Source organism: Falsiroseomonas selenitidurans (assembly GCF_012103215.1).
GTDB classification, from domain to species: domain Bacteria; phylum Pseudomonadota; class Alphaproteobacteria; order Acetobacterales; family Acetobacteraceae; genus Falsiroseomonas; species Falsiroseomonas selenitidurans.
Genome location: NZ_JAAVNE010000014.1, coordinates 1 through 54,341, shown reverse-complemented (window position 1 = coordinate 54,341; position 54,341 = coordinate 1). Strand labels below are relative to the sequence as shown.

The window sequence follows — 54,341 nt, the reverse complement described above, 5'->3', positions numbered from 1 at the left end:
GAGATGCCGCGCTCGCCGCCGCCGGCGCAGGCGAACCCGCCGCCCGGCCCGGCGGATGGCGTCGGCGCGCCGCGCAACCTGGCGCCGCGCACCGCCCCGCCGCCGGACCACCAGACCATGCCGGCGCCCCCCGTGCCCGGCGCCCGGCAGCCGCGCCGCAGCGACGGGTGGAGCGATTTCGGCGACAGCCCGATCCCGCCACGCCCCGGCGCCGGCCGCGCGCCGGACAACCCGCGGGCGCCAGGGATGGAGCCGCGACCATAGTCAGGCCACCGCTATGCTAGGCTCCGGCCGCAACCCAAGCTGGAGTCGCAGGCATGGCCTTCGTGGTGGCGGTCGCACAGCGCAAGGGCGGCGCGGGCAAATCGACCCTGACCGCCAACCTGGCCGCCGCCCTGGCCGGCCAGGGGCATCGCGTTGCGGTGCTGGATACCGACCCGCAGCAGACCCTGGCGCGCTGGGCGGCGGAACGCGCCAAGGCCGGGCCGCGCGCCCTGCCCTTCGTGCTGGAAGCCCCCGCCGGCTGGCGCGTGCCGGCGGCGCTGGACCGGCTGCGCGGCGCGCATGACGTGGTGCTGCTGGACACGCCGCCGCATGCCGATACCGATGCGCGCATCGCCATCCGCGGCGCCGACCTGGTGCTGGTGCCGTTGCAGCCTTCCTCCGCCGACCTCTGGGCGATGGACGCGACGCTGGACCTGGCGCGCGGCGAGAAGCGGCCCACCGCCATCGCGCTGAACCGCGCGCCGGCCAGCGGCAAGCTGCTGGCCCAGGTGCTGGCGGCGCTGGACAAGCGCCAGTTGCGGCGACTGGAGCCCGCCATCGGCAACCGCACCGGCATCGCCCAGGCCTTCGCCGGCGGCCTCGGCGTGACGGAGGCCGCCCCGCGTTCCGTCGCGGCCGGGGAAGTGCGGGCCCTGGCGGAGGCCCTGATGGCGCTGCGCCGAGGCTGACGGGGCTTTTCAGCCGCCCCGGCTTATGGCCACTTGCCGCGCCGCAGCACACGGAGGGCGGGAGAGCGATGGCGCAGGCGAAGGGCACCCGGCGCGGCATGAGCCCGGATGCGGGGGTGGAGATCTCCGAGGACACCTTCCCCGAACTCGACGCCGTCGCCGCCATCCAGCGCGGCCTGCACAGCTTCAACCAGGAGATGGGCGGCCCCTATGACCGGGAGCCGGTGACCCTGCTGGCCCGCGCGGCGGATGGCAGCGCCCGCGGCGGGCTGCTCGGCCTCACCTTCTGGGGCTGGCTGTTCATCGACTGGCTGTGGCTGTCGCGCGACCTGCGCGGCAAGGGCGTCGGCTCGGAACTGCTGCAGCGGGCGGAGGCCATCGCGCGGGAGCGCGGCTGCGCCCAGGCCTACACGGACACTTTCAGCTTCCAGGCGCCCGGCTTCTGGGAAGCCAATGGCTACACGGAATTCGGCCGGCTGGACGGCATGCCGGCCGGCCATGCGCGCGTCTGGTTCCGCAAGGCGCTGTGATGGCGCCGGACCTCATCCTGCATATCGGCCAGTCGAAGACCGGCACCTCCTCCATCCAGCGGGTGCTGGGGGCGCGGCGGCCGGCGCTGGCGAAGCTTGGCGTCTGCTACCCGGCGGCACCGGGCTGGGCCAATCACGGGATGCTGCCGGCCTCGCTGGTCTCGCTGGACCGGCTGGGCCACTTCAACCCGGCCTTGTGGGAGGGCATCGGCGCCGCGGCGCGGCTCGACCGCTTCCGGCGCGACTTCGCGGCGGAGATGGCGGCGCTGCCGGCCACCACCCGCCTCATCATCCTGTCCGCCGAGCAATGCGGCGGGCTGCTGAACACGCCGGAGGAGGTCGGGCGGCTGCGCGACCTGCTGGCGCCGCTGGCCCGGCGCCTCCGCGTGGTGGTCTACCTGCGCCGGCAGGACCAGCACTTCGCCTCCGGCTACACTCAGGCGCTGCGCATCGCCCAGATCAACCCGCCCACCATGCCGCAGGCGGGGCCGGAGCGGCTGGGGCAATACGACTACGCCCGGCTGCTGGACCTCTGGGCCGGGATCTTCGGCGCGGACGCCCTGCTGGTGCGGATCTTCGAGCGCGACCTGCTGCGCAACGGCGATGCGGTGGACGACTTCCTGGCGCTGTGCGGGATCGACCTGGCGGTGCCGCAGGACGACCCGGACCGGCAATCCAACCTCTCCCTCACCCCCGGCGGCATCGACCTGCTGCGCAGCATGGGCGCCTGGATGAAGGCGACCCCGCAGGGGCTGAGCGCCGCCTCACCGCTGTGGCGGCGCTTCGTGCAGGCGGCGTCGGAAACCCTGCCCGGCCGCGGCTGGCGACCGCACCCGGCGGAGGCCGCCGCCTTCCTGGGGCGCTTCGAGGCGGTGAACGAGGCGGTGCGCCGCCGCTGGTTCCCCGACCGCCCGCGCCTGTTCGCGCCGCTGGAGGTGCCGGAAGGCCCGCCCCCCGGCGCCGGGCCGCCGCCGGTCGATCAGGCCGCCGCCCTGCAGGCCGCCCTGGCATTGCTGGAGCGCGAGATGCGGGTGGGCGCGGAGCGGGAGGCGAACCAGCACGCGGCCATCGGCCGGCTGCATGAACGCCTCGGCGAATCCGGCCCCGCCCGCACCGCCTACCGCGCCGCGCTGCGCGCCGTGCCGGACCATCCGGTGGCGCAACAGCAACTGGCGGAGATGGCGCTGGCCGACGGGGATCGCACCACGGCGATGGCGCATCTGGCGGTGCTGCAGCGCGCGCATCCGGACCAGGCGGCGACGCGGCGGCTGGCGCAACGGCTTGGCACGCCGGCGACATAGGAGCAGCCGACGGAACGGCCGCGAACCCGCCCGGCGGGAGCGACGTTCGGTGATGGTGCAGAGAGGAGCACCGCATCATGGCCCACCACACCAGTGCCGACGACGCCCGCCGCAACCCGGGCGCCTATCGCCACACCGCCATCTTCCCCGTCCTGGCCGCCGTCGCCCTGGCCTGCGTGGCGGTGATGGCGCTGCTGGAGAATGCGGTCCGCTGAGGCTCAGCGCTGCGCCGCGCGCAGCACCTCCCGCCGCCAGATATACAGGCCGGCGCCGACCAGCACGGCAAAGCCCAGCAACTCGAACAGATCCGGCCATTCCGCCCAGATCAGGATGCCGACCAGCATGGTCCAGATCAGGCCGGAATACTCGAAGGGGGCGAGCAGCGTCGTCTCCCCCCGCCGGTAGGCCGCCGTCATCAGCAGCTGGGCGATGGCGGAGACGAAGCCGATGCCGCCCAGCATCAGCCACTGCGCGGGTGTCGGCGTGACCCAGACCGGGATCGTCGCCAGCCCCGCCACCATGGCGGAGGAGAGGGCGAACCAGAAGACGATGGAAACGCCGCTTTCCCCGGCCTCGCCCATGCGGCGGATGCTCAGCATCGCCATGGCCCAGCCGAAGGCCCCCAGCAGCACCAGGCCCACGGAGAACACCGGCAGCGCCGCGCCGCCGAAGCCCGGGCGTACCATCACCAGCACGCCGCAGAAGCCGACGGCCACCGCCGACCAGCGGCGCCAGCCCACCTTCTCCCCCAGCAGCAGCACCGAAAGCGCCGTCAGGAACAGCGGCATGGTGAAGCCCAGCGCGGTGGCGGTGGCCAGCGGCAGGTGCGCGAAGCCGTGGAAGGCGCCGGTCATGCCGCACAGCCCCCAGAAGGTGCGCTCCGCATGCCGCCAGGGCAGGCGGGTGCGCAGCATCGCCAGCCCGCCCGCCTGCATCACCATCAGCAGCAGCAGCGGCAGGGCGAAGGCGTTGCGGAACAGGATGACCTGCGGCAGCGGCACGCCCGGCCCGATCGCCTTCACCAGCGCGGCGGAAACCACGAAGGCGGCCGAGGCGCCGAGCACGAGCAGGATGGCGCGGCGCCGCGCCGCGACGACCGAGGAGGGGGGCGGATCAGTGGGGGACATGGACGTTCCTGACGCCCAAGGGTAGGGTCCGCCGGGCATGAGCGCCAGCCCGCCCCCCTCCGATCGCGCGCCTGCGGCGCCCAGGCACCCCAAGGCCCCGCCCATCCCGGCCCATCCGGGGCTGGAGGTGCTGGAGGATGAGGTGGTCTGGGGCCAGCGCTTCGCCCTGCAGCGCGTGCGCTTCCGCTACACCCGCTTCGACGGCACGCCCTCCGGCATCCTGACCTGGGAGCTGTGGCGCCGCGGCCAGGGCGTGGTGATCCTGCCCTACGACCCGGCGACCGACCGCATCGGCCTGATCGCCCAGTTCCGCCTGCCGGCGCTGGCTGCCGGCCTCGCCCCGGTGATGACCGAATGCCCCGCCGGGCTGCTGGAGGCGGGCGAGGATCCGGAAGCCTCCGGCCGCCGCGAACTGGCGGAGGAGACCGGGCTGGCGGCGCAGGGCATGGCGCGGATCGGCGCCTTCATGCTGATGCAGGGCGGCTGCGACGAGGTGGTGCATTTCTTCTGCGCCCGCTGCGACCTCTCGGCCGCCGGGGAGGAGAGCCACGGCCTGGTGGCGGAGCATGAGGATACGCGGTTGCAGGTGCTGCCGGCGGAGGAAGCCTTCCGCCTGGTGGCCGACAACCGGATCGAGAATGCGCCGGCGGCGCTGGCGCTGCTGTGGCTGCAGGTGAACCGGCCCCGCCTGCGGGCCGAATGGAACAAGGCATGACGACGGAACAACTCTACCTCGACGACGCCTATCTGCGGGAGGCAACGGCGCGCGTGCTGGCCGCCGATGCGCAGGGCGTGGTGCTGGACCGCACGCTGTTCTACGCCCGCAGCGGCGGCCAGCCGGGCGATGCCGGGCTGCTGCGCTGGGATGGCGGCGAAGCCGCGGTGGCCGAAGCGGTGAAGGGCGAGGCCGGCGCCGTGCGCCACACCCTGGCCGAGGGCGCCGCGCTGCCGCCCGTGGGCGCGGAGGTGGCGCTGGAACTGGACTGGAACCGCCGCCACCGGCACATGCGCATGCACACCACGCTGCACCTGCTGTGCAGCGTGCTGCCCGGCATCTACGCCACCGGCAACCAGATCGGCGCGGAGAAGTCGCGGCTGGATTTCGACCTGCCGGAGCCGCCGGCCAAGGAGTGGTTCACCGAGAAGCTGGCCGCCCTGGTCGCCGCCGACCATCCCGTCGGCACCGGCTGGATCACGGAGGCGGAGCTGGACGCCAACCCGCAGATGGTGCGCACCCTGTCCGTGCAGCCGCCGCGCGGCGCCGGGCGCATCCGCCTGGTGCGCATCGGGCCGGAGGCGGCGCCCATCGACCTGCAGCCCTGCGGCGGCACCCATGTGTGCAGCACCGGGGAGATCGGCCGGGTGGAGGTCAGCCGGCTGGAAAGCAAGGGCCGGCAGAACCGGCGCATCCACATCGTCCTGGGGGATTGAACGCGATGGACCTGCTGGTCTCGACCGAATGGCTGGCCGCGGAACTGGGCAAGCCGGACCTGGTGGTGCTGGACTGCACCACCTACCTGCCGAACGAGACGGGCAACGCGCCGGACGGCTTCCGCGCCGCCCACATCCCCGGCGCCCGCCTGTTCGACCTGGAGCACATCGCCGACCCGCACGACACGCTGCCGCACATGGTACCGACCCCGGCGCTGTTCGGAAGGCTGATCGGCGCGCTGGGCGTGGGCAACGAAACCCGCGTGGTGTTCTACGACCAGCACGGGCTGCGTGCCTCGCCGCGCGGCTGGTGGATGATGCGGCTGTTCGGGCATGAGAAGGTGGCGGTGCTGGATGGCGGCCTGCCGAAATGGCAGCGCGAAGGCCGCCCCGTGGAAGCCGGCGATGCCCCCGCCGCCACGCCGCGCGACTTCGTGCCGGACCTGATCGCCCGCCGCCTGGCCGGCATCGGCGACGTGAAGCGCATCGTCCGCCAGGGCGGCGGCGAGGCGCTGATCCTCGATGCGCGGTCGAAGGCCCGCTTCGACGGCACCGCGCCGGAACCGCGCCCCGGCCTGCCCTCCGGCCACATGCCGGGCGCGGCCTCCCTGCCCGCCGCGGACCTGGTGGGGCCGGATGGCGTGATGAAGGATGCGGCGACGCTGCGGGCGATGTTCGCCGAGCGCGGCGTGGACGGCAGCCGGCCCGTCGTCACCTCCTGCGGCACCGGCGTCACCGCCTGCGTGCTGGCGCTCGGCCTGCTGCGCGCGGGCCTGCCGGAGGCCGCGGTGTATGACGGGTCCTGGACCGAATGGGCGGGACGCCCGGAAACCCCCAAGGAAGCGAGTGCCGCCTGATGCCCGACGACGCCCCCCCTGCCGCGCCGAAGCACGGCTTCGCCACCCGCATGTCGCATGCGGCGCGGCCGCCGATCCGCGCGCTGGGCTTCGTGAACCCGCCGGTGCACCGCGGCTCCACCGTCACCTCCCCCTCCTGCGAGGCGCGGCGGGACAATGCGAAGCATCGCTTCGACCGGGTGATGACCTACGGCACCCAGGGCGGCCCGACGCATTGGCAGCTGGAGGATGTGGTCGCCGAGATCGAGGGCGGCACGCAATGCACCATCACCGGCACGGGGCTTTCCGCGGTGACGGTGCCGCTGATGGCCTGGCTGAAATCCGGCGATCGCTGCCTGATGCCGGACAGCGTCTATGGCCCGGCGCGCAACCTGGCGGAGAATGTGCTGCCGCATTGGGGCGTGGAGACGGTGTTCTACGACCCCTGCCTCGACGCCGCGGGGCTTGAGGCGCTGTGGACGCCGAACACCAGGGTGCTCTACCTGGAAAGCCCGGGCAGCCACACCTTCGAGGTGCAGGATGTGCCGGCGCTGACCGCGGTGGCGAAGCGGCATGGCGCCATCAGCATGATCGACAACACCTGGGGCATCCACACCTTCCAGCCCTTCGCGCATGGCTGCGACGTGTCGATCCAGGCGCTGACGAAGTATGTCGGCGGGCATTCCGACATCCTGCTCGGCTCCGTCACCGTGGCCTCGCGGGAACACCACTACATCATCCGCGGCATGGCCTCCGCGCTCGGCCACTATGCCAGCCCGGATGATTGCTGGCTGGCGCTGCGCGGCGTGCGCACCATGCCGGTGCGGCTGCGCCACCAGGCGGACTCGGCGCTGCGCGTGGCGGCATGGCTGGCGGATCGGCCGGAGGTGATGCAGGTGCGGCATCCGGCACTGCCGGGCGCGCCGGGGCATGCGATCTGGAAGCGGGACTTCACCGGCGCCTGCTCGCTGTTCGGCGTGGTGTTCCAGCCCCGCTTCAGCGAGGCCGACATCTTCCGCTTCGTCGACGGGCTGAAGCTGTTCGGAATCGGCGCCAGCTGGGGCGGCTATGAATGCCTGGCGCTGCCGACCAATGGCGGGCTGCAGCGCCGCGTGACCGCCCTGCCGGATGGCCAGGCGGTGCGCCTGCATATCGGGCTGGAGGAGGTGGCGGATGTGATCGCCGACCTCGAACAGGCCCTGGCGCTGCTGCCGCAGTAGCGGGAGGGGCCGGAAGCCCGCCAGGGCTTCCGGCTTCCACCGCGGGCCGCAACGGCTGCCCCCCGGCCGCCGGGTTCAGCCCTGGCGGAAATCCAGGATGGCGGCGATGTAGCCGTCGAAGCCGGCATAGCCTTCCGGCGTCAGGGCATAGAGCTGGGTCTTGCCCACCCTGCGGTCCGGCCGGATGACCTCCGCCCCCAGCAGCCGCTTGATCACCAGCCGCACGGTGGGGCCGCTGTAGCCGCTGGCGGCGGCGATCTGGTCCACCGACAGCGCCGCATCCGGCTGGTTCACCGCCTCCACATAGAAAAGCATGGCAACATCGAAGGCGATCCGGCTGTTCTTGACGCCGGCCCGCACATCGATCCGCCTGAGGTCACGCAACAATCGGAGCGCCGCGATGCGGCCTGCCACCAAGTCAACGCCATTCGTCATGAGGCATGTTCATGCCAGACCGGAACACGGATGCAACGTTCTCAAATTTATGATGTTTCTATTCGTTGGCCCGAAGCGCCCGGTCTCACGAAAACGTTACTTCGCCGAACCTGGTGAGTTCTGACAGCGGAGGCAGAGGCCCTCCACCTCCACCGTCGTTCGATGCGGCAGGAAACCGGCGCCGCGGGCCGCCGCCTGGACCGCCTGTGCCACGCCAAGATCGCAGATTTCCGCGGTCCCGCCGCATTCACCACAGATCAGGAATTGGTGCGGATGACCTGCCCCATGGGCGTGTCCGTGCCCCACTTCCTCGCAGCCGATGAAGGCGTTCAGCCGCTCCACCTTGTGGATGAGCCCCTGGGCCAGGAGAAAATCCAGCGCCCGATACACCGTGGGCGGCGCAGCCCCGCGCCTGGCGCGACGCAGCCGATCAAGCAGCGCATAGGCGCCGATCGGCTGCTCCGCCTCCAGCACCAGGCGCAGCACCTGGCGACGCAACTCCGTCAGTTGCGCGCCGTGCCGCGTGCAGCTGGCCGCGGCGCGGTCCAGCGCCGCCTCCATCGCCGGATCCTCGGCCGTGCCGCCGATCGCCGCCGCCTCGCCTGCCGTCATCCACCTGCCCCTCGTGCCTTGATTCACGATATAGGGGCGCATCATGACCGACGCACCCGACACCGCCACCACCCTGCCCGCCGCCGCCCAGCGCCTGGTCGAGGCCGCGCGCTTCGACGGCCAGGGCCTGATCCCCTGCATCGCCCAGCAGCACGATACCGGCGAGGTGCTGATGATGGCCTGGATGAACCGCGAGGCGCTGGTGGAGACGCTGGCCACGGGCCGCGTCTGCTACTTCAGCCGATCCCGCAGCCGGCTGTGGCGCAAGGGCGAGACCTCCGGCCAGGTGCAGGCGCTGGTCGACCTGCGGCTGGATTGCGATGGCGACACGCTGCTGGCGCTGGTCGACCAGCCCGGCGTCGCCTGCCACACCGGCCGGCGCAACTGCTTCTTCCACGCCGTGCGCGGCGAGGCCTTCACCACCATCGCCGAGCCGCTGGTGGACCCCGCCACGCTGTATGGCGGCAAGGCGGGTGCGACGGGCGCATGAGCGCGCCGATCCCGCTGACGCTGCTGACCGGCTTCCTTGGCGCCGGCAAGACCACGCTGCTGAACGCGCTGCTGAAGCAGCCCGCCATGGCCGACACCGCCGTGCTGATCAACGAATTCGGCGAGGTGGGTCTGGACCACCTGCTGGTGGAGCGGCTGGACGGCGACACGGTGCTGCTGAACGCCGGCTGCCTGTGCTGCACCATCCGCGGCGACCTGCTGGCGGCGCTGGACGGGCTGTGGGGCCGGGTGCTGGCCGGGCAGCGCGTGGCGCGGGTGGTGGTGGAGACCACCGGCCTCGCCGACCCCGCGCCCATCCTGCAGACGCTGATCGCCGATCCGCGGCTGGCGCGGCGCTTCGTCCTGGATGGCGTGGTGACGCTGGTGGATGCCGCCACCGGCGCCGCTACGCTGGAGGCGCAGGAGGAGGCGCAGCGCCAGGCCGCCGTCGCCGACCGCCTGGTGCTGAGCAAGACGGATCTGGTGGCGCCGGCGGTGGTGGCGGCGCTGGCGGCCAGGCTGCGGGTGCTGAACCCGGTGGCGCCGGTGCTGCATGCCGTGGCCGGCGACATCGCCGCCGCGGCGCTGCTGGATTGCGGCCCCTACGAGCCCGCCGGCAAGGCACCGGATGTCGCCGGCTGGATCGGCGCCGCCGCCCCGCAGGGGCACGAGCACGGGCATGGCCACCACCCTCACCATGCGCATGACGTGAACCGCCACGATTCGCGCATCCAGGCGCTCTGCCTGGAATACGACACCCCCCTGCCCTGGCAGGGCCTGGCCGGATGGCTGGAGATGCTGGCCATGACGCGCGGCGCCGCGGTGCTGCGCATGAAGGGGTTGCTGGACCTGCAGGGCGAGTCGCAGCCCGTGGTGGTGCATGGCGTGCAGCACCTGTTCCACCCGCCGCGCCGCCTGCCGGCCTGGCCGCCGGGCCTGCCGCGCCGAACCCGCCTCGTCTTCATCCTGCGCGACCTGGACCCGGCAGTGGTGCGGCAGGGGCTGGAGGCCTTCCTGAAGGCGGCGGGAGACGAACAGGCGATCGCCGCCGCCTGAAGCCGGCGCGCCCGCCTGCAACAGGAAGCCGGCGCGCCTGCCTGCAACAGAAGGATGAACTCGCCACAAGCCGCCGGCGGTCACGTTGACTTGCCCCCCGCCGCGCGCTTCCCTGGCGGCCGCCTTGCGGTGAAGCGCGGGCCGAAGCGCAGCTTGGGCGGGGAGCCTTTTGACGCCATGCCGTTGACGATGCCGGAGGAAATCCTCCTCCTCATGCTCGATGACCAGAGCGGCCGGCTGCAGGAGCGCGCGGCGCCCTCCGGCGACTATGCGCTGGCTGGCGGGGTGCTGGCCGAACTGGCACTCGCCGGGCGGATCGATACCGATCCCGGCCGCCTCTATGTGGTGGACCCGGCGCCCACCGGCGACGCGCTGTTGGACCGCGCCCTGGCGCAGATCGCCGCCGCGCCCGAAGCCGGCGACAGCCGCCACTGGATCGAGACGCTGGCCGCCGACGCCGATGAATACCGCGACGCGCTGTTTGAGCGCCTGGTCGCCAAGGGCATCCTGAAGCGCGTCGAAGGCCGCTTCCTGTGGGTGTTCCCGGAACGCCGCTACCCGATGGTCTCCGACAAGGAGGAGCGGGAGGTGAAGGCCCGCATCATGGGGGTGCTGTTCCAGGACGACATCCCCGACCCGCGCGATTCCATGCTGATCGGCCTGTGCCGCGCCGGGGGCCTGTTCTCCCTCATCCTGTCGACGCAGGAGCTGGACCGGGTGCAGGGGCGCATCGACCAGGTCGCCGACCTCGAGGAGCTCAACCGCTCCCTGGCCGACGCCATCCGCGAGATCTACGCCCAGATCGCGCGCTACGCGCCGATGGTATAGTCTGGGCAAGCAAGGACAGGATCAGACTTCATGGATATCTCCGAAAGCACCGACCAGGGCGTGAAGGTGGCCGCGCTCAAGGGCCGGCTCGACACCGCGACCGCCCCGCTGGCCGAGGGCAAGCTGCTGGGCCTGCTGGAAGGCGGCGCCAAGGTCGTCGCCGACCTGGCCGAGGTGCACTACGTGTCCTCCGCCGGACTGCGGGTGCTGCTGAAGGCGGCCAAGCAGGCCAAGGCGATCGGCGGCAGCTTCGCCATCGCCGCCCCCCAGGCGCCGGTGCGCGAAGTGCTGGAGATCAGCGGCTTCGACAAGATCCTGGCCATCCACGCCTCCTCCGGCGCGGCCGTCGCCGCCCTGGCCTGACCCGACCGGCGCCCCGCCGCGGTGGGGCGCCCTTCAGCCGCGCCGCCGTTTCACCCGCCCAGGCGCGGCGCCCCTCAGCCGCGCCGCCGTTTCACCCGCCCAGGCGCGGCGCCCCTCAGCCGCGCCGCCGTTTCACCCGCCCAGGCGCGGCGCCCCTCAGCCGCGCCGCAGTTTCACCCACAGGATGGCTGCGGTCAGCGGCACGGTGACGAGGTTTGCCGCCACCAGGCCGGTGGAGCCCTTCAGCACCCCATAGCCCAGCCACAGCGTGTTGCCGGCCACCAGCAGCACCAGCAGGGCCAGGCTGAAATCGCGTGCCGAGCGCGTCCGCCAGGTCTTCCAGGCCTGCGGCACGAAGGCGGCGGTCGTCATCGCCCCCGCCACCAGCCCAACGGCCTCCACCGCATTGTCCACGAATCGGCTCTTTCCCACCGCCAGCGGCGCCCGGTCCTGCGCCGCGCCGGGGAAGCGCGGCCCATGATCTAGCGGCTTGTTTCCACGCATCTTCCGAGTCGCCGGGCGATTCCGCCCGACCTCGAAATGCTCTATGCATCCCCCGATGGCCGAAATCCACCTGACCTTCGAGACGCTTTCGGGCCCCGCCCTGCACCCGCTGCTGCCGGCACTGGCCGGGCTGCGCATCGCGGTGTTCCGCGACTGGCCCTACCTGTACGACGGCGACGGCGATTACGAGCAGCGCTACCTGCGCGCCTATGCCGATGCGCCGGGCGCGGCCATCGTGGTGGCGCGGGCGGGTGACCGCGTGGTGGGGGCCGCGACCTGCGAGCCGATGGAACAGGCCCACGCCCCGGTCATCGCCTGTTTCCGCGACGCCGGGCTGGACCCGGCCCGCACCTGCTATTTCGGCGAATCGGTGCTGCTGGCGCCCTGGCGCGGCCGTGGCGCCGGGGTGCGCTTCTTCCAGGAACGCGAAGCGCATGCCCGCCGCCTCGGCCTCGGGGAAGCCGCCTTCTGCGCCGTGCTGCGGGACCCGGCGGACCCGCGCTGCCCGCCCGGCCATGTGCCGCTCGATGCCTTCTGGTCCAATCGCGGCTACCAGCGGCGGCCCGGGCTCGTGGTGCGGTTCGACTGGAAGGAGGTCGGCGCCGCCGCGGAGACTTCGCATGACCTGGTGTTCTGGACCCGCAGCCTGTGACGCCCCCCCCGCCCCGCCCGCTGCGGCTGGGCCTGCTGGCCTGGCCGGTGGGGCACCCGGCCAGCGTTGCGGAATTCGGCGCGCGGCTTGATGCGTGGCTGGCCCAGGCGCGCGGCCGGGCGGATCTCTGCCTGCTGCCGGAATACGCCTGCGTCGAGCTGGGCGCGGCCCTGGCCGGCGATGCCGCGCCTGATCCCGCAACGGAGCTGGCGGCGATGGTCGCCGATGCGGACGCCATCCTGGCGGCGATGCGCGCCGCGGCGATGCGGGCCGGGGTGTGGCTGCTGCCCGGCACCCTGCCCATGCGCACCACCGGCGGCCGCATCCTGAACCGCGCCCCGCTCATCGCCCCCGATGGCCGCCTGGCCTTCCAGGACAAGCAGGCGATGACGCGCTTCGAATCGGAACGCTGGGGCATCGCCGGCGGCGCCGGGCCCGCCGTGTTCGACACGCCCTGGGGGCGGCTGGGCATTTCCGTCTGCTACGACATCGAATTCCCCAAGCACGCCCGGGCGCAGGTGGAGCAGGGCGCCTGGCTGGTGCTCGCCCCTTCCTGCACCGACAGCCTGCAGGGCTTCGCCCGCGTGCGCGTCGGCGCCGCGGCGCGGGCGCTTGAGAACCAGTGCTTCGTCGCCGTGGCGCCGACCGTGGGGGAAGCCCCCTGGTCGGTGGCGCTGGATGACAACCATGGCCGAACCATGGTGCTCGGCCCGCCGGACCGGGGCTTTCCGGAGGATGGGGTGGTGGCGGCCGGGGGGCCGGATGCGCCCGGCTGGCTGTTCCACACGCTGGACCCGGCGCTGATCGAGGCGGTGCGCCGCGACGGCGCCGTGCTGAACCACCGCGACTGGCCGCGCCGCCCGGTGCCGCCGCCGCGGCCCGCGGTCTTCGCCTGATGCGCATCTATGTCGTGGCCGGCGAAGCCTCCGGCGATGTGCTGGGTGCCCGGCTCATCGCCGCCCTGCGGCAGGCCGCCCCGGGGCTGGAAGTGGCCGGCATCGGCGGGGAGCGCATGGCGGAACAGGGGCTGGAAAGCCTCTTCCCGATGCGCGAGCTGGCGCTGATGGGGCTGATCGAGGTGCTGCCCAACATCCTCCGCCTGGCGCGGCGGCTGGACCAGACGGTGGCGGATATCGCCGCGCGCCGCCCCGGCGTGGTGGTGACCATCGACAGCCCCGGCTTCACGCTGCGGCTGGCGCAGCGCATCCGGCCGCTCGGCATTCCCGTGCTGCACTACGTGGCGCCGCAGATCTGGGCCTGGCGGCCGGGGCGCGTGGCCAAGATCAAGGCGGCGGTGGACCACATTTTGTGCCTGCTGCCCTTCGAGCCGGTGATCTTCGAGGCCGCCGGCATCCCGGCCAGCTTCGTCGGCCATCCGGTGCTGGAATCCGGCGTCGATGCCGGCGATGCCGCGCGCTTCCGCGCCGCCCATGGGCTGGCCGCGGAAGCCCCGGTGCTGCTGGTGATGCCGGGCAGCCGGCGCAGCGAGGTCAAGCGCCTGATGCCGGTCTTCGGCGCCGCGCTGCGCCTGCTGGTGGCGCGGATCCCCGGGCTGGTGCCGGTGCTGCCGGTCTCCCCGGTGGTGGCGGAGGCGGTGCGCGCCGCCGGTGCGAACTGGCCGGCCAGGCCGATCCTGGTCACCGACCTGGCCGAGAAGCACGACGCCTTCGCCGCCGCCGCGCAGCCGGGCGGGGCCGGGCTGATCAAGTCCGGCACCTCCTCGCTCGAGATGGCGGTGGCGGGCGTGCCGCATCTGGTGGCCTACAAGGTGAACCCGGTTACCGCCGCCATCATCCGCCGCCTGGTGCGCGTGCCCTTCGCCAGCCTGGTGAATCTGCTGGCCGAACGCGCGGTGGTGCCGGAATACCTGCAGGAAGCGGCGACACCCTGCGCCCTGACGGATGGGCTGGTGCCGCTGCTGACCGGGAGCGGGGCCGCGGCCGCGCAGCGCGCCGGCTTCGCCGAGATGCTGTCCAGGCTGCGCCCGCCGGAAGGCGCGCCGAGCGCCGCGGCGGCCGCGGTGGTGCTGCGCCTGCTGCGCGGCTGAGCCGCCCGTCAGCCGATCGCGGCCTCGACCGCAAGCGCCACGCGCAGCGCGGCGATGCCCTCCGCCGCGCCGACCTCGGGCGGCGCCTCGCCGCGGCAGGCGCGCGCAAAACCGGCCTGCTCGGCCTCCAGGCTGTCATGCTCGGTCCAGCCGGCACGGTCGATGCCGTGCTCCGGCATGGTGGCCACCGGCTCCGCCCCGCCGCGGCGCAGCACGGCCAGGCCGCGGTTCAGGAAATCCACGTTCATCTCCCCCTCCGCCCCCAGCACCCGCAGCCGCCGCTCCATGGCCAGCGAGACGCGGGAGGCGGTGATGGTGGCCGCGCGCCCGCCGGGGAAGCGCAGCCGCGCCACGGCAAAATCCGCGTGATCGGACATCACCCGCGCGCCCACCGCCTCGATGGCGGAAGGCGCCTCCCCGGCTAGGCGCAGCACCAGGTCGATGTCGTGGATCATCAGGTCCAGCACCACGGAGACATCCAGCGAGCGCGGCCGGAAGGGCGCCACCCGCACCGCCTCCCAGTGCACGGCACCGCCGGATTGCGCCGCGACCACGGCGCGGAAGGCAGCGGAGAAGCGCTCGATATGCCCCACCTGCAGCACGCGGCCGCGCGCGGCGGCCAGGGCGGCCAGCGCCTCGGCCTCGGCCAGCGTGGCGGCGATGGGCTTTTCCATGAACAGGTGGCGCCCCGCTTCCAGCACCTGCCGGCCAAGCGCGGCGTGGAAGCGGGTGGGGACGGCGACGATCACCGCCTCCGCCGCCGCGATCGCCTCGGCCACCGGCAGCGCCGGCACGCCGCATTCGCCGGCCACCAGCGCGGCCCGCGCCGGGTCCGCGTCATGCAGCGCGACCAGCGTCAGCGGCCCTGGCTTCGCCGCCTTCAGCGCGTGGAACCGCCCGAAATGCCCGGCGCCGAGCACCGCGACCCGCAGCGACATCGTGAAAAATCCTTTCTTCAAGCCGTGCCGTGATACGCCGCCTCGCGCGGGCTTGCATCAGGGGGGGCCGCGCCGCATCTTCCCGGCCAGTGGCATCGCCCGCCGGCTGGGGCTATGAGGCCGCTCCTTCACCGATGGGGTTTGGCTGCGCCCATGATGTATTTCGCCCGCTGGAAGGTGTTCGCCATCATCGGCGTCTGCCTCCTCGGCATCCTGGTCTCCCTGCCCAACCTGCTGCCGCGCAGCGCGCTGCCGGACTGGGTGCGCCAGATCAGCCTCGGCCTCGATTTGCGCGGCGGCAGCTACCTGCTGCTGGAGGTCGATACCTCGGCCATGGTGCGGGAAAGGCTGGAGGCGTTGGTGGATACCGCCCGCCGCGGCGCCGCCACCGCCAATCCGCGCATCCTCTACACCGGGCTCAATGCCAATCCCGCCGAACGCCGCGTCTCCGTCCGCGTCTCCGACCCGGCCCGCGCGCCCGACATGGCCCGCATCCTGCGCGAGGCGGCGATCAGCGTGAATGCCGGCGCCGGGTCGCAGCAGCCGGATATCGAGGTGACGGCGGCCCCCGACGGGGTGGTGGGCGCGACGCTGACCGAGGTGGCGCTGCGCGCCAAGGCCGCCAATGCGGTGGAACAATCGCTGGAGATCGTCCGCCGCCGCGTGGACGAGACCGGCGTGGCGGAGGCGCTGATCGCCCGCCAGGGTTCCAACCGCATCCTGGTCCAGTTGCCGGGCGTGGAAGATCCCGCCCGGATCAAGGACCTGCTGGGCCGCACGGCCCGCATGACGTTTCACTTGCTGGACGAGAGTGCGAACCTGCAGGCGCCGACGCCGCCGCCGGGGACCATGTTCCTGCCGGGCGACCGCTTCCAGGAACGCTACGCGGTCCGCCGCCGGGTGGAGGTGGATGGCGCCAACCTGACGGATGCCCGCGCCGGGCAGGACCAGAACGGCCAGTGGGTGGTGAACTTCACCTTCGACTCCGTCGGCACGCGGCGCTTCGCCGATGTGACGCGGCAGAATGTCGGCCGCCCCTTCGCCATCGTGCTGGATGAGCGCGTCATCACCGCCCCCAACATCCGCGAGCCGATCACCGGCGGCCGCGGCCAGATCTCCGGCAGCTTCGACGTGCGCGGCGCCAACGACCTGGCGGTGCTGCTGCGCGCCGGCGCCCTGCCGGCGCCGCTGACGGTGGTGGAGGAACGCACCGTGGGGCCGGAGCTGGGGGCGGATGCGATCCGCGCCGGCATGATCAGCCTCGCCGTCGGGGCCAGCTTCGTCTTCCTCTACATGGGGCTGGCCTACGGCTTCCTCGGCTGGCTGGCGAACATCGCGCTGCTGGCGAACATCGTCATCATGATCGGCGTGCTGACGGTGATGGGGGCGACGCTGACCCTGCCCGGCATCGCCGGCATCGTGCTGACGCTGGGCACCGCGCTGGACGCCAACATCCTGATCAACGAACGGATCCGGGAGGAGGTGCGCAACGGGCGGACGCCGATCTCGGCGCTGGAACTCGGCTTCACCAAGGCCTCCGGCACCATCATGGACAGCAACCTGACCAATCTGATCGCCATGGCCTGCCTGTACGGCTTCGGCTCCGGCCCGGTGAAGGGCTTCGCCGTGACCGTCGCCGTCGGCACGATCGTGCAGATGTGGACCGCCACCGTGGTGGTGCGGCTGATGGTGGCGGCGTGGTATCGCCGCCGCCGGCCGCAGACCCTGCCGGTCTGAGGGAGACACCGATGTTCCGCCTGCTCTCCCGCCCGTTGTTCCGCATCGTCCCGGACAACACCCGGATCCGCTTCATGAAGGGGGCGGTCGCGGGGCTGATCGTCTCCGCCATCCTGTCCCTCTCCTCGGTCATCCTGGCCTTCTACCCGGGCCTGGCGCGCGGCATCGACTTCCAGGGCGGCATCGTCATGGAGGTCCGCACCCCGGGCGAGGCCGACCTCGCCCGGCTGCGCACCGCGGCGTCGCGGCTCGACCTCGGCGATGTCGGGCTGCAGCAATTCGGCGCGCCGGATGCGGTGCTGATCCGCCTGCCGGTGCAGGGCGACGAGGCCGGCACGCAGCGCGCCGTGGCCGCCGTGCGCGCGGCGCTGGAGGAAGCCAGCCCCGGCACCCGCGTGCTGCGGGTGGAGGCGGTGGGCGAGCGGGTTTCGTCCGAGCTGTTCCGCGGCGGGTTGATCGCGCTGGGCATCAGCCTGCTGGCGATGCTGCTGTACATCTGGTTCCGCTTCGAATGGCAGTTCGGCCTGGCGGCGGTGATCACGCTGGTGCTGGACACCACCAAGGCCATCGGCTTCCTGGCGATCACGCAGATCGAGTTCAACCTGCAGACCATCGCGGCGATCCTGACCATCGTCGGCTTCTCGGTGAACGACAAGGTGGTGGTGTTCGACCGGATGCGGGAAAACCTCCGCAAGTTCAAGCAGATGCCGCTGCGGGACGTGGTCGACCTGTCGATCAACGAAACGCTGAACCGCTCCATCGGCACCTCCGCCACACTGTTCCTCTCGGCGCTGCCGCTGGCACTGTTCGGCGGCGATGCGCTGGCCGGCTTCGCCTGGACCATGCTGTTCGGCATCGTGCTGTCCACCTCCTCCTCCATCTTCATCTCCGCGCCGCTGGTGCTGTTCACCGGCGCGAAGGCGCTGCGGCCGACCGAGGCGGCGTCGGCGGTGCAGGCCCCGGCCGCCTGATGCTGCCGCGCCGCGCCTCGGTCGGGCTGGGGCTGGGCCTGGTGGCGGCCCTGGCCGCCCCGGGGCTGGCGCGGGCGGACCGGCGCAACCCGGCGGAATTGCTGGTCGGCGCGCGGCCGGGTTCGGCGGTCGATCTCTGGGCGCGCGGCGTCGCCCCCTTCCTGGAACGCGCCCTGCCCCGGCTGACGCTGGCGGTGCGCAACCATCCCGGCAATTCAGGGCTGGATTCGGTGGGGCTGCTGGCCGGGGCGGACCCGGCGCGGCGGCTGATCGGCGTGGTCACCACACCCCTGCTGCTGGCCCGCGCGGTGGAGGAAGGCCGACCCAACCCCGCCAGCCAGGTCGCCCCGCTGGCGGCGGTGGTGGAGGAAAGCCTGGTTCTGGTCGGCGCCCCCGGCGGGCCGGCCGACATCGCCGCGCTGCGCGCGCTGGGCGATCGCGGCACGCTCGGCACCCCGGCCCCCGGCAGTGCCGGGGATTTCGCCGCCTGGCGGCTGGACGGCAAGCTGGACCTGCCGCGCTTCGCCTTCCCCACTGCCGCCGCCGCGAAGCAGGCGGCGATGGCCGGCCATGTGGCGGCCGCCATGCTGCCGCTGCCGGACTGCATCGGCTGGCTCCGCGAAGGCAAGCTGCACGGGCTGGGCATCGCCGCCGCCCGCCGCAACCCGCTGCTGCCGGAACTGGCGACGCTGCGGGAGCAGGAGGTGGACCTGGTGGCCGCGGCGCAGCGCGGCTTCGCGCTGAACAAGCGGGCGCCGGAGCCCTTCCGCGCCGCGCTGCTGCGCGGCCTGGCGGCGGTGGCGGCGGATCCTGATTTCGGCGAGCAATGCGCGGCACGCGGGCAGACCCCGCGATTCCTGGGGCCGGAGTCCTGGGGACGGCTGCTGGCGCAGGCGGATTCCGAACTGCGGCGACGCTGGGAGGCGGAATCCTGGCTGCCGCGTCGTGCCTGACGACACGGACACGCGCATGTGCTTCTCAATCCCGCAGCGCGGGCCCATGCTGATGTCGTGGGAAGCGCCCTGCCCGGCCGCCCACGCATGGAGGAAGGTCCGGCTTTGCCTCGTGTCGCGTGTCACGACAACGTGATAAGATCTCCTCAAATCCTGCCACAGTGGCAGACCTCCCTCGTCTGCGGAGCGTGGACAAGATGCTGAGGCGCCAGCGGCGCGCCCTGTCGGAGCCGGGAACGGTGCTGCTCGTCGCCAGCGACCCGCTGGTGATAGCGGCCACGCGCGATGCCGTCCGCCGCATGGCCGGCCCGCCGCCGGTGCTGGTGGCGACCTCGGCCGAGGCGCTGACGCATATGGTGGGGCCCGGCATCAGCCCGCGGCATCTGGTCCTGGAAGGCGGCGCCGGCAGTTCCGCGCTGCTCAGCGCCGCGCGCGACCCCTTCAACGGGATGGAGGTGGTGGTGGTGACCCGGCCTGGCCAGGAATCGCCGCCCGGCCTGCGCCAGGTGCCGGCGGAAGGCGCCAGCCTGGCGGCCGCCTTGGCCGCCGGCACGCCGCCCCAGCCCGGCCCCGCCAGCGACGCCGCCGACCTGGCGCTGGGCTTGGCGCGCGGCGAGATCACGGTGCGCTTCCAGCCCATGGTCCGGCTGGCGGATCGCCGCCCGGTGATGGTGGAGGCGCTGGCCCGCTGGGAAAGGCCGCATGCCGCGATCGGCGCCCAGGAATTCATCCCGCTGGCGGAGCGTGCGGGGCTTTCGCCCCTGTTGACCCGCGCCGTCGCCCGCCGCGCCACGGCCGATCTGGCAGCGCAGCGCGGCGGCCGCCACATCCGCCTGTCCTTCAACATCCCGCTGGCCGAATTGCTGAAGCCGGATCTCGCGAGCTGGCTGTTCGACCTGGTGGCGGAGGCCGGGCTGGCGCCGGCCGATGTGCTGCTGGAACTGACCGAGAGCACCGAGGTGCGCGACCGCGCCCTGCTGCGCCGCGCCCTGCTGCGCCTGGCGCGTATCGGCTTCGGCGTGCTGCTCGATGACCTGGGGCTGAATGACGGGCGGCATGGCCTGCTGCGGCTGCCCTTCGCCGGGGTGAAGCTGGACCGCAAGCTGGTGGTGGCGATGCCGCATTCGCGCCGGGCGCGGGCGGAGGTGGAGCGCATCGTCCGCCATGCCCGCCGCCACGCCATGGTGGTGATCGCCGAAGGCGTGACGGACACGAATCTCTGGCGCGCCGTGGCCGCCGCCGGCTGTGACCTGGCGCAGGGTTTCGGTGTCGGCCGCCCGCTGCCGCCGGCCGCCCTGCCCGCCTGGATCGCCGCCTGGAGCGCGGCGGCGGTGGCAGAGCCTCCCCCGCCGCAGGCGGCTTGATCCCGTGCCGGAGCCGTCCTCTCAGGCCGAGGCGCCGTAGCTCGCCTGGTACAGGGCGACAATCTCGGCCTCGTCCGGCACGCGCGGGTTGTTGGCGGGGCTGCCGGAGGCCAGGGCCTGCTTCGCCATCAAGGGCAGCAGACCCTCCCACTTCGCCGCATCAATCCCCCAGCGCGCCGGGCTGGGCACCGCCAGGTCGCGGTTCAGGGCGCGCAATTCCTCCACCAGGCGCTGCGCCGCGGCCTGGTCGCCCTCCGCCTCGCTGGCGATGCCCATGACGCGCGCGGCCTCGGCGTAGCGCGGCCGCGCCGCCTCCAGCCCGAAGGCGGTCACGGCCGGCAGCAGCATGGCGTTGGACAGGCCGTGCGGCACATGGAAATGCGCGCCGATGGGGCGGCTCATGCCATGCACCAGCGCCACGCTGGCATTGCTGAAGGCGAGCCCGGCCAGCGTGGCGCCGCGCATCATCGCCTCCCGCGCCGCGGCATCCTGGGGGTCCGCCCAGACGCGGCGGAGGTTGGGCGCGATCAGCCGCATGGCGCTGCGGGCATAGTCGTCCGACACCGGGTTGGCGCGGGCGGAGACGAAGGCCTCCAGCGCATGGGTCAGGCTGTCGATTCCGGTATCGGCCGTGATGCGGGCCGGCAGGCCGAAGGTCAGCTCATGGTCCACCACCGCGGCCAGCGGCAGGGCGCCGAGGCCGGCGATGAGCATCTTCTCATCCGTCTCGGTATCCGTGATGACGGTGAAGCGCGTTGCCTCGCTGCCGGTGCCGGCGGTGGTCGGCACGCAGATGATGGGCACGGCACCCCGGTTGGCCGCTGCCGGCACCTTGAAGTCCCGCATCCTGGCGCCGGCCGGCGCGGCGGCCAGGATCGCCATGGCCTTGGCCGTGTCCATCGGGCTGCCGCCGCCGAAGCCCACCAGGCAGTCATACTCCCCGGCCGCCAGCACGGCGACGCCGGCGGCGATGACGGTATCCGTCGGGTCCGGCACCGTTTCGGAGAACACCGCCGGCACCATGCCCGCCTGGCGCAGCGGTTCCAGCGCCCGTTCCAGCAGGCCGGAGGACAGCATGAAGGGGTCGGTGACCACCAGCGGCCGGGACAGGCCGAGCTGGCCCAGCACCTCGCCCAGCTTCGCGACGGCCCCGCCGCCCATCACCATCAGCCGCGGCGCGACCAGCGAAACCACCATGTCCATTCCCCTGCCCCAAGGGGCGCGAGGTTAGGCCCGAAGCGCCGGCGGGTCAGCCCCCGCAACGACGTTGTGGCGCTGCTGGCGTGGCGCTGCTGGCGTGGCGCTTCCGCCGGCAAGGACACGACCAAGGCGCGAGTCGAAGGCGTGTTATGCAACCGTTAACAATTCGGGCGGATCCTGCGGCGGCGCAACATTGCGCCCCCGACACACGGAGACGCAAGGATGACGGCTGTGAAGACCCTCGGCGCCACGCTCGCGCTGGCCATCGCCCTCGCCCCCCTTCCGGCCCGCGCGCTCGACGCCAGCGCCCTGTGGAGCGGCACGCTGAACGTGGCGGAAGCCGCCACAAGCGCCGTCATCGACCCGATCCGCGGCGCCTGGGGCGCCACCACGCGCTTCATCTGGGGTGCGGAGGATGCCTTCGCGCGGGAAGCCACCGCCTTCGCTGCCACGCTGCGCAGCGACTTCGCCCGTTTCGAGGTGCTGGCCGGCCGTGCCGGCTACCGCATCACCACGGTCAACCTGCAGCCCGGCCTGATCCCGGCCATCGAACTAGTCTTCCAGCCCATCGGCGAGATCAGCGAGGCCGACGAGGCAGCGCTGCGCACCGAACTCGCCGCCCGCGGCGGCCTGGGCGGGGCGCTGGAACGCGCGGTGCTGATCACCCTCCTGGATATCGAGGAGCGGGTGGAAGCCTTCCGCCCCGATGGCTTTCGCATCAGCGAGGTTTCGACGGCGCTGGTGGCCATCATCCCTGAGGTCAATGTCAGCTTCACCCGGGAGTGAGGCCCGCCGAAAGCAGGACAGCGGCGCGGCCGGGACCGGCCAGCGCGGCGCTGTCTCGCGCGGTGCGGTTCGCGCCGTCAGAACGCCAGGGTGGGCTCGCCGCGCGGCACCGCGGCATGGCCGAGGCAGCGGCCGCGCGGATCCAGGGCGACCCAGACATGGCCGAGATAGCTCTGCAGCGTCATGCTGCCGCGCGGGCGAATGTTGCCGTAGTGGACCGAGTTGCCCTGGAAATCGACCCAGTAGAGGCTGATCTGGAAGTCGTTAGCATTGGAGAACGTGGTGCGGATCTGCTGGCGTGAGCCCGGGGAGCGGGTGCCGGGGCGCGGGCAGTTACGGCCGGTGATCGGCGGTTCCACGCTGCGCTGGACCAGCACCAGCCCCGGGTCGAGCTGAAGGCTCTCCCGCGCCGGGGCGGCGGCCGCAGGCGTCGCGGCGAAGCCCGCAAGAAGGAGAGTGGCGGCAAGGATGCTACGCATCGCTCAATCTTTCTCGTTGAGCGCTACTTATTCACACACCATTACGGATAGGTCAAATTTCTGGACGCTCCCGCCCCTCCATCCGCCGCGCCCTGGCGGCGGCGTAGAGCGCCAGGCGCTGGGCCGCCACCGGCGCGATGCCATCCTCGGCCGCGGCGACATGCGGCGGCAGGACCTCGGCAAAATGGCAGGCGACCGTGTGGCCGGGCTCGATCTCGCGCAGCGTCGGCATTTCCGCCTTGCACCGCGGCCGCGCGTGCGGGCAGCGGGTGTGGAAGCGGCAGCCTGGGGGCGGGTTCATCGGGCTCGGCACGTCGCCGCCGATCGGCTTCACCAGGCCACGCCGCCGCGGATCCGGCTGCGGAATCGCCGCCAGCAGCGCCCGGGTATAGGGGTGCCGCGGATTGGCGAAGACCGCCTGCTTCGCCGCGCTTTCGACGATCTGCCCGAGATACATCACCGCCACCCGGTCGGCCATGTGGTGCACCACGGCCAAGTCATGCGCGATGAACAGGTAGGAGAGGCCGAAGCGCCGTTGCAGGTGCTTCAGCAGGTTCACCACCTGCGCCTGGATCGAGACATCCAGCGCGCTCACCGGTTCGTCGCAGATGATGAGTTCCGGCTGCACCGAAAGCGCGCGGGCGATGCCGATGCGCTGGCGCTGGCCGCCGCTGAATTCATGCGGGTAGCGCTGCGCATGGAAGGGCGCCAGGCCCACCAGGCCAAGCAGTTCCTTCACCCGGGCGGCGCGGGACTCCGGGGTGCCGATGCCGTGCACCTCCATCGGTTCCGCGATGGTGTCCGCCACCCGCAGGCGGGGGTTGAGACTGGCATAGGGGTCCTGGAACACCACCTGCACGCGGCGGCGCAGCGTGCGCAGCGCGGCGCCCGAAACCTCCTGCCCATCGAAGCGCACGGTGCCGGCGGTGGGTTCGATCAGCCGCAGCACCAGCCGCGCCGTGGTGGATTTGCCGCAGCCGGATTCGCCGACGATGGCCAGCGTCTCGCCGCGCTCGATGCGGAAGGAGACGCCGTCCACGGCGCGCACCGTGCCCACCTGCTTCGCCAGCAACAGCCCCTGGCGCACCGGGTAATGCTTGGTGAGGTCCTGCACCTCCAGCAGGGTGGTCATGCGGCGATGTCCAGGCTGTTCTCGACCGGGGCGCGGATGCAGGCAGCGAAATGGCCCGGCGCCACCTCCTCCAGCGGCGGGGGGGCGGTGGTGCAGGCGGCGATGGCGAAGGGGCAGCGGGGGGCGAAGCGGCAGCCCTTGGGCAGGGCGAAGGGCGGCGGCACCGCGCCCTCGATCGCCAGCAACTCCTCCCTCGCCTCGTCCAGCCGCGGCACGGAGCCGAGCAGGCCCAGCGTGTAGGGGTGCTGCGGGCTGGCGAACAATTCCGTCGCGCTGGCGCGCTCCGCGATGCGGCCGGCATACATCACCGCCACCTCGTCGGCCATTTCGGCGATCACGCCGAGATCATGCGTGATGAGCACGATGGACATGCCGGTTTCAGCCTGCAGGTCGCCCAGCAGGTCCAGGATCTGCGCCTGCACTGTGACATCCAGCGCCGTGGTCGGCTCATCCGCGATCAGCAGCTTCGGCCGGCAGGCCAGCGCCATGGCGATCATCACGCGCTGGCGCATGCCGCCCGAGAGCTGGTGCGGGAATTCGTCGAAGCGCCGCGCCGGCGCGGGGATGCGCACGCGGTCCAGCGCGGCGATGGCGCGTTCCCGCAGTTCCTTCTGCCCGGCGCGCGTGTCGTGCGCGCGCATCGCCTCCATGATCTGCAGGCCGATGGGGTGCACCGGGTTCAGGCTGGTCATCGGCTCCTGGAAGATCATCGCCACCTGGCCGCCGCGCACCTGGCGCATCTCGGCCGGGGAGAGGTCCAGCAGGTTCCGCCCCTCCAGCAGCACGCGCCCGGCGGCAACCCGCCCCGGTCGCGGCACCAGCCGCATGACCGACAGCGAAAGCATGGATTTGCCGCAGCCGCTTTCGCCCACGATGCCGAGCGTCTTGCCGCGCGGCACCACCAGGTCCACGCCGTCCACGGCGGGAATGTCGCCATTGGCGCTGCGGAACACCGTCCGCAGCCCCTGGATCTCGAGCAGAGGGGTCATGACCACCGGAAGGTCGGCGGCGAGGAGACCTCGACCGGGCGATGCGCCCAGTCCTGCGACGGCGCCTTGTCGATGATGCGCTTCTGCGCCTCATGCAGATGCGCCGCGGCGCCGTGATAGTCCATGGTGAGAACCTTGCCGTCGCCAACCACCTTGTGGCCATCGACATAGACATCGCGCACGGCGCGGTCGCCCGCCGCATAGACCAGGCTGCGCACCGGGTCGCGGCCCGGCCGCATCATCGGGTGCGTCACGTCCACCAGCACGAAGTCGGCGCGCATGCCGGCCGCGAGCCGCCCGATATCCTCGCGGCCCAGCGCCCTGGCACCGCCGATCGTCGCCGCGTCGAACAGCTCCGTCGTCGTCATGCTGCGCGGGTCGTTCGCCTGGGTGCGGGCGAGATAGGCCACCAGCCGCATCTCATCGAGCATGTTGTGCGGGTAGGTGTCGGTGCCGAGCCCCATATTGACGCCGGCGCGCTTGTAGCGGCCGAAATGCTTCAGCGTGATGCCGCGGCGGGCGAAGACGGTGGGGCAATGCGCGACCGTGGTGCCGGTTTCCGCCAGCCGCCGCATGTCACTTTCGGTCCACCACTTCGTCGAGGGATGGTCATCGAGAAAAATGCCGTGGCCGATGATGCTGCGCTCGCCCAGCAGGCCCATGGAATCCAGCCAGCCGATCGGCGTCTTGCCGTGGCGGCGGGTGATCTCGTGGAACTCCACCACGGATTGCGCGGCGTGGATCTGCCAGGACAGCCCGCGCTTCTTCGCCTCCTCCGCGCTTTCCTTCAGCAGCGTGTCGGTGCAGGTGTCGATCTGCGCCGGCACCACCATGCCGAACAGCCGGCCGCTTTCATGCTGCTCCGCGCGCTCGATCAGCGACAGCGCCTCGCCCATCGCCTTCTCGCCGGCCGCCTCGTCCCACTCGTATTCGACGACATGGCCGTTCCTCGTGAACCACTTCGCGGATTTGAACATCGGCGCGATGCAGACGCGCATGCCGGATTCGGCCAGCAGGTCCATCCAGCCGGGATGCGCCATGGAGAGGTCGGCCACCGTGGTCACGCCGGACAGCAGCAGCTCCGACAAGGCGACGCGCACACAGCTCGGCACCGCCTCCGAATCCGCGCGAAAGATCGGCATGAATTCATACAGGGAGGAATTGTACAGGCCGGGGGAGCCGATCTCGTCGATCAGCCCCTTGTTCATCGGCTCGCTGGAAGGGTGGGAATGGATGTTCACCAGCCCCGGCATGACCATCAGCCCGGCGCCGCTGATCTCCTCCTCCGCCGGCCCCGCATAGTTGCGGCCGACGAAGGCGATGCGCCCGCCCTCATAGGCGACATCGGCATCGGGCAGGTAGGTGTGCTGGCCCGTCGCGGCGTCCCAGGCGACGACCAGATCGGCGTTGCGTATGACCGTTGTCATCCCATTCCCTCCACTCAGCGTTCGCTCAGCGCCAGCCGGCCGCCCAGGGCCACGAAGGCCGCGGCGAAGCCGCGCCGCAGCCAGGCCAGCACCGCCGGGCGCTGCAGCACATGCCGCCGTGCCGCGGCGGCGAAGCAGCCATAGGCGACGAAGACCGCGAAGGTCATCGCCATGAACACGCCGGACAGCGCCAGCATGGTGAGAAGCGGCTGCGGATCCGCCTTCGCCACGAATTGCGGCAGGAAGGCCACGAAGAAGATCGACAGCTTCGGGTTCAGCAGATTGGCCAGGATGGCGGCCAGGATCACCTCCCGGTCGCGCCGCGGCGCCGCATCGGTGCGGATGGCCAGCGGCCCGTCCGCGCGCAGGCTGGCCCAGGCCATCCACAGCAGATAGGCGATGCCCGCCCAGCGCACCGCCTCGAAGGCCAGGGCGCTGGCGTGCAGCAGTGCCGCCAGGCCGGTGATGGCCGCCAGCATGTGCGGCAGGATGCCGAGCGTGCAGCCGAAGGCGGCGACCACCGCCGCCCGCCGTCCATGCGACAGCGCCGCCGCCAGGGTGATGACCACGCCCGTCCCGGGCGAGGCCACCACCACCAGCGAGGTCAGCAGGAACTCGACCCCGATCATGCGCTCAGCGCGTCACGCGCATGTCGAGCGCCTTGTAGACACCGATGCCGTACAGCCCATGCGCACGCAGGCCGGTGACACGGTTGGAGACGCCGACGAACAGGCTCTCGCGCGCCGTGGTCAGCCAGGGCGATTCCTCGGCCAGCTGGCGCTGGATGTTGGCGAGCGCGGTGCGGCGCACGGCAGGGTCGGTGGCGCTGCGCGCTTCCTCCAGCCAGGCGTCGGTCTGCGGGTTGTTCCAGTTCATCCGGTTCGGCGTCGGGCGCGACCGGCTGTGCCAGTACAGGCTCAGCGCATCGCCGGCGGAGAAGTACGGGTAGGACAGGAACAGCGCGTCGAATTCCTGCGTGGCCATGCGGCCCCAGGCGACCGTCGCATCGAACAGCTGGATGCGCATCTCGATGCCGACGCGGCGCAGCGCCTGCTGGATGATCTCGCTCTGCCGCTGGTTCTCCAGCGTGTTGATGCCGTAGGTCAGGAAGGTGGCGCGCTGGCCGTCCTTCACGCGCACGCCGTCGCTACCCATGCGCCAGCCGGCCTCCTCCAGCGTGCGCTGGGCGGCGGCCGGGTCGAAGCGCGGCACCATCGCGTCCGACTGCGCGTCGTAGTCCAGCGCGTTCGGGTTGATGATGTTCAGTGCCGGCTGCGCATGGCCGAACCACACGGCACGCACCAGCGCCTCCCGGTCCACCGCCTGGTGGATGGCGCGGCGCACGGCGCGGTCGTTCATCACCGGCTTGTCCACCTTGAAGCCCATGTAGAAGTCCCAGAAGTAGTTGGGCTGGGTCAGCACGGACACGGTCGGCACGCGGCGCAGGCTGGTGAGCGCCACGGTCGGGATGTACTGGGTGACGTCACCGGCGCCGGTCTGCAGCGCGGCGAGGCGGGCGGAGGGTTCCGGCACAACGCGCCAGACGATGCGCTCGACATGCGCCGGACCCCGGTTCTGATAGATCGGCGGGCCCCAGCTGTAGGTCGGGTGGCGCGTCAGCACCAGCTCGTTCCGCGGGGTCCAGGAGGACCAGCAATAGGGGCCGGTGCCGTTGAAGCCCTGGCTGCCGAAATTCTGCCCCAGCCGGTCCACCGTCTCCTTGTCCACGATGCCGGCAAAGAACAGCGTCAGCTGCGACAGCAGCTCGGAGAAGGGCGCGTTCAGCTCGTACTCGACGGTGTAGTCGTCGACGGCACGGATCTCCTTCACCGGGCCGGCGCGCCACGCCACCGGGCTGCGCGTCTCCCGCGCGATCCAGCGGTTGATGGAATAGACCACATCGGCGGCGGTGAAGCGCTTGCCGTCGCAGAAGGTGACGTCGCGGCGCAGGTGGAAGGTGTAGAGCTTGCCGTCCGGGGAGACGGTCCAGCGTTCCGCCAGGCCGGGGCGCACCGTCTGGCCGTCGAAATCCATGCTGACCAGCGTGTCGGTCATCATGCCCACCACCTCGCCCGCGCTGCGCGCGGTGGAGCGGTGCAGGTCGTAGCGGTCCGCGTCGATCTCGCGCAGGAACACCACCGTGTTGCGCGGCGTCTGGGCCAGTGCCGGCACCGCCGGCATGGCGACCACGGCCGCCAGCGCGGCGACCATCGCACCCTTGAGGATCCTCATCTTCTTCTCCCTGATTGACATCAGACGCGCAGCCGGGGGTCGAGCGCGTCGCGCAGCGCATCCCCCAGCACATTGAAGGCCAGCACGACGACGAAGATGCCGATGGCCGGGATGACGGAAATATGCGGCGCGAAGAACAGGAAGGTGCGCCCCTGCGCCGCCATCGCGCCCAGCTCCGCGATCGGCGGCTGCGCGCCGAGGCCGAGAAAGGACAGCGCCGAACCCAGCAGGATCACCTGGCCGAAGCGCAGCGTGGCGAACACCAGGATCGGGCTGGCGCAGTTCGGCATCAGGTGCCGCCAGATCAGCCGCGCATCGCCCATGCCCTGCGCCCGCGCCGCCTCGATGTAGTCCTGCCCCAGCACGACCAGCGCGGTGGACCGCGCGATGCGCGCCATCAGCGGCACCGTCGCCACCGCCAGCGCGATGACCACGGCGGTGACGCCCGGCCCGAAGATCGCCGCGATGGCCAGGCCGAACAGGATGGCGGGGAAGGACAGCATGATGTCCGCCAGCCGCATCAGCAGCCCGTCGACACGGCGGTAATACGCGGCGGCGAAACCCATCGCCACGCCGATCGCGCCACCGATGCCAAGGCTCAGCGCACCCATCGCCAGCGTCACCCGCAGGCCGAACAGCATGCGCGACAGCATGTCCCGCCCCTGCCCGTCCGTGCCCAGCAGGTATTTGTCGTCCGGCGGCTGCATCACCGCCATCAGGTCGGTCTCGAAGGGGTCGTAGGGGGCGAGCCAGGGCGCCAGCAGCGCCGCCAGGATCACCAGCACCACGATGGCAAGTGCCACCGCCGCCGCCGGCTCGCGCAGCAACAGCTTGAGCGTGCCCGGCCGGGCGGGGGCGACGATCTCCGTCACAGTCGTGCTCATGGCTGAGACATCCGATTCAGATCTCCGGTGCTCGCCGCCAATGGCGTCTGCGCCCTGCGATCATCGGAAGCCGTCATGATGCCCGCACCCGCGGGTCCAACACCCCGTAGAGAAGATCCACCGTGAGGTTCACCAGGATGAAGCCCATGGACAGGACGATGATGGTGCCCTGCGCCATCGGGAAGTCGGAGGACAGGATGGCACCCACCGCCAGGCGCCCGACGCCGGGCCAGGAGAACACGGTTTCCGTCACCACCGCGCCGCCCAGCAGGAAGCCAATCTGCAGGCCGATCAGCGTCACCACCGGCACCATGGCGTTGCGCAGCGCATGCCGCGTGACCACAAGGCGTTCCGTCAGCCCCTTGGCGCGGGCGGTGCGCACATGGTCCGCGCCCAGCACGTCCAGCACCGCCGTGCGCGTCATGCGCGCCACGGGGCCCACGAAGACGCCGCCCAGCGTGATGGCCGGCAGGATGATCGCGCGCAGGCCCTGCCAGGTCCACAAGGGCCCCTCGCGCCCGGTGAAGGGCAGCCACTGCCATTGGAAGCCGACGAACCAGATCAGCACGAGGCCGAGGAAGAAAACCGGCACGGAAACGCCCGCGACGCTGAAGGCCATCACCACCCGGTCGATCAGCGCGCCGCGCCAATAGGCACCCACCGTGCCCATGGCGATGCCGAGCGGGATGGACCAGATCAGGCTGGCCAGCATCAGTTCCAGCGTCGGCCCGATGGTGGAGGCGAGTTCGCCGGCGACCGGCACGTTGTTGATGATGGAGACGCCCAGATCGCCCTGCAGCAGCCGCCACAGATACAGCGCGAACTGCACATAGAGCGGCTCATCCAGGCCGAGGTCGGTGCGGATCTGCGCGATGACCTCGGCGCTCGCATTCGGCCCGGCGCGGACGATGGCGGGGTCGGTGGGGACCACCTGCATCAGCAGGAAGCCCACCAGCAGCACGCCGAACATCACCGGCACCGCCAGCAGCAGCCGCTGCACCGCATGCCTCAGCATGATGCAAGCGCCCCGTGCCGGTCGAAGATCACCGCGCCGCCGCGCAGCGTCAGGTCCGCCCGCGTGTCGCGCAGCACCTGCTCCGGCTCACTCGCAAAAATGTCGCGCGACAGCACGGCGATGTCGGCCTGCATGCCCGGCTCCAGCGTGCCGCGGCGATCCTCGGCGAATTGGGTGTAGGCGCCGCACCAGGTCTGGCAGTGCACGGCCTGCTCCGCCGTCAGCGTCTGGTCCGGCCCCAGCACCGTGCCGCGATTGGTCTTGCGCGTCAGCATGGTGAAGAGATTGGCGAAGGGATCGACGGAGGAGACGGGGCAGTCGGAGGACGCCGCCGGATGGTGCCCCTCCTCCAGCCAGGTGCGCATCGGATAGGCTTCCTCGCTGCGCGCGCGGCCGAGGTTGCGGATGTAGAGGTCGCCGAACTCGTACATGAAGGCCGGCTGCGGCACCGGCAGGATGCCGCGCGCCAGCATGCGCTTGCGCTGGTGCGGCGTCAGGAAGCCGCAGTGTTCGATGCGGTGGCGGCGGCCGAGGAAAGGGTGGGCTTCGCTGTCGGCCATCTCCATGCCGACCAGCACCTGCTCGATCGCCGCATCGCCGATGGCGTGGATATCCAGCTGCCAGCCCTGCTCATGGAACAGTTTCAGCAAGGCGTGGATCTTGTCGTCGGGGAAGGTGAAGACGCCGGTGCCGCCGCCCGCGCTCTCCAGATACGGGTCGAAGAAGGCCGCGGTCAGGCCACCGGCGGAGCCATCGGCAAAGACCTTCACCGCGCCCCAGCGCAGCATGTCGTCGCCCTGGCCCGGCCGCAGCCCGGCCTCCCAGGCCTGCAGCGCGATGCCTTCCGGATTGCCGGCGAGCACGTTCCACATGCGCATCGGCGAGCGGCCCGTGGCGACGGCGCTGCGGAAGGCGGCGACCTCCGCCATGCCGGCCGTCATGCCGACATTCATGTCGGTGGCGGAGGCGAAGCCGAGCGAGGCCAGGTGGTTGCCCGCCCGCTCGATCGCCGCCACCAGCGTCGCCTCATCCGGCTCCGGCACCACGTCCCGGATCAGCCGCATGGCGCGTTCCTGGAACAGGCCGGTCAGCGCGCCGCCGCGGCGTTCCACCACGCCGCCCTCGGGGTCCGGCGTGTTGTGGCCGACGCCGGCCGCGCGCATCGCCGCGGAATTCGCCACGCCCATATGGCCGCAGGTGCGGACGATGAAGACGGGATTGTCCGGCGAGACGCGGTCCAGCTCCGCCGCCGTGGGATGCCGGCCGATATCGAGTTCCGCATGGTCGTAGCCGCGGCCGAGCACCCAGGCGCCCTTCGGGGCCTGCTGCGCGGCGCGGCCGATTCGGGCCAGCACCTCGTCCAGGCTGCGCACCGCCTCGGCCCGCAGATTAACCCCCGCCAGCGCCAGCCCATAGGGCAGCAGGTGCATATGCGCCTCGTTGAAGGCGGGGATGGCGACGCGGCCCGCCAGGTCCACGCGCCGCGCCTGTGGCCCGGCCGCCGCCAGCACATCGGCCTCCGCCCCCACCGCGAGCACCAGCCCATCCCGGACCGCCACAGCCTCGGCAAAGCCGCCCGCCAGGCCGCGGAACACGCGCCCGCCGGTGAACACAACTTCCTGGCTCATCAATCCGCCAAACCCCGTTCGCGCGCAACGAATATGGCAGGACTGTCATGCTGCGATCCACGCGCGTCAACCCAGCGATCACGGACGAAGATGGCGCGCGGCGCGTCCTGCGGAGATGAACCGCCCCTTCCCTGGGCAGGATGACGCGACAGCATGCGCCGCCCGCCGGGCGGCCGCACGCCCACGCTCAGGGCGTGGCGAGGCTCCGCTGGAGCCGCGCGATGGCGCCGGGCAGGCCGCGCACCGTCAGCACGCGGCCCTTCTCGTCATACGCCTCGGACAGCACGCGGGCGCTTTCGTAGACCTCGCCGATCAGCCCCTGCTTCGCATAGGGCAGCCGCAGCACATCCTCGACCATCTGCGCCTCGAAGAAGCCGATCAGCGTCTCCCGCAGGGCGCCCACATCCTCCGGCGCATGGGCGGACAGCATGATGGCGTCCGGGTGCTTCTCCCGCAGCGCCGCGCGCCCGGCCGCATCCACCCGGTCCATCTTGTTCAGCACCAGCCGGGCGGGCACCACATCGGCGCCGATCTCGCGCAACACGGAACGGCTGACCTCCAGCTGCGCCTCATAGGTCGGGTCGGAGGCATCCACCACGAACAACAGCAGCGACGCCTCCAGCGCCTCCGCCAGGGTCGAGCGGAAGGAGGCCACCAGGTCATGCGGCAATTGCTTGATGAAGCCGACCGTGTCGGAGACCAGCACGCGGGGCCGCGTCTCCGGCTGCAGGATGCGCACGGTGGTGTCCAGCGTGGCGAACAGCTTGTCCTCCACCAGCACCTGGCTGCCGGTCAGCGCCCGCATCAGGGAGGATTTGCCGGCATTCGTATACCCCACCAGCGCCACCCGCAGCTGGTCCCGCCGGGCGGAGCGGCGGTTGTCGGCGTCCCGCTGAACGGCTTCCAGCTGGTCCTTCAGCTCCGCGATGCGGTCGCGGATCTTGCGGCGGTCGAGGTCCAGCGTCGTCTCGCCTGCGCCCGGCCCCTGCTGGCGCCCGCCGCCGCCGGAGGATTCGCGCAGCCGCGGCGCGACGTATTTCAGCCGCGCCATCTCCACCTGCAGCTTCGCCTCCCGCGTGTTGGCGTGGCGGTGGAAGATCTCGACGATGACGCCGGTGCGGTCCAGCACCTGGGCGCCGGTGGCGCGTTCCAGGTTGCGGATCTGGCTGGGCGAAAGTTCGTGGTCGACGATGACGAATTCGGGCCGCCGCGCCGGCGCCTCCTCCGGCGCCTCCGCCCTGGCGGATTCACCGGCGCCCTCGAAGCGCTGCCTGGCCTTGGCCCGGGGCGGCGGCGCCATGGTGCCGATCTCGCCGGTGCCGCCGGTCAGCGCTGCCAGTTCGGCCAGCTTGCCGCTGCCGAGCAGCGAGCCAGCGCCGGTGCCCTCCCGGCGCTGGGACACCTGGCCCACCACCTCATAGCCCAGCGTCTTCACCAGCCGCCCGAGTTCCTCAAGGCTGGCGGCGTGGGCGATGTCGTCCACCTCGGGCGTCTGGATGCCGACGAGGACGGCGAGCGGGATCGGGGCTTTGGTCTCCATCCCCGGGGCCTAGCACGGATCCCGCGAAAAGCTCAGAGCCGGTCGCGCACCAGCGGGCTGGTGGAGCAGTGGATGCCGCCACCGCCAAGACCGACCTTGTCGTAATCGACCAGGCGGATGGAGATATCGGCGCGGTCCAGCGCCTCCTGCGTCCGCGGGCCGACCTTGTCGCTCATCAGGATGCGGCCGGGCCGGACCGCCAGGCAGTTGATGGTCCAGGACGGGTCCTCGTGGTTCACCGCGATCAGCTTCACGCCCTCGCGCTTCATTGCCTCCATGAAGACGAAGGGCAGCGTGGAGGGGTTCACGATCGCGGTGTCGTGGTCGATCATCACGAAGGCGCCATCGATATGCAGGCGGTAGCCCGGGATCTGCACGCGGATCAGCTTCGTGCCCTGCACCGCCAGCACCTCCTCCAGCTGCCGCGCGCCTTCCTCATTGACGCGGGAGGAGACGCCGACCACGGCGAGGTCCGGCCGGATATAGGCGAAGCTGCCGCCCTCCATCAGCCCGGTGCCGTGGATGGTGCGCAGGATGGGCATGCCGAGCGCCGCCAGCGTCTCCGTCACCGGCGCTTCCTCCCCGCGCCGGATGCGCGGCCCCATGCGGGTGACGATGGCGCCGCCCTGGATGCCGATGCAGCTGTCCCGGGTGTAAATGGATTTGTGCCGGCCCGGCGCGGCGCGCTTCAGGTACACCACCTCCACGCCTTCCTCGCGCAGCGCGGCCGCCAGCGCATCATGCTGGGCCTGCTGCTGTTCCAGCGTGGGGCGCGTATCGCCGCGCCAATAGGCGCCGGTGGCGGGATCGCCAAAGGCGTTGAGTTCCGGGATGTGCGGCAGCCTGTCCACCACGCGCATCTCCTCGCCGGGGCGGTGCATCAGCACCACGCGCAGCGTGCCGATATCCGAATTGCAGCCCCATTCGCGGCCCCAGGTGAAGGCCTGCTCGCCGGCGGTCTCGAAGGCCGGCTCCGGCTCGCTGGCGAAGCGCTCGATCAGCATGTTGTAGCGGTGGTCGAACTCACTCATCGCGCGCGTCATGGCGGAGCCTTCCTCGCTGCCTGGCGGAACATGGTGCCGCGCCATCTTGTCGTGGCGCGGCCGCATGGCGCAAGGCAGCCCCCTCACGCCAGGGCGCGCGACCGCCGCCGGTGCAGCACCGCAAGCCCCGCGAGCATGGCCAGCGCGACCACCGCCGGCAGCGCCATGGCCGGCGGGTCGCCGACGCGCAGATGGCTGGCCACCGCGCCCAGCAGCACCACGCCCAGCACGGCCACCGCCGGCATCAGCAGCCGCGCCTGCAGCAGCGCGAAGCCGGCCGCGAATTCGATGGCGCCGATCGCGTACATGAACCACAGCGGGTAGCCGAAATGCGCGAAGCCGTGCAGTTCGAAGGGATGCGCCGTCAGCTTCATGGCGCCGGCGATGGTGAACAGCACCACCAGCAACCCGCGCAGCACCCAGTCCAGCCCGCGCGACATCGTCCCCGTCATCGCCCCCTCCCTCATGCCAGCTCCGCCACCGTCATCGGCGGTCCCAGCAGGATGGTGCCATAGGAGGCGGCGAGCGGGACCAGCTCCTCCGGCGGCAGTTCGGCGATGCGGCTGAACAGCGCCTCCACCCCGCCGGGGGCGAAGGTGGCGATCATGCGGCTGGGCACCTCGCCCGCATTGATCCAGGCATGCGGCGTGCCGGCCGGAATCAGCACCAGATCGCCCGGGGCGGTGGTGAAGACCTTGTCGCCCAGCCGGAAGGTCGGGGTCCCCTCGATCACGTAGAAGGTCTCCTCCTCCGCATGCAGGTGCAGCGGGGTGGCGCAGCCGGGCTCGGCGAGGCTTTCCATGACGGAAAACCGGCCCTGGACCTGGGCGGCATGCAGGCGGATGGCGATGCGCTCACCAGGGATGGCGGGCAGCCAGGCGGCGGCATCGCGCGCCTGGACCCCGGAAGCGGCTTGGGGTTCGGACATTGATCGGCTCCTCAGGCAATCGAGGGCGCCGCTCTAATCGGCCGGGGCGCCGCCGGATTGCACGCAAGCCGCATGGATGGACGGATCCTGCTGCCTTGCAGGCCCCTCAGGCGGCCTGGCGCTGCAGGCGCCGCCACTGGCCGGGGGTCTCGCCCGCCTCGCGCGCGAAGACGCGGGTGAAGTGGCTCTGGTCGGCGAAGCCGCAGGCCAGGGCGATCTCGGCCAGGGTCAGGTCCGGCCGGGCGAGCAACTGCCGGGCCCGGGCCACCCGGCAGGCCTGCAGGTAGCCATGCGGCGTGGTGCCGGTGGAGGCCTTGAAGGCGCGGGAGAAATGGGCGACCGAAAGGCGGCATTGCCGGGCGATCTCGGCCAGGGAGAGGTCCCGGCCGATGTTCTCCGCCATGAAGTCGCGGGCCAGGCGAAGCTGCCAGGGCGCCAGGCCGCCGGCACGCAGCCGCACCGGCTGCGCCAGGCCGCCATAGCGCTGCACCAGATGGGCACACAGGCCCAGCAGCAGGTGGTCCACCAGCAACTGGCTCACCTCCGCCGGCCGCTGCAGCGCCGCCAGCAGGGCGGGGCGCATCCCATCCACGATCGGGTCGCGGGTGTGCCAGCCCTCGGGGGTGCGCAGGGCCTCCACCCGCGGCAGGTCCGCCTCATCCGCCAGGTCATCCAGGGCGGCGCGGGGGATGTGCAGGTGCAGGCTCTCGAAGGGCCCGACGATGCGGCAGCTCGGCGCGGCGTTCAGGTCGGTCAGGTTGAAAGCGTCGGGCGCGTGGAAGATCTCCGCCAGCCGGCCCGGCCCGTTGCTGAGATGGTGAAGTGGCGGCGGCCCGACATGGAAGATGGCGAGCTGCGCATCCTGCCGGGCGGATTGCAGCACCAGCTCCTCCTCCCCCTCATGCCGCAGGCGGCCGAGGGTGAGGGTGGCGCTGTGGTAGCGGGTGCGGAAGACGGCGGGCTGGCGCCGCGCCTGCTGCACCCAGAGCAGGGATGTGTCTGGCCCGGACATGGCGGCGCAATCTGGCGAAGTCCCGGCGCCCCGGCAACATCTTCGTGCCGCTACTCGGCGCGCCGTCGCCGCAACGCCAGGTCCAGCAGCAGCAGCCCGGTGGTGAACACCACCAGCAGCACGGCGACGGCCGCCATCGCCGGGTCCAGATTCTCGTTGATGCCGTCCCAGATCCGGCGCGGCAGGGTGAAGACATCGCGGGAGGCGATGAACAGCACGATCACCAGCTCGTCCCAGCTGTGGATGAAGGCGAAGATGCCGCCCGACAGGATGCCCGGCATGATGCGCGGCAGGATCACCCAGCGCAGCGTCTGCGACAGGCTGGCCCCCATGCCGCGCGCCGCCTGTTCCAGCCGCGGGTCGAAGGCGGCGAGCGCGGTCGAGACCGTGATGACGACGTAGGGGATGCCGGTGACGCCATGTGCCAGCGCCACGCCCAGGAAGCGGTCCAGCAGATCCAGCCCGGCGAAGTAGCGATAGGCGCCGATGGCATAGACGATGGAGGGGATGATGATCGGCAGCAGCATCAGCGCCCGCAGCAGATCGGTCGATCGCCGTGCCAGGCGCCAGCAGCCGATGGCGCAGAGCGTGCCCGACACCACCGCGAGGCCCGTCGCCGCCAGCGCGATCAGGAAGGATTGCCAGATGGAACCCAGCCACTCCGGGGAGAACAGCACGGTGACGTAGTGCTGCAGGGACAATCCCTGCTTCGGCAGCGACAGGAAGCGCTGGTCGGTCATCGAGACCGGGATGATGATGCTGATCGGCAGCAGCAGGTACAGCGCCACCACCCCGGCGGAGATCCGGGCAAACCACCCGGGCCGATGCGCCATCATGCCCCGCCCCCGCCGAAAATCCGCCGCAGGTCGACGATGCGGGCGAAGATGGCGAGCGTCGCGAGAATGGCGACGACCAGCATCGTCGCCATCATGGTCCCCAGCCCCCAGCGCAGCAGGTCCAGGATCTGCAGCCCGATCCACTCCGCCACCATCAGCGTCTTGCCACCGCCCAGCAGCGCCGGGGTGATGTAGAAGCCGAGCGAGAAGATGAAGACCAGCACGCCGGCCGCCAGCAGCCCCGGCATCGACAGCGGCAGGAAGATCTTCGCGAAGATGGTGATGCGGGATGCGCCCAGACCGCGCGCGGCGGCCAGCAGGCGCGGGTCGATCTCCCGCATGCTGGCCAGCATCGGCAGCACGGCATAGGGCACCATGTAGTGCACCATGCCGACGACGATGCCGAATTCATTCCAGACCAGCGCCAGCGGTTCGGTGATGATTCCGGTGGCGATCAGCGTCTCGTTCACCAGCCCCTGGCGGCGCAGCAGCGTCACCCAGGCGAAGGCGCGCACCAGCACGGAGATCCACAGCGGCACCAGCACCGCCAGGATCCACCAGCGCTGCGCGGCGGCACCGGCCAGCGCGATGCGGTAGGACAGCACATAGCCCAGCAGCAGCGAGATCGCGGTGGTGAGGATGCAGATACGCAGCGTGGTGACGATGACGCGCTGCACGCTCTCGCTGGTGAACAGCCTTTCGTAATTGCCAAGCCCCGGCGCGGGCTCGGTGAAGGAGATCGCCAGCACCTGGGCGATGGGCGCGACATAGAAGGCCGTCATCAGCAGGAAGGCCGGCAGGATCAGCAGCCACCAGCCGGCATCCTGGCGCCTCATGCGGCGCGGTCCTGGTCCAGATCATCGAGCACCGGCACGCTGGCCGCGGCACGCCAGCCCAGCCGCACGGCCAGCCCTTCCCGCGGCGCGATCGGCGCGTTCCAGGTGGGCAGCGTCACGCGCAGCGTGCCGAAATCCGGCGTCTCCACATTCAACGCATAGCCGGCGCCGAGATAGGACCAGCCGGCGATGACGCCCTGTACCGTGTTCTCCGCCGTCTCGCCTTCCGCCAGCAGCGCCATCTTCTCCGGCCGCAAGCTGAGCAGCGCCCGGCTGCCGAGGGCGGGCGGGGCGGCGGCCGCGGTCACCACGCGGGTGGCGCCGGCACCGATGGCGAAGCCGCCCGCGAAGGCCTCCTGCACCGTGCCGGCCAGGAAGTTGGACTTGCCGAGGAAATCCGCGACGAAGCGCGTGCGCGGCGCCTCGTACAGCTCGGCCGGCGCGCCCTGCTGGATCAGCCTGCCGTGATTGAGGATGGCGACGCGGTCGGACAGCGACAGCGCCTCCTCCTGATCATGCGTCACATTGACGAAGGTGCGGCCGATGCGCCGGTGCAGCGCCTTCAGCTCGTCCTGCAATTCGGCGCGCAGCTTCTTGTCGAGCGCCGAGAGCGGCTCGTCCAGCAGCAGCAGGGCGGGCTCGAACACCAGCGCGCGGGCCAGCGCCACGCGCTGCTGCTGGCCGCCGGAAAGCTGGGAGGGGCGGCGTTCGGCGAAGGCCGCCAGCTGCACCAGGTCCAGCGCCGCCCGCACCTTCGCCTCCCGCTCCGCCGCTCCCATCTTGCGGACGCGCAGCGGGAAGGCAACGTTCTCCGCCACCGTCATGTGCGGAAACAGCGCATAGCCCTGGAACACCATGCCGAAATCGCGGCGTTCCGGCGGTAGCGCGGTGATGTCGCGGCCATCGAGCAGGATGGCGCCCTCGCTGGGTTCCACGAAGCCGGCGATGCACATCAGGATGGTGGTCTTGCCGCTGCCGGAGGGACCGAGCAGGGTCAGGAACTCCCCCTGCCCAACCTCCAGCGACACATCGGCGACGGCGGTGAAGCTGCCATAGCGCTTGCTCAAGCCCCGCAGGGCGAGCGCATGTCCCGCGGCGGACATCAGGCGCGGTAATCCGGCTGTTCGCGGTCCAGCTTGCGGCGCAGCGCCTGCCAGGGCAGCCAGCCCTTGGTCGGGCCGGTGCTGAACTGCGCCCGGGTGCGTTCCACGGTGGCGTCGGACGCGATCGCCAGCGGCACGCCGGAGGATTGGGCGGCCAGCTGGATGCGGCAGGATTGTTCCAGATACCACATCCAGTAGAAGGCCTCCGCCACCGTCTGGCCCACCGTCAGCAGGCCGTGGTTGCGCAGGATCATCGCCGGCTTGTCGCCAAGGTCCTGCACCAGGCGCTCCCGCTCCGAGAGGTTGTCATCCGCCGCCACGCCTTCGTAATCGTGGATCGCGACGCGGCCGATGAACTCCATCATCATCTGGTTCAGCGGCAGCAGGCCGCCCTGCTGGGCGGCCACCGCCATGCCGGCCAGGGTGTGCGTGTGCATCACGCAATTCGCGTTGGCGCGGCCGCGATGCACGGCCGAATGGATGACGAAGCCCGCCGGGTTGACCGGCCAGGCGGTCTGCTGCCGTGGCTCCCCATCCGCATCCACAAGCACCAGGGAGGAGGCCGTGATCTCCTCGAACAGCAGGCCATAGGGGTTGACCAGGAACCGATGGCCCTCCCCCGGAACACGCACCGACAGATGCGTGAACACCAGATCGGTCATCCCATGCAGCGCGATCAGCCGGTAGGCGGCGGCCAGGTCCTCGCGCAATTCCTGCTCGGTCGGCACCTGGTCCGGGTCGGGCCGGACAGGCGGCGGGGGCATCGGCCGCAGGGCCGTCTGGAACACTGCCATTCAATAGCCTCGCGCATGGTCGTACAGATTGGCAAGCGGCCGGCCCGCCTCGAAATCCGCGATCGCCTGCGCCACATACTGCGCCCGTTCCCGCCGGCTCGGCAGGCTTGCCAGATGCGGCGTCACCATCACCTTCGGATGCGCCCAGGCGGCGTGGTCCGCGGGCAGCGGCTCCTGCTCGAACACGTCGAGCACGGCACCGCAGAGCTGGCCCGCATCCAGCGCCGCGATGATGTCCTCGATCTTCTGGTGGCTGCCGCGGCCGACATTCACCAGCCCGGCGCCCTTCGGCAGCTTCGCCAGCAGCGGCGCGGCCAGGATACCGCGCGTCTCCGCCGTGGCCGGCAGCAGGCAGACCAGGATCCGGGTCTCCGCCAGGAAGGCGTCGAACTCCGCTTCCCCCGCGAAGCAGGTCACGCCCGGCAGCGCCTTGCGCGTGCGCGACCAGCCGCGCACGGGAAAGCCGAGCCCCTGCAGCATCGCCGCGGCCCGGCTGCCCATGTTGCCGAGACCCATGATGCCCACAGGGGTTTCACCGGCGGTGAATTCCGGCTCGAAGTAGTTCCAGCGCGCCGCCGCCTGGTTGATGGCGATGCGGCGCGCATCCTTCAGCAGCGACAGCGCCGCCCAGCAGACGAATTCGCCCATGCGCTGCGTGGCGCCGGCGGTGGCCATGCGCATCAGCGGCAGGTGCCTCGGCAGTTCCGGGTCGGCGGTGATGAAATCCACCCCGGCACCGGTGCCGAAGATCACCTTGAGGTTGGGCAGGGCGGCGATACGGCCCGGCTCCGGGTCCCAGACCAGCACGAAATCCACCCGCTCCGGCGCCACGGCGGCATCGTCCCACCAGTGCACCGCAAGCCCGGGGGCGAATTCGGCGAAATGCCGCTGCCATTCCGGCATGGCGGCCTCACCGCCGGATTTCACCAGGATCGTCGCCATGAAGCCCCTTGTCGCCCTTCCGCGGAGCGGATCCATCGCCCGCTGCGCGGAGCGTTGCGGCGCGGTTCTGCCGCGCCGCAGCAAAATGGACTCAGCCGGTGACCATGTCGATATAGTCCGCATTGGCCTGGGCATAGTTCTGCCCCCACCAGCGGCCATCCTGCGGCACCTGCACGCGCGCATTGGCAGGCTCGGTCGGGTTGTACTTCTTGAACTCGGCGGGAACCAGCGCGGCCGCGTTAGGGTTGGTCGGGCCGTTGCCGAGGAACTTCAGCAGCTCCACCTGCGGCGCCGCATTGGCCAGCATGGAGGCCAGCAGCTTCTGCGCCAGCGCCCCGCCCGGATTGCCCTTCGGGCTGACGAAGATGCCCGGCTGCAGGATGCCCTGGTTCCAGATGAACTTGAAGCGGCCGTTGCTCTCCGTCTCCAGCACCTTGGCGCGGGTGTGCCACAGCATGCCCATCACCGCCTCACCCGTGCGGATGAACTGTTCGGATTCGGAGCCGCTGGTCCAGAACACCAGGCTGCGGCGGATCTCCCGCACCCGGGCCAGGCAGGCGCGGATGTCGAGCGGGTAGAGGTTCTCCGGGCTCTTGCCGAGCGAAAGCTGCGCCACGTCCAGCGCGCCGGCGGCGTCGCGCCGCAGCAGGCGGGTGCCGGGGAATTTCTGCAGGTCCCAGAAATCCGCCCAGCCGGTCGGCGCGGTGCTGAACTTGCTGCTGTCATAGACCAGCACGTTGCTGAAGGAATAGGGCGCCGCGCCATGCTCCAGCGCGAAGGTCGGGCCGATGACGTTGCGGCGGTCCACCACGCTGTAGTCCACCGCGTTCAGCATGCCGCGCCCGCCGAGCAGGTAGGAGGTGGTGGCGGAGCTGTCGCAGAGGTCCCAGGTGACGCGGCCGGATTCGACCATGGAGCGGATGCGCCCCGCGGAAGGCCCGGTGCTGTCCTGCACCACCGTCACGCCGGGGTTCGCCGCCTCGAAGGGCTTGCCGTAGTTGTTGCCGAAGCCCTGGTTGGCGACGCCGCCCCAGTTCACCATCACCAGCCGCTGCGCCGCGGCGCCGCCCGCCTGGGCCTGCGCCGCATCCGGCAGCGCCGCCGCCGCGCCCAGCGCCGCCAGGCCGGCCATCAGCCCACGCCGGCTGACCTCGCCGCGGCGAAACTTCTCCAGCGCCAGTTCGACGCAGTCCTGCTGGAAGCTTTGCATACGAAATCCCCTTTTTGTTGAAGCCCCCGATGGTCCCCTTGATCCGGAGCGTCTCCGGCGGGAACCTGTCCTTGGTCACCTGACCAGCGGGGCCAAGTGAACAGCGGGACGCGCGCGACGGCAATGACTGATCTTCATCCGCTCTTCGCGCCTGGCTTCAAGGCGCGCCCCTGGTGGTGGGAGGCGGCCGAGCCCACGGCACGCGACAACGGCCTGCCGGACCACACCGCGGTGGCGATCGTGGGCGGCGGCTATGCCGGGCTTTCGGCCGCGCTGACGCTGCGCCGCCTCGGCCACCAGGTCACGGTGCTGGATGCGGAGCGCATCGGCTGGGGCGCATCCTCCCGCAACGGGGGCATGGTCTCCGGCGGGCTGAAGGTGGCCTCCACCGGGCTGGCCGCCACCTATGGCGCGGAAGGCGCGCGCCGCATCACCGAGGCCGCCGCCGCCTCCTTCCCCTTCATCGAGGAGACCATCGCGCGGGAAGGCATCGACTGCGACTATGTGCGGTGCGGTCGCTACCTCGGCGCCTGGTCCAGGGGCCACTACAGGGCGCTGGAAGGCCGCGCCGCCTGGATCGCCGAGGTGACGGGCCTGCCGGCGGAGATGGTGCCGCCGGCGCGGCAGCGCGACTACCTCGGCAGCGACCACTACCATGGCGGCATGGCCGCGGCGGCGACCGGCAGCCTGCATCCGGGCAAATACGCGCGCGGCCTGGCGGCGGCGGCGGAAGCCGCGGGCGCGCATCTGGTCGACGGCGTGCGCGTGGCCGGCGTGAAGCAGGAAGGCAGCCTCTTCCGCCTGGCGACCGACCGGGGCGAGGTCCGCGCCGATGCCGTGCTGGTCGCGACAAACGGCTATTCCAAGGACCCGCGCGGCACGGCGATGCCCTGGCTGGCGCGGCGGCTGATCCCGCTGAACTCCTACATCATCGCGACCGAGGAACTGCCGGCGGAGACGATCGACCGGCTGTTCCCCGGCCGCCGCATGATCAGCGACAGCAAGCGCGTGCTGAACTATTTCCGTCCCTCGCCGGACGGCAAGCGCGTGCTGTGGGGCGGCCGCGCCAGCTTCCGGGCGGCGACGGCGGAGCAATCCGCGCCGACGCTGCATGGCTACATGACCGCGACCTTCCCGGAGTTGGCAAAGACCCGCATCACCCATGCCTGGACCGGGAATGTGGCCTTCACCTTCGACCACCTGCCGCATATCGGCGTGCAGGACGGCCTGCATTTCGCCGCCGGCTGCCAGGGCAGCGGCGTCGCCATGGCCACCTGGCTCGGCCACAATGTCGCGCTGAAGCTGGCCGGCGCGGCGAATGAGCGCTTCGCGCTGGACGGGCTGCACTTCCCCACCAAGCCCACCTACACCGGCACGCCCTGGTTCCTGCCCCTCATCGGCGGCTGGTACCGGCTGCGCGACCACATCGATCGGATTGCCGCATGAGCCCCGATTTCCTGCTGCTGAACGGCCGCATCGCGACGATGGATGCGGCGGGCACGGAATGCACGGCGCTGGCCGCGCTGGGCGGCCGCATCGTGGCGCTGGGCGATGACCGGCTGCGGGACCTCGCCGGACCGGGGACGAGAATCCTCGACGCGGAAGGCCGCCGCGTGCTGCCTGGCATCGTCGACAGCCACGCCCATCCGGATGCCTATGCGATCCGCCTGCGCAGCTGGACGCTGGTCTCGCCCGACCTCGTGGACACGCGCGATGCGCTGCTGTCGCGCATCCGGGCGCGCTGCGAGAAGGCGGCGCCGGGCCAGTGGTGCGCCTTCTACCGGCTGAACGAGCGCGCCTGCGGCGGCTACCCCAGCCTGGCGGAGCTGGATGCCGCCAGCCTCGGCCGGCCGATCTTCATCCTGCGCACGGACGGGCATCTCGGCCTGGCCAATTCCGCCGCCTTCGCGGCCTGCGGCGTCACCCGCCGCACGCCCGACCCGGCCTTCGGCCGCTTCGACCGGCTGGAGGGCGGCGCCCTGACCGGCCTGGTGCGGGAGACGGCGGCGCATGTCTTCCTCAACGCCATCCATGGCCAGGACAGCGAGGCCGACATCGCCGAGGGCATGGAGCAGGTGCAGGACCAGTGCCTGGCCGCCGGCATCACCTCGGTGGCCAATTCGCTGACGCCGACGAAGGCCATCCGCGCCTACCAGAAGATGCGGCGGGAGGGAAAATGGCGGATGCGGATGGGCATCATCGCCTCCGGCCGCGACGAGCCGCTGATCCCGGCGCTGATCGAGGCCGGCATGCAGTCCGGCTTCGGCGATGACTGGCTGCGGCTGATCGGCGTGGAATGGTGCCCGGACTGTTCCACCAGCGGCCGCACCGCCGCCTATTGGGACCGCTACCTCGGCATGCCGGTGCCCGGCGAGCCGGTGCCCAACACCGGCATGCTGCTGTACGAATTCGACGATCTGGCGGCCCGCGCCACCGCCGCGCACCAGGCCGGGCTGCAGGTGATGATCGAGGGCGTCGGCGACCGCGGCATCGACTTCGCGCTGGATGTGATGGAGACGGCGCTGGGCGCGAATCCCGTGGCCGACCACCGCATGCGCGTCGAGCATTGCTGCTACGTCACGCCCCAGATCCTGGCCCGGCTGGCGCGGGGAGGGTTCGTCGACAGCTCCGCCACCGGCTTCATGGACGAGCTGGGCGAGGCCTATGTCGCCAATCGCGGCCAGGAGGCGATGCGCCACATGTGGCCGCACCGCGCGCTGATCGATGCCGGCGTGCCGGCGCCCGGCCATTCGGATTTCGCGGTGTGCCGTGTCTCCCCCTGGACCGCGCTGGCCGCCATGGTCACCCGCCGCACCAGCACCGGCGCGGATCTCGACGCCAGCCAGGCGATCACGCCGCTGGAGGCGCTGCGCGCCTACACCACGCTGGGCGCCTGGGCGCAGCGGGAGGAGCGGGAAAAGGGCTCGCTGGAGATCGGCAAGCTGGCGGATTGCATCGTGCTGGACCGCGACGTGCTGAAGGGCGAGGACATCGCCGGCACGCAGGTGAAGGCCACCGTGGTCGGCGGGGTGCTGCGCCACCAGGCGTGACACAGGGTGCTCCATCGGGCGCTCCATCCGGCGCCCCATCGGGCCGGGTGCCGGATTCGTTCTGGGTTGCCTCCTCTCCCGGACCGTTATTAAGGTGCCTCAACCATAACCGGAGATTGAAATGCGGCGCCCTGCCCTTCTCGTCCTCGGCGCCCTGGCCTGGTCCGCGGCGCCGGCCGCGGCCCAGCCCCGGCCGGTGGATTGCGAGCTCACGGTGCGCGGGCAGACCCATATCCGCGGCACCTGCCAGTTCACGCCGATGCAGGGCGGCAGCTTCCAGATCAGCGGCGGCGACTATTTCGCGCAGGTCACCCTCACCGGGCCCGGCGTCGCGGAGGGCCACTGGAACGCGGATCCCGCCTCCACCCATGCGCAGGCGCCGCTCGGCAGCCTCTCGCGCAGCGGTGCCTGCTGGGTGGGGGCGGCGGTGCGGATCTGCGCGCGCAGCCTGTCGCCGGCGGCACAGCGCGCCGCGCAGGCGGCCCAGCCGGATGGCGAGGCGCTGTTCCCCGAGATTGCGCTGCAGGCCTGCCTGGGCGTGGAGGGTGCGCTGCAGCCGGGGGCCGAACTGGTCCTGCATAATTGCCGCGTGCCGACCGACCTGATCTTCGCCCGCCGCGCGGATGGCGGGCTCGGCATCTCCAGGCGGCCCGATCTGTGCCTGGGGCTGGAGGGGCCGGGCATGTCGAAGGCGCCGCGGCTGGTCCTCGAGCCCTGCCAGCCGGCCTCCACGCGCTGGGCGACTCAGGCCAACGGCATCGCGGCGGCGCCGGTGCGCTCCGACACCGGGATGTGCCTCACCATCCCGCAGCTCGAGGTCGCCGAGGCGCGCTTTCCCTTCGCCGTGGAGGCGGCGCCCTGCGCCGCGGCGGGCGACCGCGCCGTCCGCTTCATCCTGAGCAGAGGCTAGAGACCGATGCTGTTCCGCATGATTCCGCCCCGCCGTCTGGTGCTGGCCGCGCTGCTGACCCTGGCCGGCGCGCTGCCGGCCGGCGCAGCGCAGGAACCCTATGGCGGGACGGTGTGGGGCTGGCGCTTCACCCAGGACATCGAACGCGGCCGGGTGATCTGCCGTGCCATTTCCTCGGCGCCCTCCACCCCGGGCTTCATCATCCAGCGCCTGGGGAACGGCAATTTCTTCCTCTCGCTGCTGGCGAACGGCGTTCCACGGGGAAACTACGAGGAAGGCCATCTCGGCTCCGGCGACTTCGCCACGATGGTCAATATCAGGTCCGATGGCAGCCGCATCTACATCCCCGCGGATGACCATGACATGGCACAGATCGGCAGGACCGGCCGGTTCGAATGGGGCGCGGGCCCGGTGCGGGGCCGGACCATCCGGGGCCAGGTCAACGGCATGGGCTTCAACGACGTTGTCCGGCGCCTCCGCGAATGCACGCGCGCCAATGGAGGGCGCTGAGATGCCGCGGCACGCCTTGTCCCGCATCGCCCTCGGCCTCGCGCTGCTGCTGGCCGGGCCCGCCGGCGCACAGGCGGCCGCGCCCGGGCGCCATGCGGCCGCGCCACAGGCGGCCGAGGCGCCGCTGCTGGTGCAGGGCCCGACTATCGACCTGAACCTGCGATGGGCCGGAAGCTGGCTCTGGACGCGGAACGGCCGGTCCGACAACGTCTCGACCTTCGAGATCCTGCGGGACAATACGGCAAGCTATTGCTACGACCGGCGCTGTTCGCGGGTCACTTACAGCAATGCAAACGGGACCCTCACCTTCAGCAACAACGGCACCGACCATTTCGAGCTGCAGGCCGCCGAGGGGGGCAATGTCCTGGTGGGGCGCTATTGGGGCCGGCGGGCGGATCGCCAGGCGGCGCCCAATGCGATCATCCGCATGGTGAAGCCGCCCAGGTGAAGCATTTTCAAGCCTTGCGGTTTCGCAGGGCGGCTCGGAACATGCGTCAATAAGCCAGAGCAGTTTCAAGCCTTGCGGCTTCGCAAGGCGACCCGGAACATGCGTCGAAACAATAAGCTGGAGCCGTTTCACCGTCCTCGCTGTCGGTGAAATGGCTCCAGCCGGTCGCATCACGGCACCAGGACCTCGTAGCTGGTGCCGGTGAATTCCTGGCCGCCATAGCTGAAGTTGCATCCGCCGAAGCCGGGCCGGATCTTGCCGAGCTGCAGGCTGCCCCGGAAGCCGATCCGGCAGGCGAACAGCGCGCTGCCATCCGCCTCCTGCCCCGATCGCAGGGCCTGGGGCGGAATCTGGCCATTGGCCGCCGGCGCCCAGGCATCCCGGCCGACCAGCACGCTGTAGGAATGGGCGGTGATCTCGCGCCCGCCATAGCCGAAATCGCAGCCGTGGAAGCCGGGCCGGATCTTGCCGGGATGCCGCCCGCCATTGTGGTCGGCCAGGCAGAGAAACAGCGGCTGGCCATTGGTGTCCCGCCCGGCGGCGGGCGCATCCTGGGGGATGCTGCCCCCCGATTGCGGCACCCAATCCACGCCCGCCGCCACCGGCGCCGGCGCCGCCGCGGATGCGGCCTGACGGGCGCAGCCTTCCAGCAGGTCGAAGGCGCCGGCAGTGCCCCGCAGGGCGTATTGCGGGCCGGTCGGACCGAAATTCAGGTTGAGCCGCCGGGCCGTCCGCAGCGCCCGGACCAGTTCGGGGCGGATCAGGGCGCTGGCGGCGTCCGAATGCCGCTCGAAGCGCGCCTGGAAGGCGCGGCCATCGATCAGCAGGGTGGTGGTGACGTCGCCGGCCAGGGGGAAGTCGCTGACCATCGACCACTGGTCCCCATCCAGGTCGATGCGGACCATGCTGCCGGAGCCCGGCTGGGTGTTCGGGCCGGTCAGCCAAGCCGCGCAGGAGACGCCCAGGCTCTCGACCCGCCAGGACCCGGATTCGCCGACGACTTGCTGCGCCGGCGCGGCCGGCGCGACCAGCAACAGGGACGCCATGGCGGCCAGCGCGGCGTGAACGGTGTGCCTCATCTTGCGTCTTACCTCCACCTCGGGGCCAGCCGGCGCCACGCCAGCTTCGTGGCGGGGTTCTGGCCGGCGAAGATGGCATCGTTGCGGCGACGCAGCGGGCCGGTGCCCTCCTCGCCGCGCGGGCTTGGCCTGGGGCGGTGGCCTCGGCACCATCGCGCCAGCCGGCCGAGAGGGCCGGCGCCGGAGGAGACCCCCTGTCCCATGATCCGCCCCGCACCCTGGCCCTCCGCGTGACCAGCGAGCCGCCGGGGCCGTCGGCCACCCGAAGCGGCCGCGGGCGATGAGCGGCCGCCGGCCCCCGCCGCCGCGCGTCGCCAGATCCTTCCAGGAACGGCTGGGCGCGCTGCGGAACCTGGCGCCCTTCCTCGCCATGGTCTGGCGCACCAGCCCCTGGCTGACCACCGCATCCCTGCTGCTGCGGCTGTGCCGGGCGCTGCTGCCGGTGGTGGCGCTGTTCATCGGCAAGCTGATCATCGACGATGTGGTGGCGCTGCTCGGCGAACAGCCGCGCCCGGCGAGCCCCTGGGTGTGGTGGGAATCGGGGCGGCTGGATTGGCTCGCCACGCTGGTCGCGGCGGAATTCGGTCTGGCGGTGCTGGGTGACCTGCTCGGCCGTCTGGTTTCCCTGGTGGATGCGCTGCTGGGGGAAAGGGTGGCGAATGACGCCTCCATCCGGCTGATGCGCCATGCGGCGACGCTGGACCTCGAGAGCTTCGAGGATGCCGCCTTCCAGGACCAGTTGGACCGCGCCCGGCGCCAGACCAGCGGCCGGATGGGGCTGATGGGGCAGATCTTCAACCAGGTGCAGGACCTGGTGACGGTGGCCAGCTTCGCCGCCGGCCTGTTCTTCTACGCCCCCTGGCTGATCCTGCTGCTGCTGGTGGCCCTCGGCCCGGCCTTCCTGGGCGAAGCGCATTTCAACGCCCAGGGCTATGCGCTGGACTACATGCGCGCGCCGGAGCGGCGGGAACTGGACTATGTCCGCGCCACCGCCGCCAGCGCCGAGACGGCGAAGGAGGTGAAGGTCTTCGGCCTGAACGACTTCCTGATCGACCGCTATGCGGAAGTCTCCGCCGCCTTCTACGCCGGCAACCGGCGCCTGGCGCGAGAGCGCGCCCTCTGGGGCGGCGCGCTGACCGCGATCGGCACCGTTGGCTACTACCTGGCCTTCGCCTTCATTGTCTGGCGCACGCTGGAGGGCGCCTTCAGCGTCGGCGACCTGACCTTCCTCGCCGGGTCCTTCCGCCGGCTGCGGCAATTGCTGGAGGGGCTGCTGACCGGCTTCTCCACCACCGCCAGCCAGGCGCTGTACCTGGATGACCTGTTCCGCTTCTTCGAAGTGAAGGCGGAGATCCTCTCCCCACCCGATCCCCTGCCCTTCCCGTCCCCGATCCGCCAGGGCTTCGTCTTCGAGGATGTCGGCTTCCGCTACCCCGGCGCCGAGCGCTGGGCCGTGCGCCACCTGTCCTTCACCCTCCAGGCCGGCGAGGTGGTCGCCCTCGTCGGCGAGAACGGCGCCGGCAAGACCACCTTGGTGAAGCTGCTGACGCGGCTCTACGACCCGGTGGAGGGCCGCATCCTGCTGGATGGCCGCGACCTGCGCGCCTACGACCTGGACGCGCTGCGCGCCGGCATCGGCGTGATCTTCCAGGATTTCGTCCGCTACAACCTGACGGCGGCGGACAACATCGCCGTCGGCCGCATCGCGGCGCGGGAGGATACGGCGCGGATCGAGCGCGCGGCCCGGCGCAGCCAGGCGGATGCCGTGATCGCCCGCCTGCCCGCGGGCCTCGCCCAGATGATCGGCAAGCGCTTCAAGAACGGCGTCGAGCTATCCGGCGGCGAATGGCAGAAGATGGCGATCGCGCGGGCCTATATGCGCGAGGCCCAGGTGCTGATCCTGGACGAGCCGACCGCCGCCCTGGATGCCCGCGCCGAATACGAGGTCTTCGCCCGGTTCAAGGACCTCAGCGAGCGGCGGACGGCGGTGCTGATCTCGCACCGCTTCTCCTCCGTCCGCATGGCCGACCGCATCCTGGTGCTGGCGGATGGCAAGGTGGAGGCGGAGGGCACGCATGCGGCCCTGCTGGCGGCCGGCGGCCGCTATGCGGAGCTGTTCGAACTGCAGGCCGCCGGCTACCGCTGAGAGACCGATTGAGCATGCCGGCGGCTGAGGGTCGGCAAGCGATTATTCGGCCCTGCAAGGCGCCGGGCGCAGCCGAGGCTGGTGGCATCGGCAGGGTTGGCAACGCAGCAGGGATGGAAAAGCGCCGCCGAACCGACCTGCCGGTGTTGGCAAACGGTCTCCGAGGCGCGGCGGCTGCCCCGACCGTCACGCCTGGGTGGCGGCGATGCGGCCGCGGCCGGACGGCGGCCTCCACCCTTGCGGCAGCGCCACTCCGGCGCGCCCTGCATCGCCCAGCAACAGGTTTTCCATCGCCGCCGCCGCGACGGGGCGGCTGAAGTAGTAGCCCTGCAACTCGTGGCAGCCATGGCGCTGCGCCCATTCGGCCATGGCCGGCGTCTCGATCCCCTCCGCGACGATGCTCACCTGCATGAAGCTGCACATGGCGATCACCAGCCGGACGATCTCCTCGTTGCGCGGCAGGCCCTGGATCAGGCTGCGGTCGATCTTGATGCAATCCACCGCCATCTCGTTCAGCCGGGCCAGGTTGGAATAGCCGGTGCCGAAATCATCGATGGCGATGCGGATGCCCAGAAGCCGGACCTTCTCCAGGTTGCGCGCCACCACGAGGTTTTCCTCGAGCAGCAGGGTCTCCGTCAGCTCCAGTTCCAGCCGCGCGGGCGCGCAGCCGCAGGTCTCGAGGATCCGCTGCACCGTCGCCGCGAAATCCGGCTCGCAGAGCTGCCGGAGCGAGACGTTGACCGAGACGGAGACATCGATGCCGCGACGCTCCCAGGCGCAGCGCTGGCGCACCGCCTGTTCCAGGATGGTCAGGCCGACCTGGTTGATCAGCCCGCATTTCTCCGAGATGGGAATGAAATCGGCGGGCATGATCACGCCGCGCTCGGGATGGATCCAGCGCGCCAGGGCCTCCACCGCCACGATCCGCTGCGCGCCGGGCGCGAAGCGCGGCTGGAAGTAGGGCAGGATGTGCCCGGCGCGCAGCGCCTCGCGCAGATCCGCCAGCAGTTCCAGCTCCTCCTCCCGCCGGTTGCGCATGGTCTCGTCGAAGACGCGGTACTGGTTGCGCCCGCCGGCCTTCGCCTCGTACATCGCGAGGTCGGCACGCTGCATCAGCAGTTCGGCGTTGGTGCCGTGCTGCGGGAAGCAGGCGATGCCGACGCTCGGCGTCACCATCAGCTTGCGGCGCTCGCCGTGCACCGGCAGTGCCAGGCGCTCCAGCAGGCGCTGCGCCAGCCTTTCCACGCGCTCCGGCGCCTCCGGCCCTGCCGTCGCCAGGAACAGGAATTCATCGCCGCCGAGGCGGATCACGGCATCGTCTTCCTCCCGCAGCTCAGAAAGCCGCCGCGCCACCTCCATCAGCACGCCGTCGCCATGCAGGTGGCCGAGCGTGTCGTTCACCGCCTTGAACTGGTCGAGGTCGATGAACAGCACGCCGATCTGCGCCCCGCGCTGCTCCGCCTTGCGCACCAGGGAGGCGAAGCGCGCCGGCATGGCCAGGCGGTTCGGCAGGCCGGTCAGCGGGTCGTGATGCGCCCGGCTCTGCGCCAGCGCCTCCGCCTCCTTGAGCTCCGTCACATCGGTCTCGCTGACCAGGATGGACGGGCGGCCGGAGACCGGGTCGTGGCAGGCGCGCGCCGTCAGCTCATGCCAGCGCCGGCCGGCGGCGCAGACCACCTCGGCAATCAGCCCGGCCTCGGCCTCGCTGTGGATCTGCTGCATCATCCGCTCATGGTCGCGCCGGTGCACGAAGCGCGCGGGCAGGTCCTGCTGCGGACCGTCGAAGCTGGCCCGCGCCGCCGGGTTGCAGTACAGCGTGCGCCCGTTCAGATCGTGCAGCGAAATCATCAGCTTGGTGTGCAGCAGCGCATCGGCGCTGCGCAGCGCCTCCGGCTGCAGGCTGGCCTCGTCGCGGGCCTCGCACAGCATCGCCATGCGGCCATCCTCCAGCAGCACGCCGCTGATCCGCACCTCCAGCGGCCGCGGCACGCCGCGTGGATAGAGGGTCCAGATCTCGGTGAAGGCGGCGTCGTGGCTGATGAAGTCGCCCTGGTACTGGCGCAGCCGGCGGGCGACCGCGGGCGACATGTCCGTCTTCAGGTCGCGGGACTGCAATTCCGCCAGGGAATCGGCGCTCCACGCCTCCAGCGCAGCGGCATTGGCGCAGGTCACGCGGCCCTGGTCGATGTCGAAGATCCAGACGGCGGCGGTCAGCCGGTCCAGGATCCCACCCTGCTCCCGCCACTGGCGCGGCAGGGCGGGGCGGGGCGGTCCAGCGGTGCCGTCGGCCGTTTGCATCAGCCCGGATCCCGCCCTTCGGGGCCGGGCGCAACAACACCCGCGTTTTGCGGCCATGGCAGCGCCGCCTTGCCCGGTGTCTCGCGCCCAGGTCGGGCCCCCTTCGGGAAGGGCCCGAGCCGATCATTGGCGCCGCAGGTCAAATACAAATACACGCGCCTGTGCCGTTGCTGCGTCAGATTGTCCTTATATGATGAATCTTGCAGCTTCGTTGCCAGCGATTTCCGCAACCCTGGGTGGATATCGGCGGGATCCGGGATGCCCGGGGGGCGCGGAGTCCGCCCGCTACGCGCCGCGCCGGGTCAGCGCCAGCCGCTGCGGCGCCTCCGCCACGCGGTGCAGCGCGAAGCGGGCCAGTACGGCATCGGGCCAGGCCGCCACGCGGCGGGTGGCGAGGTCGACGCAGAGATACAGCACCTCGTTCTCGGCCGAGAGGAAGCCCTCCTCGGCGTGATACAGCCGGTGGCGCAGCAGCAGGCGCTTGGCGTCGAAGGCCAGCAGGGCGGAATCCGCCTCCAGCGGCGCGTCCAGAACCACCTCCCGGCGGTAGGCCTGCCAGGATTCGACGGCGAAGGTGCCAAGCCCCTGCGCCCGCAGCGCCGGCCCCAGCCCCCAATCCGGCCAGACGGCATCGGTCGCCAGGTCGAAGACCACCAGATAGTAGGCCAAATTCATGTGGCCGTAGTGGTCCACCCATTCCGGGCGAACGCGACCCAGCTCCGAACGCATTGAATTATCGTGCGTTTTTTGTGTCACGTCAACGTTTACCACCACACGCATCCCCACACAGGCGCCCCCACTGACATCGGCCGGTCGCTCCAGGAGAGCGCACGCGCCCCGGTCAAGCAATGCTGCAGATGTCAGTTCAGGACAGCCCTCGGCGTGCAGCGTCATCTTGGGCTGGGTAGCGCCGGTAGCGGCTGCGGTGTCGATCACACACAACATCTTGTATGCCATAGGGCGTCGTTCCATATAGGTTCCGCGCCAATGGCGTTCGCGATCCTTGAGGTGTTGATGCCCGACGGCACGCAGCTGACATTCGGTCCCTACCCTGAACCTCCCGACGAAACCGAGCGAACGCGATTGCGCGAGGAGATTGCGCGAACGAACCAGCCAGAGGCACTGCTGACTCGAGACGGCCGGCCAGCTGTTCGCCTCGACAAGCCGCCAGTTCACTGGCGCTTTGAGCGTGTGACGCGGTTCACGTTGAAGCAGTCGGCGCGTCCGTCTCATGATCGCGCGCCATGTGCGTTCTGTAGCAGCAACCATCCGAAGTACCTCACTGGAAGCCTCCTGTGGTGCGAGGACGCGTTCCTGCGGCCCATCGGGCATATGTGCGCCGACGACTTCTTCGCCGGCAAGCAGGGAGGCTGGGCAGCTATCGAGAGGGAGGCCAACCTTCGCGATAGCGCAGCTGAGGCTTGCAGCAAGCTCTTATACGCCCGGCGTCCTGCAGTGACTCATGAGTGTTCCCACGGTCACGGCGAGTGTGATTCGCTGTCCTTCGTGCTTGGCGAGGGGGCGGCAATGGTGGCGG

At 71.2% G+C, this 54,341-nt stretch carries 57 protein-coding genes (1 of these 57 running past the window's edge); 28 read left to right on the top strand and 29 right to left on the bottom strand.

Annotated elements, in window-relative coordinates; all coding sequences use genetic code 11:
- The 5 genes from HEQ75_RS10690 to HEQ75_RS10670 form a co-directional block, all read left to right on the top strand.
- A protein-coding gene (locus HEQ75_RS10690; RefSeq protein ID WP_168030165.1) for a hypothetical protein crosses the window boundary here: on the top strand, positions 1-264 show its 3' portion. 102 nt of this gene lie to the left of the window's left edge; only the last 264 of its 366 coding nucleotides appear in the window; the start codon falls outside the window, past its left edge; the stop codon is at positions 262-264.
- A 53-nt stretch (positions 265-317) separates the two neighbouring features.
- Positions 318-953, top strand: a complete 636-nt coding sequence (parA, locus tag HEQ75_RS10685; protein ID WP_168030163.1) for a ParA family partition ATPase — start codon at positions 318-320, stop codon at positions 951-953.
- A gap of 68 nt (positions 954-1,021) precedes the next feature.
- The gene (locus tag HEQ75_RS10680; RefSeq protein WP_168030161.1) at positions 1,022-1,483 is read left to right on the top strand and encodes a GNAT family N-acetyltransferase; all 462 of its coding nucleotides are present in this window, start codon (positions 1,022-1,024) and stop codon (positions 1,481-1,483) included.
- On the top strand, positions 1,483-2,784 hold the full coding sequence (locus tag HEQ75_RS10675; RefSeq protein ID WP_168030159.1) for a tetratricopeptide repeat protein: 1,302 nt from the start codon (positions 1,483-1,485) through the stop codon (positions 2,782-2,784). The genes HEQ75_RS10680 and HEQ75_RS10675 overlap by 1 nt, the downstream gene beginning before the upstream one ends.
- A gap of 77 nt (positions 2,785-2,861) precedes the next feature.
- Complete coding sequence (locus tag HEQ75_RS10670; protein WP_168030157.1) at positions 2,862-2,999, top strand: hypothetical protein; 138 nt, start codon at positions 2,862-2,864, stop codon at positions 2,997-2,999.
- Between the two features lie 3 nt (positions 3,000-3,002).
- On the opposite strand, the gene HEQ75_RS10665 is transcribed toward HEQ75_RS10670, so the two are convergent.
- The gene (locus tag HEQ75_RS10665) at positions 3,003-3,911 is read right to left on the bottom strand and encodes a DMT family transporter (RefSeq protein ID WP_168030155.1); all 909 of its coding nucleotides are present in this window, start codon (positions 3,909-3,911) and stop codon (positions 3,003-3,005) included.
- A gap of 37 nt (positions 3,912-3,948) precedes the next feature.
- Between HEQ75_RS10665 and HEQ75_RS10660 the strand changes: the two genes are divergently transcribed.
- Genes HEQ75_RS10660 through metC form a run of 4 tightly spaced genes read left to right on the top strand, consistent with a single transcriptional unit; the run spans position 3,949 to position 7,398 of the window.
- Positions 3,949-4,626: an NUDIX domain-containing protein gene (locus HEQ75_RS10660; protein ID WP_168030153.1), complete on the top strand. Its 678-nt coding sequence runs from the start codon at positions 3,949-3,951 to the stop codon at positions 4,624-4,626.
- The gene (locus HEQ75_RS10655; protein ID WP_168030151.1) at positions 4,623-5,342 is read left to right on the top strand and encodes an alanyl-tRNA editing protein; all 720 of its coding nucleotides are present in this window, start codon (positions 4,623-4,625) and stop codon (positions 5,340-5,342) included. Before HEQ75_RS10660 ends, HEQ75_RS10655 begins: the two co-directional genes overlap by 4 nt.
- A gap of 5 nt (positions 5,343-5,347) precedes the next feature.
- Positions 5,348-6,199, top strand: a complete 852-nt coding sequence (locus HEQ75_RS10650; protein WP_168030149.1) for a sulfurtransferase — start codon at positions 5,348-5,350, stop codon at positions 6,197-6,199.
- On the top strand, positions 6,199-7,398 hold the full coding sequence (gene metC / locus HEQ75_RS10645) for a cystathionine beta-lyase (RefSeq protein ID WP_168030147.1): 1,200 nt from the start codon (positions 6,199-6,201) through the stop codon (positions 7,396-7,398). The genes HEQ75_RS10650 and metC overlap by 1 nt, the downstream gene beginning before the upstream one ends.
- A 75-nt stretch (positions 7,399-7,473) precedes the next feature.
- On the opposite strand, the gene HEQ75_RS10640 is transcribed toward metC, so the two are convergent.
- On the bottom strand, positions 7,474-7,782 hold the full coding sequence (locus HEQ75_RS10640; RefSeq protein ID WP_209318484.1) for a helix-turn-helix domain-containing protein: 309 nt from the start codon (positions 7,780-7,782) through the stop codon (positions 7,474-7,476).
- Between the two features lie 147 nt (positions 7,783-7,929).
- Positions 7,930-8,445 (bottom strand): Fur family transcriptional regulator, encoded by a 516-nt coding sequence (locus HEQ75_RS10635; protein WP_168030143.1) that lies wholly within the window; start codon positions 8,443-8,445, stop codon positions 7,930-7,932.
- A 43-nt stretch (positions 8,446-8,488) separates the two neighbouring features.
- Between HEQ75_RS10635 and hisI the strand changes: the two genes are divergently transcribed.
- From hisI to HEQ75_RS10615, 4 genes are all read left to right on the top strand, one after another.
- The gene (hisI, locus tag HEQ75_RS10630) at positions 8,489-8,935 is read left to right on the top strand and encodes a phosphoribosyl-AMP cyclohydrolase (protein WP_168030141.1); all 447 of its coding nucleotides are present in this window, start codon (positions 8,489-8,491) and stop codon (positions 8,933-8,935) included.
- Positions 8,932-9,990: a CobW family GTP-binding protein gene (locus tag HEQ75_RS10625; protein WP_168030139.1), complete on the top strand. Its 1,059-nt coding sequence runs from the start codon at positions 8,932-8,934 to the stop codon at positions 9,988-9,990. Before hisI ends, HEQ75_RS10625 begins: the two co-directional genes overlap by 4 nt.
- Positions 9,991-10,167: 177 nt before the next feature.
- Complete coding sequence (locus HEQ75_RS10620; protein ID WP_168030137.1) at positions 10,168-10,818, top strand: GOLPH3/VPS74 family protein; 651 nt, start codon at positions 10,168-10,170, stop codon at positions 10,816-10,818.
- Between the two features lie 30 nt (positions 10,819-10,848).
- Positions 10,849-11,181, top strand: coding sequence for an STAS domain-containing protein (locus HEQ75_RS10615; RefSeq protein ID WP_168030135.1), 333 nt, complete (start codon positions 10,849-10,851; stop codon positions 11,179-11,181).
- 156 nt (positions 11,182-11,337) lie between these two features.
- On the opposite strand, the gene HEQ75_RS10610 is transcribed toward HEQ75_RS10615, so the two are convergent.
- A complete protein-coding gene (locus HEQ75_RS10610; RefSeq protein WP_168030133.1) occupies positions 11,338-11,685 on the bottom strand; it encodes a SemiSWEET family sugar transporter in 348 nt (115 codons plus the stop codon).
- 55 nt (positions 11,686-11,740) lie between these two features.
- Here HEQ75_RS10610 and HEQ75_RS10605 point away from each other — a divergent pair, with 55 nt between their 5' ends.
- The 3 genes from HEQ75_RS10605 to lpxB are packed head-to-tail and all read left to right on the top strand — an operon-like array spanning position 11,741 to position 14,384.
- Positions 11,741-12,337 (top strand): GNAT family N-acetyltransferase, encoded by a 597-nt coding sequence (locus HEQ75_RS10605; RefSeq protein ID WP_235961490.1) that lies wholly within the window; start codon positions 11,741-11,743, stop codon positions 12,335-12,337.
- Positions 12,334-13,233, top strand: coding sequence for a carbon-nitrogen hydrolase family protein (locus tag HEQ75_RS10600; RefSeq protein ID WP_328733500.1), 900 nt, complete (start codon positions 12,334-12,336; stop codon positions 13,231-13,233). Before HEQ75_RS10605 ends, HEQ75_RS10600 begins: the two co-directional genes overlap by 4 nt.
- Positions 13,233-14,384: a lipid-A-disaccharide synthase gene (gene lpxB, locus HEQ75_RS10595; protein WP_407925893.1), complete on the top strand. Its 1,152-nt coding sequence runs from the start codon at positions 13,233-13,235 to the stop codon at positions 14,382-14,384. The genes HEQ75_RS10600 and lpxB overlap by 1 nt, the downstream gene beginning before the upstream one ends.
- Positions 14,385-14,392: 8 nt before the next feature.
- On the opposite strand, the gene HEQ75_RS10590 is transcribed toward lpxB, so the two are convergent.
- Positions 14,393-15,322, bottom strand: coding sequence for a Gfo/Idh/MocA family protein (locus tag HEQ75_RS10590; protein ID WP_168030131.1), 930 nt, complete (start codon positions 15,320-15,322; stop codon positions 14,393-14,395).
- Positions 15,323-15,475: 153 nt separating this feature from the next.
- Between HEQ75_RS10590 and secD the strand changes: the two genes are divergently transcribed.
- The 4 genes from secD to HEQ75_RS10570 all read left to right on the top strand — a co-directional run bounded on the left by secD (position 15,476) and on the right by HEQ75_RS10570 (position 20,347).
- Positions 15,476-17,059: a protein translocase subunit SecD gene (gene secD, locus HEQ75_RS10585; RefSeq protein ID WP_168030129.1), complete on the top strand. Its 1,584-nt coding sequence runs from the start codon at positions 15,476-15,478 to the stop codon at positions 17,057-17,059.
- Positions 17,060-17,079: 20 nt separating this feature from the next.
- On the top strand, positions 17,080-18,030 hold the full coding sequence (secF, locus tag HEQ75_RS10580; protein WP_168030284.1) for a protein translocase subunit SecF: 951 nt from the start codon (positions 17,080-17,082) through the stop codon (positions 18,028-18,030).
- Positions 18,030-18,983: a Bug family tripartite tricarboxylate transporter substrate binding protein gene (locus HEQ75_RS10575; protein ID WP_168030127.1), complete on the top strand. Its 954-nt coding sequence runs from the start codon at positions 18,030-18,032 to the stop codon at positions 18,981-18,983. The genes secF and HEQ75_RS10575 overlap by 1 nt, the downstream gene beginning before the upstream one ends.
- Before the next feature lie 197 nt (positions 18,984-19,180).
- Positions 19,181-20,347, top strand: coding sequence for an EAL domain-containing protein (locus HEQ75_RS10570; RefSeq protein WP_209318482.1), 1,167 nt, complete (start codon positions 19,181-19,183; stop codon positions 20,345-20,347).
- A 21-nt stretch (positions 20,348-20,368) separates the two neighbouring features.
- Here the strand turns inward: HEQ75_RS10570 and HEQ75_RS10565 are convergent, their stop codons facing one another.
- Positions 20,369-21,544 carry an iron-containing alcohol dehydrogenase gene (locus HEQ75_RS10565; protein WP_168030122.1) on the bottom strand — a complete coding sequence of 392 codons (1,176 nt, stop codon included), beginning with the start codon at positions 21,542-21,544 and terminating at the stop codon, positions 20,369-20,371.
- A gap of 225 nt (positions 21,545-21,769) precedes the next feature.
- Here HEQ75_RS10565 and HEQ75_RS10560 point away from each other — a divergent pair, with 225 nt between their 5' ends.
- Positions 21,770-22,333 (top strand): hypothetical protein, encoded by a 564-nt coding sequence (locus HEQ75_RS10560; protein WP_168030120.1) that lies wholly within the window; start codon positions 21,770-21,772, stop codon positions 22,331-22,333.
- A gap of 77 nt (positions 22,334-22,410) precedes the next feature.
- Here HEQ75_RS10560 and HEQ75_RS10555 read toward each other — a convergent pair whose 3' ends face one another.
- From HEQ75_RS10555 to HEQ75_RS10460, 20 genes are all read right to left on the bottom strand, one after another.
- On the bottom strand, positions 22,411-22,812 hold the full coding sequence (locus tag HEQ75_RS10555; protein ID WP_168030118.1) for a VHL beta domain-containing protein: 402 nt from the start codon (positions 22,810-22,812) through the stop codon (positions 22,411-22,413).
- Positions 22,813-22,864: 52 nt separating this feature from the next.
- On the bottom strand, positions 22,865-23,944 hold the full coding sequence (locus HEQ75_RS10550; RefSeq protein ID WP_168030116.1) for an ABC transporter ATP-binding protein: 1,080 nt from the start codon (positions 23,942-23,944) through the stop codon (positions 22,865-22,867).
- Positions 23,941-24,933, bottom strand: a complete 993-nt coding sequence (locus HEQ75_RS10545; protein WP_168030114.1) for an ABC transporter ATP-binding protein — start codon at positions 24,931-24,933, stop codon at positions 23,941-23,943. Before HEQ75_RS10545 ends, HEQ75_RS10550 begins: the two co-directional genes overlap by 4 nt.
- A complete protein-coding gene (locus tag HEQ75_RS10540) occupies positions 24,930-26,360 on the bottom strand; it encodes an amidohydrolase family protein (protein WP_168030112.1) in 1,431 nt (476 codons plus the stop codon). The genes HEQ75_RS10545 and HEQ75_RS10540 overlap by 4 nt, the downstream gene beginning before the upstream one ends.
- A gap of 14 nt (positions 26,361-26,374) precedes the next feature.
- A complete protein-coding gene (locus HEQ75_RS10535) occupies positions 26,375-26,989 on the bottom strand; it encodes a LysE family translocator (protein WP_209318481.1) in 615 nt (204 codons plus the stop codon).
- Positions 26,990-26,993: 4 nt separating this feature from the next.
- Positions 26,994-28,592 carry an ABC transporter substrate-binding protein gene (locus HEQ75_RS10530; protein ID WP_168030105.1) on the bottom strand — a complete coding sequence of 533 codons (1,599 nt, stop codon included), beginning with the start codon at positions 28,590-28,592 and terminating at the stop codon, positions 26,994-26,996.
- A gap of 20 nt (positions 28,593-28,612) precedes the next feature.
- The gene (locus tag HEQ75_RS10525; protein WP_168030103.1) at positions 28,613-29,476 is read right to left on the bottom strand and encodes an ABC transporter permease; all 864 of its coding nucleotides are present in this window, start codon (positions 29,474-29,476) and stop codon (positions 28,613-28,615) included.
- A 73-nt stretch (positions 29,477-29,549) separates the two neighbouring features.
- Complete coding sequence (locus tag HEQ75_RS10520; RefSeq protein WP_168030101.1) at positions 29,550-30,491, bottom strand: ABC transporter permease; 942 nt, start codon at positions 30,489-30,491, stop codon at positions 29,550-29,552.
- Entirely contained in the window at positions 30,485-32,119 is a 1,635-nt protein-coding gene (locus HEQ75_RS10515) for an amidohydrolase (protein ID WP_168030099.1), read from the bottom strand. Before HEQ75_RS10515 ends, HEQ75_RS10520 begins: the two co-directional genes overlap by 7 nt.
- Before the next feature lie 187 nt (positions 32,120-32,306).
- A complete protein-coding gene (gene hflX / locus HEQ75_RS10510) occupies positions 32,307-33,659 on the bottom strand; it encodes a GTPase HflX (protein WP_168030097.1) in 1,353 nt (450 codons plus the stop codon).
- A gap of 32 nt (positions 33,660-33,691) precedes the next feature.
- Complete coding sequence (locus HEQ75_RS10505) at positions 33,692-34,690, bottom strand: dimethylarginine dimethylaminohydrolase family protein (RefSeq protein ID WP_235961489.1); 999 nt, start codon at positions 34,688-34,690, stop codon at positions 33,692-33,694.
- 95 nt (positions 34,691-34,785) lie between these two features.
- Positions 34,786-35,154 carry a DoxX family protein gene (locus tag HEQ75_RS10500; RefSeq protein WP_168030093.1) on the bottom strand — a complete coding sequence of 123 codons (369 nt, stop codon included), beginning with the start codon at positions 35,152-35,154 and terminating at the stop codon, positions 34,786-34,788.
- A gap of 11 nt (positions 35,155-35,165) precedes the next feature.
- Complete coding sequence (locus tag HEQ75_RS10495) at positions 35,166-35,630, bottom strand: cupin domain-containing protein (protein WP_168030091.1); 465 nt, start codon at positions 35,628-35,630, stop codon at positions 35,166-35,168.
- 106 nt (positions 35,631-35,736) lie between these two features.
- Complete coding sequence (locus HEQ75_RS10490; protein WP_168030089.1) at positions 35,737-36,642, bottom strand: AraC family transcriptional regulator; 906 nt, start codon at positions 36,640-36,642, stop codon at positions 35,737-35,739.
- Between the two features lie 50 nt (positions 36,643-36,692).
- Complete coding sequence (locus tag HEQ75_RS10485) at positions 36,693-37,475, bottom strand: ABC transporter permease (protein ID WP_235961488.1); 783 nt, start codon at positions 37,473-37,475, stop codon at positions 36,693-36,695.
- A complete protein-coding gene (locus tag HEQ75_RS10480; RefSeq protein WP_168030085.1) occupies positions 37,475-38,314 on the bottom strand; it encodes an ABC transporter permease in 840 nt (279 codons plus the stop codon). The genes HEQ75_RS10485 and HEQ75_RS10480 overlap by 1 nt, the downstream gene beginning before the upstream one ends.
- Positions 38,311-39,417, bottom strand: coding sequence for an ABC transporter ATP-binding protein (locus HEQ75_RS10475; protein ID WP_168030083.1), 1,107 nt, complete (start codon positions 39,415-39,417; stop codon positions 38,311-38,313). The genes HEQ75_RS10480 and HEQ75_RS10475 overlap by 4 nt, the downstream gene beginning before the upstream one ends.
- Positions 39,417-40,181 (bottom strand): class II aldolase/adducin family protein, encoded by a 765-nt coding sequence (locus HEQ75_RS10470; protein WP_168030081.1) that lies wholly within the window; start codon positions 40,179-40,181, stop codon positions 39,417-39,419. The genes HEQ75_RS10475 and HEQ75_RS10470 overlap by 1 nt, the downstream gene beginning before the upstream one ends.
- A gap of 30 nt (positions 40,182-40,211) precedes the next feature.
- Entirely contained in the window at positions 40,212-41,153 is a 942-nt protein-coding gene (locus HEQ75_RS10465) for a 2-hydroxyacid dehydrogenase (protein ID WP_168030079.1), read from the bottom strand.
- A 91-nt stretch (positions 41,154-41,244) separates the two neighbouring features.
- Positions 41,245-42,363, bottom strand: coding sequence for an extracellular solute-binding protein (locus tag HEQ75_RS10460; RefSeq protein ID WP_168030077.1), 1,119 nt, complete (start codon positions 42,361-42,363; stop codon positions 41,245-41,247).
- Positions 42,364-42,486: 123 nt separating this feature from the next.
- On the opposite strand from HEQ75_RS10460, the gene HEQ75_RS10455 reads away from it, so the two are divergent.
- The 5 genes from HEQ75_RS10455 to HEQ75_RS10435 all read left to right on the top strand — a co-directional run bounded on the left by HEQ75_RS10455 (position 42,487) and on the right by HEQ75_RS10435 (position 47,281).
- Complete coding sequence (locus HEQ75_RS10455; RefSeq protein ID WP_168030076.1) at positions 42,487-43,809, top strand: NAD(P)/FAD-dependent oxidoreductase; 1,323 nt, start codon at positions 42,487-42,489, stop codon at positions 43,807-43,809.
- Positions 43,806-45,413 carry an amidohydrolase gene (locus HEQ75_RS10450; protein ID WP_168030074.1) on the top strand — a complete coding sequence of 536 codons (1,608 nt, stop codon included), beginning with the start codon at positions 43,806-43,808 and terminating at the stop codon, positions 45,411-45,413. Before HEQ75_RS10455 ends, HEQ75_RS10450 begins: the two co-directional genes overlap by 4 nt.
- A gap of 121 nt (positions 45,414-45,534) precedes the next feature.
- The gene (locus tag HEQ75_RS10445; protein ID WP_168030072.1) at positions 45,535-46,323 is read left to right on the top strand and encodes a hypothetical protein; all 789 of its coding nucleotides are present in this window, start codon (positions 45,535-45,537) and stop codon (positions 46,321-46,323) included.
- Positions 46,324-46,329: 6 nt separating this feature from the next.
- Entirely contained in the window at positions 46,330-46,833 is a 504-nt protein-coding gene (locus HEQ75_RS10440) for a hypothetical protein (protein ID WP_168030070.1), read from the top strand.
- A gap of 1 nt (position 46,834) precedes the next feature.
- Positions 46,835-47,281 (top strand): hypothetical protein, encoded by a 447-nt coding sequence (locus tag HEQ75_RS10435; RefSeq protein ID WP_168030068.1) that lies wholly within the window; start codon positions 46,835-46,837, stop codon positions 47,279-47,281.
- A gap of 170 nt (positions 47,282-47,451) precedes the next feature.
- On the opposite strand, the gene HEQ75_RS10430 is transcribed toward HEQ75_RS10435, so the two are convergent.
- Positions 47,452-48,360, bottom strand: a complete 909-nt coding sequence (locus HEQ75_RS10430) for a DUF3421 domain-containing protein (RefSeq protein ID WP_168030066.1) — start codon at positions 48,358-48,360, stop codon at positions 47,452-47,454.
- A gap of 280 nt (positions 48,361-48,640) precedes the next feature.
- Between HEQ75_RS10430 and HEQ75_RS10425 the strand changes: the two genes are divergently transcribed.
- Positions 48,641-50,506, top strand: a complete 1,866-nt coding sequence (locus HEQ75_RS10425) for an ABC transporter ATP-binding protein (protein WP_168030064.1) — start codon at positions 48,641-48,643, stop codon at positions 50,504-50,506.
- Between the two features lie 186 nt (positions 50,507-50,692).
- On the opposite strand, the gene HEQ75_RS10420 is transcribed toward HEQ75_RS10425, so the two are convergent.
- Together HEQ75_RS10420 and HEQ75_RS10415 are read right to left on the bottom strand one after the other, a co-directional pair.
- A complete protein-coding gene (locus HEQ75_RS10420; RefSeq protein WP_168030062.1) occupies positions 50,693-52,804 on the bottom strand; it encodes a putative bifunctional diguanylate cyclase/phosphodiesterase in 2,112 nt (703 codons plus the stop codon).
- Positions 52,805-53,089: 285 nt separating this feature from the next.
- Positions 53,090-53,533 (bottom strand): acyl-CoA thioesterase, encoded by a 444-nt coding sequence (locus HEQ75_RS10415; RefSeq protein WP_268887744.1) that lies wholly within the window; start codon positions 53,531-53,533, stop codon positions 53,090-53,092.
- 258 nt (positions 53,534-53,791) lie between these two features.
- On the opposite strand from HEQ75_RS10415, the gene HEQ75_RS27830 reads away from it, so the two are divergent.
- Positions 53,792-54,341: hypothetical protein (locus HEQ75_RS27830; RefSeq protein ID WP_209318480.1), on the top strand; the 550-nt coding region annotated here is incomplete at its 3' end.

Bases quoted from the DNA above. Each gene is read 5' to 3' on its own strand.
- HEQ75_RS10635 (WP_168030143.1), bottom strand. From the start codon at position 8,445: ATGACGGCAGGCGAGGCGGCGGCGATCGGCGGCACGGCCGAGGATCCG.
- HEQ75_RS10545 (WP_168030114.1), bottom strand. From the start codon at position 24,933: ATGACCCCTCTGCTCGAGATCCAGGGGCTGCGGACGGTGTTCCGCAGC.
- HEQ75_RS10610 (WP_168030133.1), bottom strand. From the start codon at position 11,685: ATGCGTGGAAACAAGCCGCTAGATCATGGGCCGCGCTTCCCCGGCGCG.
- HEQ75_RS10655 (WP_168030151.1), top strand. From the start codon at position 4,623: ATGACGACGGAACAACTCTACCTCGACGACGCCTATCTGCGGGAGGCA.
- HEQ75_RS10485 (WP_235961488.1), bottom strand. From the start codon at position 37,475: ATGGCGCATCGGCCCGGGTGGTTTGCCCGGATCTCCGCCGGGGTGGTG.
- HEQ75_RS10575 (WP_168030127.1), top strand. From the start codon at position 18,030: ATGCTGCCGCGCCGCGCCTCGGTCGGGCTGGGGCTGGGCCTGGTGGCG.
- secD (WP_168030129.1), top strand. From the start codon at position 15,476: ATGATGTATTTCGCCCGCTGGAAGGTGTTCGCCATCATCGGCGTCTGC.
- HEQ75_RS10505 (WP_235961489.1), bottom strand. From the start codon at position 34,690: ATGAGTGAGTTCGACCACCGCTACAACATGCTGATCGAGCGCTTCGCC.
- HEQ75_RS10500 (WP_168030093.1), bottom strand. From the start codon at position 35,154: ATGACGGGGACGATGTCGCGCGGGCTGGACTGGGTGCTGCGCGGGTTG.
- HEQ75_RS10450 (WP_168030074.1), top strand. From the start codon at position 43,806: ATGAGCCCCGATTTCCTGCTGCTGAACGGCCGCATCGCGACGATGGAT.
- HEQ75_RS10470 (WP_168030081.1), bottom strand. From the start codon at position 40,181: ATGCCCCCGCCGCCTGTCCGGCCCGACCCGGACCAGGTGCCGACCGAG.
- HEQ75_RS10440 (WP_168030070.1), top strand. From the start codon at position 46,330: ATGCTGTTCCGCATGATTCCGCCCCGCCGTCTGGTGCTGGCCGCGCTG.
- HEQ75_RS10550 (WP_168030116.1), bottom strand. From the start codon at position 23,944: ATGACCACCCTGCTGGAGGTGCAGGACCTCACCAAGCATTACCCGGTG.
- HEQ75_RS10675 (WP_168030159.1), top strand. From the start codon at position 1,483: ATGGCGCCGGACCTCATCCTGCATATCGGCCAGTCGAAGACCGGCACC.
- HEQ75_RS10445 (WP_168030072.1), top strand. From the start codon at position 45,535: ATGCGGCGCCCTGCCCTTCTCGTCCTCGGCGCCCTGGCCTGGTCCGCG.
- HEQ75_RS10425 (WP_168030064.1), top strand. From the start codon at position 48,641: ATGAGCGGCCGCCGGCCCCCGCCGCCGCGCGTCGCCAGATCCTTCCAG.
- HEQ75_RS10480 (WP_168030085.1), bottom strand. From the start codon at position 38,314: ATGAGGCGCCAGGATGCCGGCTGGTGGCTGCTGATCCTGCCGGCCTTC.
- HEQ75_RS10535 (WP_209318481.1), bottom strand. From the start codon at position 26,989: ATGATCGGGGTCGAGTTCCTGCTGACCTCGCTGGTGGTGGTGGCCTCG.
- HEQ75_RS10495 (WP_168030091.1), bottom strand. From the start codon at position 35,630: ATGTCCGAACCCCAAGCCGCTTCCGGGGTCCAGGCGCGCGATGCCGCC.
- HEQ75_RS10660 (WP_168030153.1), top strand. From the start codon at position 3,949: ATGAGCGCCAGCCCGCCCCCCTCCGATCGCGCGCCTGCGGCGCCCAGG.
- HEQ75_RS10415 (WP_268887744.1), bottom strand. From the start codon at position 53,533: ATGCGTTCGGAGCTGGGTCGCGTTCGCCCGGAATGGGTGGACCACTAC.
- HEQ75_RS10490 (WP_168030089.1), bottom strand. From the start codon at position 36,642: ATGTCCGGGCCAGACACATCCCTGCTCTGGGTGCAGCAGGCGCGGCGC.
- HEQ75_RS10615 (WP_168030135.1), top strand. From the start codon at position 10,849: ATGGATATCTCCGAAAGCACCGACCAGGGCGTGAAGGTGGCCGCGCTC.
- HEQ75_RS10555 (WP_168030118.1), bottom strand. From the start codon at position 22,812: ATGCGTAGCATCCTTGCCGCCACTCTCCTTCTTGCGGGCTTCGCCGCG.
- HEQ75_RS10465 (WP_168030079.1), bottom strand. From the start codon at position 41,153: ATGGCGACGATCCTGGTGAAATCCGGCGGTGAGGCCGCCATGCCGGAA.
- HEQ75_RS10560 (WP_168030120.1), top strand. From the start codon at position 21,770: ATGACGGCTGTGAAGACCCTCGGCGCCACGCTCGCGCTGGCCATCGCC.
- HEQ75_RS10475 (WP_168030083.1), bottom strand. From the start codon at position 39,417: ATGTCCGCCGCGGGACATGCGCTCGCCCTGCGGGGCTTGAGCAAGCGC.
- HEQ75_RS10525 (WP_168030103.1), bottom strand. From the start codon at position 29,476: ATGAGCACGACTGTGACGGAGATCGTCGCCCCCGCCCGGCCGGGCACG.
- HEQ75_RS10515 (WP_168030099.1), bottom strand. From the start codon at position 32,119: ATGAGCCAGGAAGTTGTGTTCACCGGCGGGCGCGTGTTCCGCGGCCTG.
- HEQ75_RS10530 (WP_168030105.1), bottom strand. From the start codon at position 28,592: ATGAGGATCCTCAAGGGTGCGATGGTCGCCGCGCTGGCGGCCGTGGTC.
- HEQ75_RS10620 (WP_168030137.1), top strand. From the start codon at position 10,168: ATGCCGTTGACGATGCCGGAGGAAATCCTCCTCCTCATGCTCGATGAC.
- HEQ75_RS10540 (WP_168030112.1), bottom strand. From the start codon at position 26,360: ATGACAACGGTCATACGCAACGCCGATCTGGTCGTCGCCTGGGACGCC.
- HEQ75_RS10455 (WP_168030076.1), top strand. From the start codon at position 42,487: ATGACTGATCTTCATCCGCTCTTCGCGCCTGGCTTCAAGGCGCGCCCC.
- HEQ75_RS10680 (WP_168030161.1), top strand. From the start codon at position 1,022: ATGGCGCAGGCGAAGGGCACCCGGCGCGGCATGAGCCCGGATGCGGGG.
- HEQ75_RS10665 (WP_168030155.1), bottom strand. From the start codon at position 3,911: ATGTCCCCCACTGATCCGCCCCCCTCCTCGGTCGTCGCGGCGCGGCGC.
- HEQ75_RS10670 (WP_168030157.1), top strand. From the start codon at position 2,862: ATGGCCCACCACACCAGTGCCGACGACGCCCGCCGCAACCCGGGCGCC.
- HEQ75_RS10460 (WP_168030077.1), bottom strand. From the start codon at position 42,363: ATGCAAAGCTTCCAGCAGGACTGCGTCGAACTGGCGCTGGAGAAGTTT.
- hflX (WP_168030097.1), bottom strand. From the start codon at position 33,659: ATGGAGACCAAAGCCCCGATCCCGCTCGCCGTCCTCGTCGGCATCCAG.
- HEQ75_RS10565 (WP_168030122.1), bottom strand. From the start codon at position 21,544: ATGGTGGTTTCGCTGGTCGCGCCGCGGCTGATGGTGATGGGCGGCGGG.
- parA (WP_168030163.1), top strand. From the start codon at position 318: ATGGCCTTCGTGGTGGCGGTCGCACAGCGCAAGGGCGGCGCGGGCAAA.
- HEQ75_RS10520 (WP_168030101.1), bottom strand. From the start codon at position 30,491: ATGCTGAGGCATGCGGTGCAGCGGCTGCTGCTGGCGGTGCCGGTGATG.
- HEQ75_RS10650 (WP_168030149.1), top strand. From the start codon at position 5,348: ATGGACCTGCTGGTCTCGACCGAATGGCTGGCCGCGGAACTGGGCAAG.
- HEQ75_RS10605 (WP_235961490.1), top strand. From the start codon at position 11,741: ATGGCCGAAATCCACCTGACCTTCGAGACGCTTTCGGGCCCCGCCCTG.
- HEQ75_RS10590 (WP_168030131.1), bottom strand. From the start codon at position 15,322: ATGTCGCTGCGGGTCGCGGTGCTCGGCGCCGGGCATTTCGGGCGGTTC.
- HEQ75_RS10625 (WP_168030139.1), top strand. From the start codon at position 8,932: ATGAGCGCGCCGATCCCGCTGACGCTGCTGACCGGCTTCCTTGGCGCC.
- lpxB (WP_407925893.1), top strand. From the start codon at position 13,233: ATGCGCATCTATGTCGTGGCCGGCGAAGCCTCCGGCGATGTGCTGGGT.
- HEQ75_RS10420 (WP_168030062.1), bottom strand. From the start codon at position 52,804: ATGCAAACGGCCGACGGCACCGCTGGACCGCCCCGCCCCGCCCTGCCG.
- HEQ75_RS10430 (WP_168030066.1), bottom strand. From the start codon at position 48,360: ATGAGGCACACCGTTCACGCCGCGCTGGCCGCCATGGCGTCCCTGTTG.
- metC (WP_168030147.1), top strand. From the start codon at position 6,199: ATGCCCGACGACGCCCCCCCTGCCGCGCCGAAGCACGGCTTCGCCACC.
- hisI (WP_168030141.1), top strand. From the start codon at position 8,489: ATGACCGACGCACCCGACACCGCCACCACCCTGCCCGCCGCCGCCCAG.
- HEQ75_RS10435 (WP_168030068.1), top strand. From the start codon at position 46,835: ATGCCGCGGCACGCCTTGTCCCGCATCGCCCTCGGCCTCGCGCTGCTG.
- HEQ75_RS10570 (WP_209318482.1), top strand. From the start codon at position 19,181: ATGCTGAGGCGCCAGCGGCGCGCCCTGTCGGAGCCGGGAACGGTGCTG.